This window comes from Curtobacterium sp. MCLR17_059, from assembly GCF_003234665.1.
In the GTDB taxonomy this organism is placed as follows: Bacteria; Actinomycetota; Actinomycetes; order Actinomycetales; family Microbacteriaceae; genus Curtobacterium; species Curtobacterium flaccumfaciens.
Map to the genome: position 1 here is coordinate 1 of NZ_QKSU01000008.1, position 57,671 is coordinate 57,671.

Consider the following 57,671-nt stretch of genomic DNA (forward strand, 5'->3'; position numbering starts at 1 on the left):
CGCTCGCCCCGCACCACGCTCCCCCGCACCCCTGGAGGTACCCCCGATGACCGCACCGGTCGACCCGTCCGAGAAGTTCGCCGCCTACGCGCACCCGGAGCGCCTCGTCTCCACCGAGTGGCTGCAGGAGCAACTCGACGCCGGGGCCGGCGCGCCCGACCTGGTGGTCGTCGAGTCCGATGAGGACGTCCTGCTCTACGAGACGGGGCACATCCCGGGTGCTGTGAAGGTCGACTGGCACACCGACCTCAACGACCCGGTGCAGCGCGACTACATCGACGGCGCCGCCTTCGCCGAGCTCCTCGGCGGCAAGGGCATCGGCCGCGACACCACCGTCGTGATCTACGGCGACAAGAACAACTGGTGGGCGGCCTACGCCCTCTGGGTGTTCACCCTGTTCGGCCACGAGGACGTCCGCCTGCTCGACGGTGGTCGCGGCAAGTGGATCGCCGAGGACCGCGCCCTGACCACCGACGAGACCCTGGTCACGCCCGTCGAGTACCCCGTCGTCGAGCGCCACGACGAGCCCGTCCGCGCCTTCAAGGACGACGTCCTCGCGCACCTCGGCAAGCCGCTCATCGACGTCCGCAGCGCCCCGGAGTACAGCGGGGAGCGCACGACCGCGCCCGACTACCCGGAGGAGGGCGCGCTGCGCGGCGGCCACGTCCCCACCGCCGTGAACATCCCCTGGGCGACGGCCGCCGCCCCCGACGGCACCTTCAAGTCGCGCGACGAGCTCGACGCCGTCTACCGTGACGGCGCCGGCATCGGTGACGCCGACGAGGTCATCGCCTACTGCCGCATCGGTGAGCGCTCGAGCCACACCTGGTTCGTCCTGCAGCACCTGCTCGGCTACGACAACGTCCGCAACTACGACGGCTCGTGGACCGAGTGGGGCAGCGCCGTCCGCGTCCCCATCGTGCAGGGATCCGAGCCGGGTACTGTTCCGAACCGATGAACGCCAGCACCGACGCACCACTCCCCGCCACCCTCGCCGAGATCCGCGACGACTTCCTCGCCCTGGGCCAGAAGGACCGCCTGCAGCTCCTGCTCGAGTTCTCGAACGAGCTGCCAGCGCTACCCGAACGCCTACAGGGGCACGAGGACGAGCTCGAACGCGTCGAGGAGTGCCAGTCCCCCGTCTTCATCACCGTGACGGTGGGCGAGGACGGCGACGCCCCGGACGTGGTCCGGATGCACGCCACCGCCCCGCGCGAGGCGCCGACCACCCGCGGCTTCGCCTCGATCCTGGCGCAGGGCCTGTCCGGCCTGACCGTCGAGCAGGTGCTCGCCGTCCCGACGGACTACCCGTTGACCATCGGCCTGTCCGAGGCGGTCAGCCCGCTGCGTATCCGCGGCATGGTGGGCATGCTCGGACGCGTGCAGCGGCAGGTGCAGGCGGCGGTCGCGTAGACGCGACCCACTGACGGACGGGAGGCGCGGTGCCAGCTGGCACCGCGCCTCCCGTCCGTCCTCCGGTTGCGACTACCGCGCGCTGGCCGCCCCGCGCCGCTGGACCACCTCGGTGAGCCAGGCGAGGATCCGGGCGTCGAACCAGTCGGCGTCGTGGTTCCAGAGTTTGGTGTGCCGGGCCGTGGTCTGGATCTCGAGCCGCACCAGGTCGGGCCGCGCGCGGGCCAGGTCGTGCGAGGCCGAGGACGGAACGAACCCGTCGTCGTCGCTGTGCAGCAGCAGGATCGGCACCGTGAGCTCGTCGGAGCGCGTGACCATGTCGAGCTCGCGCAGGTCCACAGGAGCCTGGAGCCCGGCGAGCCGGTGCAGCACCGGCGTGCGGAGCAGCCGCTGCGCGACCTTGCGGACTGGACGTGGCAGACGCAGGAGCTGGCTCTGCGACTTCAGCACCGCGTGCCAGTCGACGACCGGGGACTCGAGCACCACCCCGTCGACCAGGCCGGCGAAGCGCGAGCGGAGCAGGGTCTGCAGCACGACGGCGCCGCCCATCGACCAGCCCATGAGCACGACGCTCTGGGCGTCCTGCGCGGTGAGCCAGCGGAGGACGGAGTCGATGTCCTCCCACTCGGTGCTGCCGAGGCCGTAGCGGCCGTCGACGCTCGGTGGGGCGACGCCGTCGTTCCGCCACGAGGCGAGCACGACCGAGTACCCGGCGGCGCGGAAGACGGGGACGGCGCGGATCGTCTCGGCACGCGTGACGCCACGGCCGTGCACGAGGACGGCCCAGGGCGCTGCCGGGTCGTCGGCGCGGACGACCCAGGCGGGGGCAGGGCCGTTCGGGGTGGGGATGTCGACGTCCTCGACGGGCACGTCGAGCTCGCCCGGGGTCAGGTAGAACCAGCCGCCCCAGCGACCGCGACGGGCGGCGGTGGGGTCGCCGGCGTCGATCGCGATGATGCGGCGCGTGACGGTGGTGTCGGTCGTGCCGAGGACCTCGCCGACGCGCATGTGGCCGGTGCCGCCGCCGAACCAGAGCGAGTAGCGGCCCTGCAGCTCGGTGTCGGCCGTGCGCTCGATCGTGACGGTCTTCCGGACCGGGTCGACGGCGTGGATCGGGACGCGTTCGTTGCGCTTGCGGTCGGGGGTGACGACCGCACGGGCGACGGCGGCGACGAAGCCACCGATGACGGCCGTCCCCACCGCGGCAGCTGCCAGACCGGCGCCGAGTGCGATGAACCCGGCCGATCGAGCGGTCTCCTGGACGACGTCCTCGGCGGGTCGCGCGGATCGAGACATGGCCCGGAGCCTAGTCTGCATGTGTGTCCGAAACCCGAGAGCCCGACGCCTTCGCGCGGCTCCGCGCGTTCGTGTCCGGCGGCAGCGGCCGTGCCGAGACCACCGTCACCGAGATCCCCTCGCCGACCCGGATCGCACCGTTCTCGATCGCCCTGGCGGCGGACGTGTCCGGCACCGCGCACGGCGTCGAGTCGGACCTGGGAACCGGCCGGTTCATCGCCCTGTACGACCCGGAAGAACCCGAGGGCTGGGGCGGCGCGTTCCGTGTCGTCTCGTTCGCGCAGGCGCCGCTCGAGCCGGAGATCGGCGTCGACGAGTTCGTCGCCGACGTCACGTGGAGCTGGCTCGTCGACGCGCTCGAGTCGCACGGCGCGACGTACGACCACGCCTCGGGCACGGCCACCAAGATCATCTCGCGCGGGTACGGCGACCTCGCCGCACAGGGCGACGGCGCCCAGCTGGAACTCCGCGCGTCGTGGACACCACGCGGCGACGACCTCACCGCACACGTCCGGGCCTGGCAGGACATCGTCGCCATGCTCGCCGGTCTGCCTCCCGCATCGGACGGCGTGACCCTGCTGGCCCCGAGGAGGCTCGCCAAGTGACCGACCCCGCTCCCCAGGACGCCGCTGGATCGACCGGCCCGGCTGCGTCCGCAGCCACGGCTGCCGGATCGACTGCTGCCGCTGCCGCTGCCGCTGCCGGCCCGACTGCCGCCGCCGCTGCCAGCCCTGCCTTCGAGGCATCGCACGACGCCGTCAAGGTCATCGACACGCGCGAGGACTACCTCGAGGCGGTCGCCGCCATCGCCGCCGGCCACGGCCCCGTCGCGGTCGACGCCGAGCGCGCCAGCGGCTACCGCTACTCGCAGCGCGCCTACCTGATCCAGGTCTTCCGCCGCGGTTCCGGTGCGTTCCTGTTCGACCCGATCCCGATCGGCGACTTCTCGGAGCTGCAGACCGCCATCGTCGACGAGGAGTGGCTGTTCCACGCCGCCTCGCAGGACCTGCCGTGCCTGCAGGAGGTCGGCCTCGTCCCGACGCGCATCTTCGACACCGAGCTCGGCGCCCGCATCGCCGGGTTCCCCCGCGTCGGCCTCGGCGCCGTCGTCGAGCAGCTGCTCGGCATCACCCTGGCCAAGGCGCACTCGGCCGCCGACTGGTCGACCCGTCCCCTGCCGCAGTCGTGGCTCGTCTACGCGTCGCTCGACGTCGAGCTGCTGCCCGACCTCCGCGACGCCCTCGCCGAGAAGCTCGACGAGGCCGGCAAGACCCGGATCGCCCAGGAGGAGTTCGACGCGGTCCTGCACCGTGCGCCGAAGCCCGCCCGTGCCGAGCCCTGGCGTCGCCTGTCCGGCATGCACGCGCTCCGTGGTGCGCGAGCACTGGCGATCGCCCGGTCGCTCTGGCTCGCTCGCGACGAGTACGCCCGACAGGCGGACATCGCCCCCGGGCGCACGATCCCCGACTCGGCGATCGTCGCCGCCGCGGCCGCTGCACCCGAGTCCCGCGCCGAACTCGGTGCGCTGAAGACGTTCACGGGCCGCGCCAGCCGTTCCGAGCTCGACCGCTGGTGGGCCGCCGTCGAGGAAGGCCGCACCACCGAGGACCTCCCCCGTCTGCGCGGTGGCGGCGAGGCGACGCTGCCCCCGCCCCGCGCCTGGGCGGACCGCAACCCGGCCGCCGACCGCCGGTACAAGGCCGCGCGCGCCGCGGTGACGAAGCGTGCCGAGGAACTCGACATCCCGCTCGAGAACCTGCTCACGCCGGAGACGCTCCGGCTCGTGTCGTGGGCCCCGCCGTCGCCGCCGTCGACCGAACTGGTCGGCGCCGCCCTCGCCGAGCACGACGCCCGCCCGTGGCAGGTCGAGGAACTCGCGTCGATCATCGCCTCGGCCTTTGTGGCTGCTGCACAGCGGCCCGCGGCGACGGACGACGACGAGTCGTAGGAACTGCCCAACCGGCATGCGGCCGCCCAGGCTGGGGGCATAGCGTCGGGAGGGTCGCCGGGCGAGGCCCGGCCAGGCCGGAGCGACCTGCGTTCCGGCCCGATCGATGAGGATCTGGGAGGCCCGGATTGCCAAAGGCATCAGACGTCGTGTTCGTGGACGGCGTTCGCACACCGTTCGGACGAGCCGGCGAGAAGGGGGTGTTCTGGAAGACCCGGTCCGACGACCTCGCGGTGCACGCGATGCGCGGACTGCTCGACCGGAACGCCTTCGACACCGCAGCGGTGGACGACGTCGCCGTCGCGGCCACCACGCAGCAGGGTGACCAGGGGCTGACGCTCGGGCGCACCGTCGGCATGCTCGCTGGTCTGCCGAAGTCGGTGCCCGGCTACGCGATCGACCGCATGTGCGCCGGTGCCATGACGAGCGTCACGACGCTCGCCGGCGCCATCGCCTTCGGCGCCGCCGACATCGCGATCGCCGGTGGTGTCGAGCACATGGGCCGGCACCCGATGGGCTTCAACGCCGACCCGAACCCGCGCTTCGTCGCGGAGCGCATGGTCTCGAGCGACGCCCTCGTCATGGGCGCCACCGCCGAGCGCCTGCACGACCGCTTCCCCGCGATCACGAAGGACCGCACGGACGCCTACGCCGTCCAGTCCCAGCAGCGCTACGCCGCCGCCTGGGCGAACGGCAAGCTCCAGCCGGACGTCATCCCGGTCGAGGTCAACAAGGGCGACGGCTGGGACGTCGTCAGCACCGACGAGCCGCCGCGGCCGGGGACCACCCTGGAGGCGCTGGCCGCGTTGAAGACGCCGTTCCGGCCCCACGGACGGGTCACCGCCGGCAACGCCGCCGGTCTGAACGACGGTGCCACCATGAGCCTGCTCGCGTCCGAGGACGGCGCGAAGCAGCACGGGCTGTCGACGAAGATGCGCATGGTCTCGTTCGCCTTCGCCGGCGTCGAGCCCGAGGTCATGGGCGTCGGGCCGGTCCCCGCGACCGACAAGGCCCTGGCGAAGGCCGGGCTGTCGATCGACGACATCGGCCTGTTCGAGATCAACGAGGCGTTCGCCGTCCAGGTGCTCGCGTTCCTCGACAACTACGGCATCGCCCAGGACTCCCCGAACGTGAACGCCTGGGGCGGCGCGATCGCCGTCGGCCACCCGCTCGCGTCGAGTGGTGTCCGGCTGATGAACCAGCTCGCCGCACAGTTCGCCGAGCGACCGGACGTCAAGTACGGCATCACCACGATGTGCATCGGGCTCGGCCAGGGCGGCACCGTCATCTGGGAGAACCCGAACCACAGCAAGTCGGCCGAGCGTTCGGCTCGGAAGGGGGCGTGACCATGACCATCGTCGACAACGACCGACTGGCCGAACTCAGCGAGGACGAGGTCGTCACGCACTCGTTCGTCAAGCACGTCACGATGCCCTCGGGTGGCACGCTGGCGCTCATCACGCTCGACAACGGCAAGGACTACAAGCGGCCGAACACCCTCGGGCCCCGCACGCTCCGTGAGCTGTCCGGCGTGCTCGACACCCTGAAGACCGAGGCCGCCGCGGGCACGATCCATGGCGTCGCGATCACCGGCAAGGAGTACTGCTTCGCCGCCGGCGCCGACCTGTCGCAGGCAGCGGCGGTCCCGTCGCGCGAGGCCGCCCACGACCTGGCCGCCCTCGGGCACGCCACGCTCCGCAAGTTCGCCGACCTCGGGGTGCCGTCGTTCGCGTTCGTGAACACCCTGGCGCTCGGCGGTGGGCTCGAGATCGCCCTGCACTGCACCTACCGGGCGTTCTCGTCCGCGGCGCAGGGCATCGGCCTGCCCGAGGTGTTCCTCGGCATCATCCCCGGCTGGGGCGGCGCGACGCTGCTCCCCCGCCTGATCGGTCCGGAGCGCGCGCTCCGCGTCATCGTCGAGAACCCGCTCAAGAACAACCGTCTGATGGACGGCCCGGCCGCGGTCGAGATCGGCATCGGCGACGTGCTCGTCCCGTCCGTCACGTTCCTGCCCTCGGCCGTGGCCTGGGCGGACGGCGTCATCACCGGCACGACCAAGGTGGTGCGGAAGAACGAACCAGGCATGCTCGAGAAGGCTGCCTGGGGCACCGTCGTCAAGGTCGCCCGCGGACAGGTCGCCTCGAAGATCGGCACCGTGCCGAAGTCGCCGTTCCGGGCGCTCGACCTCGTGGCCGCCGCCAAGTCGGGCTCGCTCGACGAACGGTTCGCCGACGAGGACGAGGCCCTCGCCGACCTCATCTCGGGCGACCAGTTCGCCGCGTCGATGTACGCCTTCGACCTCGTGCAGAAGCGTGCGAAGAAGCCCGTCGGCGCTCCCGAGGGCGTCGAGCCGAAGAAGATCACGAAGGTCGGCGTCCTCGGCGCCGGGCTGATGGCGTCGCAGTTCGCGCTGCTGTTCGCCCGACGTCTGGGCGTCCCCGTCGTCATCACCGACGTCGACCAGTCCCGTGTGGACGCCGGCGTCGAGCGGATCCGCGGCGAGGTCGCGAAGCTGCTCGACAAGGGCCGGATCTCCCCCGACGACGCGAACCGCATCACCGCACTCGTCAGCGGCTCGGTGTCCTACGACGCCTTCGCCGACGCCGACTGGGTGATCGAGGCCGTCTTCGAGGAGATGACCGTCAAGCAGGAGGTCCTCCGGAAGATCGAGCAGGTCATCGCGCCGGACGCCATCCTCGCCACGAACACGTCGTCGCTCTCCGTCGACGAGATGGCGTCGGTGCTCACCAACCCGGAGCGGCTCGTCGGCTTCCACTTCTTCAACCCGGTCGCGGTCATGCCGCTGCTCGAGGTGGTGCGCGCGGCGAAGACCTCGGACGAGGCCCTCGTCACCGCTCTCGCCGTCGCGAAGACCCTGAAGAAGACCGCGATCATCACCGCGGACCAGCCGGGCTTCGTCGTCAACAGGGTGCTCGCGCGGGTGCTCGGCGAGGCGATGCGTGGCGTCGAGGAAGGGACCTCGTTCGACACCGTCGCCCAGGGTGCCGCGCCCCTCGGCCTGCCGATGTCGCCGTTCGAGCTGCTCGAGCTCGTCGGGCTTCCGGTCGGCGCGCACGTGCTCGACTCGCACCACGCGGCCTGGCCGGAGCGCTTCTACCCCGGTGACGGGCTGAAGAAGATCGCCGAGCACGGGACGATCCTGACCCGCGACAAGAAGGGCAACGCGACCGGGTACGACCCCGCCGCCGTGAAGCTCGTCGCGCCGTCCAAGAAGGACGCGAAGCCCGTCGACGCCGCCGAGATGCAACGCCGGTTCGAGGACGCCCTGGCCGACGAGCTGCACCGCATGCTCGAGGACCGGGTCGTCGAGCACGTCGAGGAGATCGACCTCGGGCTCATCCTCGGTGCGGGGTACCCGTTCCAGGCCGGTGGCATCAGCCCGTACCTCGACCGCTCCGGTGCGTCCGAGCGGGTCTTCAGCGGCACGTTCCACGAGCCCCGGATCGTCGGCCCCGCTTCCCGCTAGAGCCGACTCGGTCTCGAAGGCGGCACCGCCGCACAACCAGAGTCACCCCGAACCGCGGATCGCCGTGGTTCGGGGTGACTCCGGTTGTGCCGGACGATCGCGAACCGCCGCCATCGACAGCAGCCCGGACGTCAGCCGCCCACGCAGTCGTTGCTGCCGCTGAAGCACGGTGGCACCGACGACCGGGGCGCCGGCGGATCGGGCGGCTCGTTGTCGTACGACGTGAAGTAGGCACCGCTGTGCGTCACGACGAGCACGTAGTCCGCCCCGCTCGCCCGCACGGCGTCGTCTCGTCGGTCGACACCGAGTCCCGGCGCGGACTGCACGACGGACGATCCGTCTGGTTGCCACAGTCCGAGTGACTGGTCCCAACCACGGACCCGGACGACGGCGAACCGGTCCTGGCCGACATCGCTGCCGAGTGCGATCGACTGCCGCCCACCGACATCGATCAAGGACGGTGTCGATCCGTCCGGCCGGATCGCCTGCGCCACGAGGTCCTCGTCGGTCAGGCCGCCTGCACGAAGCGCTGGGCCGACGATGCGCACCGCGTCGACCGGTGTGGTCGCACCGTCGATCGTGTAGACCGCTCCGGCGTCGATCCGGCACGTGGTTCCTGCAGCGGGCTGGAAGAAGCCGGAGTTGCTCGCGTGCCCGCAGGAGTCGGTCCAGGTGGCATCGACCCGGTGGACCGCTTCCCCGCCATCCCAGTCGATCACGCGGTGCATCGTCTGTCTGGCACCGACCCGGGCATCAGCACCGAGCTCCGGCGCGACCGAACCGTCGTTCATCGCCGAACACCCCGAAGTCAGCGCCAACACGGCGAGGCAGAGCCCCACCGTCACCGTCCTGAGCCCCCGTCGCATGTGGCGATCCTGCCAGACGTCCCCGTGGCACATGCCCCTCGCGGCATGGCAGCACGGCGGCAAGGCGGCCCCCCACCGAACCAGGTTCCGGACACAGCACCGCGGAGGAACGTGGTGCCGTGTCCGGAACCTGGTTCCGAGCGGTCAGCCGTCAGGCGTCAGCGGTCGGACGCCGCCGACTCGCGGGAGCGCGCGGGCTTCGCCTGCGGCAACTTCGTCCCGACGACCTGGTCGATGACGTCGCGGGCGATGGCCTGCGCCGTCAGCCCTGCGTCGGCGAGGATCTGCGACCGGGTCGCGTGGTCGATGAACGCGTCGGGCAGCCCGAGCTCGTTGACCCCGGTGTCGACCCCGGCGGCACGGAGATCCTGCCGCAGCCGGGTCCCGACGCCCCCGACCCGCACGCCGTCCTCGATGGTGATGACGAGCCGGTGTGAGCGCGAGAGCTCGATCAGCGACGCGGGGATCGGCACCACCCAACGCGGGTCCACGACGGTGACGCCGATGCCCTGCGCCTCGAGCAGCGCCGCGGCCTCGAGCGCCACCGGCACCATCGACCCGACGGCGACGAAGAGCACGTCCTCGACGTCGTCCGCGGCGGCGTGCAGGACGTCCACACCATCCGGGAGACGACGGACCGCGGGGATGTCCGGCCCGACCTGCCCCTTCGACCACCGCAGCACGGTGGGGGCGTCGTCGACGGCGATCGCCTCGCGGAACTCCTCGCGCAGGGTCGCAGCATCGCGGGGCGCGGCGATCCGGATCCCCGGCACGACCTGCAGCAGCGCGACGTCCCACATGCCGTGGTGCGAGGGGCCGTCCGGGCCGGTGATGCCGGCACGGTCGAGCACGAACGTCACGCCGGCCTTGTGCAGGGCGACGTCCATCAGCACCTGGTCGAACGCACGGTTCAGGAACGTCGCGTAGAGCGCCACCACGGGGTGGAGTCCCCCGTAGGCCAGACCCGCGGCGGTCGTCACGGCGTGCTGCTCGGCGATGCCGACGTCGTACACGCGGTCGGGGTGCTGCTCCTGGAACAGGTGCAGCCCGGTCGGCCGGAGCATCGCCGCCGTGATCGCGACGATCCGGGGATCCGAGGCGCCGGCATCGGCCAGGGAGGACGCGAACACCGAGGTCCACGACGGACCCGATGCGGCGTCGAGCGACTCCCCCGTCTCCGGGTCGATGTGCCCGACGGCGTGGAACTGGTCGGCCTGGTCGCGCAGGGCGGGCTCGAAGCCGTGGCCCTTCTCGGTGATCGCGTGCACGATCACGGGAGCGCCGTACTCCTTCGCCTGCCGGAGCGCTGCCTCCATCGCCTGCTGGTCGTGCCCGTTCACCGGGCCGATGTACTTGATGTCGAGGTTCGAGTACAGCGCCTCGTTGTTCGTCAGCCGCGACAGGAAGCCGTGCAGGCCCCCGCGCATGCCCCGGTACACCGCACGACCCGGAGCGCCGAACCGCGCCGCCACGGCCTGCGTGCCCTCGTACAGGGCCCGGTACTCGCGCCGCGTGCGCACGGAGCTGAGGAACCGCGCCATGCCACCGATCGTCGGGGCGTAGGAGCGGCCGTTGTCGTTGACGACGATGACCAGGCGCCGGTCGTTGTCGTCGGAGATGTTGTTGAGCGCCTCCCACGTCATCCCGCCGGTGAGGGCACCGTCCCCGACCACCGCGACGACGGTGCGGTCGGTCTGCCCGGTCTGCCCGAACGCGCGGGAGATGCCGTCGGCCCACGACAGCGACGACGACGCGTGCGAGGACTCGACGATGTCGTGCTCGGACTCGCTCCGCTGCGGGTAGCCGGCGATGCCGCCGCGTTCGCGCAGCTTGGAGAAGTCCTGGCGCCCGGTGACGAGCTTGTGCACGTACGACTGGTGCCCGGTGTCGAAGACGAACGGGTCGTTCGGCGAGTCGAACACGCGGTGCATCGCGAGCGTCAGCTCCACGACGCCCAGGTTCGGCCCGAGGTGCCCGCCGGTCTTCGCGACCTCGGCGACCAGGAAGCGCCGGATCTCGGCGGCGAGGTCGGTCATCTGCGCGTCGGAGAGACGCTTCAGGTCGCGCGGCGACGTGATGCTGGCGAGCAGGCTCACGGGCGCTCCTTTCGTGGGGCTGTCGGCCCACTCTATTCTCGGGACCCGACAACGGACGGGAGGCCCGTGGCGGTGTCGCCACGGGCCTCCCGTCCGTCCTGTGGTCGCGTCAGCGACCCGTGCGTACGTCGCTCCTGTCGTTCAACGGACTCAGACGAGCGAGCGGAGCACGTACTGCAGGATGCCGCCGTTGCGGTAGTAGTCGGCCTCGCCGGGGGTGTCGATGCGGACGACCGCGTCGAACTCGATCGGCTGCTTGCCGGCCGGCGAGTGCTCGCTCGGCGTCGCGGTGACGTGCACCGTCTTCGGGGTGCGGCCCTCGTTCAGCTCGGTCAGCCCGGAGATCGAGACGACCTCGGTGCCGTCGAGCCCGAGGGACTCGACCGTCTCGCCCGCCGGGAACTGCAGCGGGACGACGCCCATGCCGATGAGGTTCGAGCGGTGGATCCGCTCGAAGCTCTCGGTGATGACCGCACGGACACCGAGCAGGTTCGTGCCCTTGGCAGCCCAGTCACGGGACGAGCCGGAGCCGTACTCCTTGCCACCGAAGATGACGAGCGGGATGCCCTGCTCCTGGTAGTGCTGCGAGGCGTCGTAGATGAACGACTGCGCACCGTCCGGCGTCGTGAAGTCACGGGTGTACCCGCCCTCCACGCCGTCGAGCAGTTGGTTGCGCAGACGGATGTTCGCGAACGTGCCGCGGATCATGACCTCGTGGTTGCCGCGACGCGAGCCGTAGGAGTTGAAGTCCTTGCGGTCGACGCCGTGCTCGGCGAGGTACTGGCCGGCGGGGCTGTCGGCCTTGATCGAACCGGCCGGCGAGATGTGGTCGGTCGTGACCGAGTCGCCGAGCTTCGCGAGCACCCGGGCGCCGGAGATGTCCGACACCGCGTCGGGCTGCATCGTCATGCCCTCGAAGTACGGGGGCTTCCGGACGTAGGTCGACTCCTGGTCCCACTCGAAGGTGTCGCCGGTCGGGGTCGGCAGGTTCTTCCAGCGGTCGTCGCCCTCGAACACGGAGCCGTACTCGTGGGTGAACATCTCGGTGTCGATCGACTCGTCGATGACCTGCTGCACCTCGGCCGCGTCGGGCCAGATGTCGGTCAGGTAGACGTCGTTGCCGTCCTGGTCGGTGCCGAGGGCGTCCTTGTCGAAGTCGAAGTGCATCGACCCGGCGAGGGCGTAGGCGATGACCAGCGGCGGGGACGCCAGGTAGTTCATCTTGACGTCGGGGTTGATCCGGCCCTCGAAGTTGCGGTTGCCCGAGAGCACCGCAGTGACGGCGAGGTCGTTGTCCTGCACGGCCTGCGAGATCTCCTCGGGCAGCGGGCCCGAGTTGCCGATGCAGGTGGTGCAGCCGTAGCCGACCGTGTAGAAGCCGAGCTGCTCGAGGTAGGTGGTGAGACCGGCCTTCTCGTAGTAGTCGGTGACGACCTTCGACCCGGGCGCGAGGGTGGTCTTCACCCAGGGCTTCGCGGTGAGGCCCTTCTTCGCGGCGTTCCGGGCGAGGATGCCGGCGGCCATCATGACCGACGGGTTCGACGTGTTCGTGCACGAGGTGATCGCGGCGATCGCGACGGCACCGTGGTCGATCGTGAACGGGTCGGCCCCGTCCATCGCGACCTTCGTCGGCGCCGAGGCGGTCGACGGGGCGCTCGACACGTGCACGTGCTCGTGCAGTGACGTGTCCTCGTTGGTCGAGCCGGCGGCGATCGGGTCGGAGGCCGGGAACGTCTCCTCGACCGCGTCGTCGAGGTCGGTCTGCTCGGACGGCGTCGTGTAGTTGTTCAGGTCGAGCTCGAACTGGCTCTTCGCGTTCGTCAGCTCGATGCGGTCCTGCGGACGCTTCGGGCCCGAGATGGAGGGCACGACGGTGGAGAGGTCGAGCTCCATGTACTCGGAGTAGTTCGGCTCGACCGACGCGTCGTGCCACAGGCCCTGGGCCTTGGAGTACGCCTCGACCAGGGCGATCTGCGCCTCGTCGCGACCGGTCAGCCGCAGGTAGTCCAGGGTGACGTCGTCGACCGGGAAGATCGCCGCCGTCGAACCGAACTCGGGCGACATGTTGCCGATGGTGGCGCGGTTGGCGAGCGGGACGGCGCCGACGCCCTCGCCGTAGAACTCGACGAACTTGCCGACGACGCCGTGCTTGCGGAGCTCCTGGGTGATGGTGAGCACCACGTCGGTCGCGGTCACGCCGGCCGGGATCTCACCGGAGAGCTTGAAGCCGACGACCTTCGGGATGAGCATCGACACGGGCTGGCCGAGCATCGCGGCCTCGGCCTCGATGCCACCGACGCCCCAGCCGAGCACGCCGAGGCCGTTCACCATCGTGGTGTGCGAGTCGGTACCGACCAGGGTGTCCGGGTACGCGTAGGTCTCGCCGTCGAAGTCACGCGTGTAGGTGACCTTCGCCAGGTACTCGATGTTCACCTGGTGGACGATGCCGGTGCCCGGCGGGACGACCTTGAAGTCCTCGAACGCGGTCTGGCCCCAGCGGAGGAACTGGTAGCGCTCACCGTTCCGCTCGTACTCCAGGTCCGTGTTGCGCTGCAAGGCGTCCGTGCTGCCGAACAGGTCGGCGATGACGGAGTGGTCGATGACCATCTCGGCCGGGGACAGCGGGTTGATCTTGTTCGGGTCGCCGCCGATGTCCGCCATGGCCTCGCGCATGGTGGCGAGGTCGACGATGCACGGCACACCCGTGAAGTCCTGCATGACGACGCGCGCCGGCGAGAACTGGATCTCGGTGTCGGGTTCCGCGTCGGGACGCCAGGAGCCGAGCGCCCGGATCTGTCCCTCGGTGACGTTCTTGCCGTCCTCGGTGCGGAGGAGGTTCTCGAGCAGCACCTTCAGGCTGTAGGGCAACTTCTCGTGCCCGGGAACCGAGTCGATCCGGTGGATCGCGTAGTCGACACCCCCAACCGACAGTGTGTCCTTCGAGCCGAAGCTATTGACTGCAGCCACCGTGCCGCCTCCCTACTGATCGGTTTGCCCTCATCCTCGCGGGCCGTGGACCGTCCCACCAGCAAGGCAAACCTAATCCCGAGGACGCGTGCGCGCCCTGCGAGAACTATCTTGATGTCGAGAGAACTCTACACCGGGGCGACGTCGTCGCGTCGGACGAACACGGTGCGGACCAGCAGCCAGGTCACCCAGAGCACCGCCGCGTACAGCGGCACGCCGAGGATGAGCTTCAGCCCGGCGAGCAGTTCGACCTGCGCCGTCAGGTACAGCGGGACCTCCACCGCGAGCCGGACCGCGAACAGCCCGACCCAGATCCAGGTGGCGACCGTCAGCACGCGGCGCTTGACGGGGTCGGCGCGCCAGTCGACGTGCGAGCCGTCCTCGTTCGCGGGCAGCAGGAACCCGACGACGAGCCCGATGAGCGGCCAGCGGATCGCCAGCGTGATCAGCAGTCCGACGAGCCAGACCGCGTTGATGACGATCCCGGGGATGAAGTTGCTCTCCGCGCGGCCGGTGATGAGCGCCAGGCCGGCCGAGACCGCGACGCCGAGGATGCCCGCGAACGACATCGTCACCGACTGCCGCTGCAGCAGCCGGAGCACCACGAACACCAGGCCGACCGCAACCGGGATCACGACGCTCGGCACGAGCTCCTTCGTGATCGCGTAGACGACCAGGAACGCGAACCCGGGCAGCACCGACTCGGCGAGCCCGCGCACCCCGCCGACCGCGCCGAGCAGCGCCCGGCCGGACGGCGCCTCACCGGGTGCCACGCGGGCGATGCCGGCGTTCTGCACGGCGTCACGGAACTGCGCGGAGAACGACGGCGCCACCGAGGGCTCAGCAGCCGGTGCAGCGGGGTCGGAGCCAGCCGTCTCGGGTCGTGGGGTGTCGTCGTGGTCCGGCACCGTGCCTCCAGGCGGGGTTGGTCGTCAGTCGGTCAGATCGCGGTCTGCGTCGACTTGGGCATGTGCAGCGGGATGAGGTCGCGCGGCGGCATCGGCGTCGTGCCGCGCACGACGACGACGCTGCGGAACAGCTCCTCGATCTCGCTCGCGTCGTCGGGCTGCTCGGCGGCCTTGCCGGCGATCACGCCGCGCAGGAACCAGCGCGGGCCGTCGACGCCGACGAACCGGGCCGGGCGGGAGCCGGCGGTGCCACCGTCGCCGTCCACGGCGACCGGGACGGACGCGCGCAGCTCGGGGCCGAACGGGCCGTCGACCTCGGTCACGACACCGCCCTGGCGCTCGATCTGCTCGGCGATCTGCGCGCGGATCTCGTGCCACAGGCCGGTGGACCGGGGTGCTGCGAACGGCTGGACCTGCAGCGTGGACTCGTCGTAGTCGAGCCCGACCGCGACGACGCGCTGCGAGCCCTCCTCGACCTCGAGGCGCAGGTGCAGGCCCTCGCGCGGGAGCACCTTCACCCCGCCCAGGTCGACGTAGGGGCGGACCAGGTTCGCCTCGGTCTCGTCGTGGGGGCCGTTCTCGGCCCGGTCCTCCGGAGCGGACTTGTCCGTCGGGGCGACCGCGTCGACCTCGTCGAGGTCCGCGTCGGCATCCGTCGCGATGTCGACCTCGGGGGACGTGTCTGCGACCTCGATGTCGTCGGCGACGGCGTCCGCCACCTCGACCTCGTCCCGCTTGCGTCGGCCGAACTTCATGCGCGCGTTCCTTCCTGAGCGTCTGCGGCGGCACCGGTCACGGCGTCGCTCCGGTCACCGTAGCCCGACGAGCCGAACCCGCCCTGTCCGCGGACGCTGTCCGGCAGGTCGTCGACCCGGGTGTAGGTCACCTGCGGCACCGGCATCACGATCAACTGGGCGATGCGGTCGCCGACGTGCACCTCGTACGGTTCCGTCTGGTCGGTGTTGAGCAGGGCGACCTTGATCTCCCCGCGGTAGCCGGAGTCGACGGTGCCGGGGCTGTTCACGATCGTGATGCCGTGCTTCGCCGCCAGACCGCTCCGCGGGACCACGAACGCGGCGTACCCCTCGGGCAGCGCGATGCGCAGGCCCGTTGCGGCCAGGTGTCGCTCCCCCGGCTGCAGCACGAAGGCCTCGGTGGAGACGAGATCGGCACCCGCGTCGCCGGGGTGGGCGTGGCCGGGAGCGTGCTCCCCGGTCCAGAGGACGTCGACTGGTTCGGTCACGTGACGAGGGTAGTGCAGCCGTGACCGTTCCGTGACCTCGCTCGCTCGTGATCGAATGGACCCGTGACCCTGTACCGCGAACGACTCTGGGCCCCGCCCGCCCTCTACCTGGCGACGGCGCTCGTCATCCCCGCCACCCTGCTCGTCTTCCTCCCCATCAGCGTCCTGGCCGGCGTCCTCGTGGCGATCGGGATGGAGCTCGGGGTCCTGGTCCTCCTGTGGGCACTCGCACCCACCATCGAGGTCACCGACACCGAGTTCCGCGCGGGCAAGGCACACCTCCCCCGCACGCTCGTCGGCACGACCGAGGCGTTCGAGGGCGCAGCGGCCACCGAGCAGCGCGGGCCGGCACTCGACGCCCGCGCCTGGACCCTCTTCCGCGGCTACGTCCGCGGGGTCGTCAAGGTCGAGGTGCGCGACGACGCGGACCCGACGCCCTACTGGCTGGTCAGCGTCCGGCACCCGGGCAAGGTCGTCGAGGCGCTGCGGTCCTGACGGACCACGGTCCACGGCCTGGAGGCGCGGCTCGGCCCCGCCTCGCAGCACACGACGAAGGCCCCGCATCCCTGGAGGATGCGGGGCCTTCGCTGATCGTTGCGTCGAGAGCGACGCGGCTGTGCTCGCTAGAGCGAAGCGCACTCCGCGCAGACCGGTCCGAGCTTCGACTCGTGGTCGAGCTGGGAGCGGTGCTTCACGAGGAAGCACTCGACGCAGGTGAACTCATCGACCTGCGGGGGCAGCACCACGACGTCGAGGTCGACGTCGCTGAGGTCCTGCCCGGCGAGTTCGAAGCTGCCGGGGTTGTCGGAATCATCGTCGACGACCCCCGACATCTTGTCGGGAACGCGCTCCTTGAGGGCCTCGATCGACTCTGAGTCAGAGTTGTCGTCGGTCTTCCGGGGGGCGTCGTAATCGGTGGCCATGCCCATCCATTTCTCGTATCGAGAGGTCGTCGCCGGGTGATCGGCGGCGACAGTTTGCACCACGCCCCGCCAGAGCGCAAACCGAGTGCTGCGGCGGGTCGTGCTGGCTGTGCAACCCATGACCGGAACCGGACATTCCCGACACCCGTTGCCGGAGCGCCGCGCGCTCGGGATCGGCCGTGCGGATGTCCGCGGCACGCCCGTGCGCCTCCCCGGAAACCGCCCGTCGTCCCTGCATACTCACGGGGTACGACAGCAGGACCGTACGCGACGCTGGGAAGGCGGAACCATGCAAGACGTGAGAGTCATCGGAGTCGAGTCCGGCGCACTCCTCCTGGCGACCGACGGCGGCACCGAGTTCCGGTTGCCCGTCACGTCGTCGCTGGCAGGCCAGGTGCGCCAGGCGAACCCCGACGCCGGTCCGCAGAAGCGGGTCTCCCCCAAGGACGTCCAGGCGCGCATCCGTGGTGGCGCCGACGCCGCCGACGTGGCCGCCGCGCTCGACGTCGACGTCGAGTACGTCCGCCGCTTCGAGGGCCCGGTCCTCGCCGAGCGGGCCTTCATCCTCGACGCCTCACACCGCGTGCCGGTCACCCCGGTCGACGACGAGGCCCCCGACACCTTCGGCCCCGCGATCACCGCGAAGCTCGAGGCCGGCGAGGCCACCGCGATCACCTGGGGCTCCTGGAAGCACCCGGAGAGCGGCTGGCAGGTCCGCGTCCGCTACACAGCGGGCGAGGTCGAGCACGACGCCCAGTGGCACTTCGACCCCAAGACCTCGACCCTCGTGCCGGACAACGGTGACGCGCACCGGCTGTCGCACACCGACGACGAGGGCATCGCCCCGCGTCTGCGTGCGGTCGAGTTCGAGCAGCAGGACGACGACGGCACCCGCTTCGACTCCGGCGCCTTCCGCGTCGACGAGCCGGAGCAGCCGGCCGACGAGCCCGAGCCGTCCCAGCACGCGCCGCTCCGTGCACCGCTGCCCCGCATCGGCCAGGCCGCCGTGGAAGAGCGCGCTCCCGGCAACGAGACCGCCGACCTGCTCGAGGCGCTCCGCCGCCGCCGCGGTGAGCGCGAAGCCGCGTCCTTCGGCGAACAGCGCGACGAGTCCGCCCGCGGCACGTCCATCAGCGTCGTCGACATCCCGCTTCAGGGCTTCGAGGACGGCGGCGCGCACGACACCGCACCGCAGTCGACCGATGCCCGTCCGGCCTCGGCGCCCGAGCCCGAGAGCCGTGGCGAACGCAAGAAGCGCAACCGCCGCTCGATGCCGAGCTGGGACGAGATCGTCTTCGGCACCCGCCCGGACGACGACCCCGCCTGATCGGCATGCTCACCGGCCGTCGGCGCTGCCCCTCGTGAGCACTGACGCCCTCAGTGAGCGAAGGCGCCGGCGAGCCGGAGCGGCACGATCGTCTCCTCGTCGGTCATCGCCCCGTGCTGGCCGATCATGCGCTTCGGCGTCTCGTGCTCGCGCAGGGCACGGTCGTCGTTGAACGCCCACGAGCCGCGCGCCACGACGAGCACGTCGCCGATGCGCGGCACCACCTGGTCGGACACCTGCCCGAACCACCCGGCCTCGATCGCCTCGGCACGGCTGGCGACGTACGCCTTCTTGCCGTAGCGCGCCCGGAACGCACCGACCAGGGCGCGGACGTCGGTGCCGGGTGCGACGGTGAGCTGTCGGCAGCGCGGGTCACCCGCGACGCCGACGACGTCGGTGAGCAGCAGCGGGTCGATGGCGATGTTCGCGTGGTCCGGCACGTCGAGCACACCGTGGTCCGCCGTCACCAGGACCCCCACGTCGTCCGCAGTCCGCGCATCGAGGCGGGCGAGTTCCCCGTCGAGCAGCTCGAGGGCGGCCGTCCACCGGTCGGACTGCCAGCCGTACTTGTGCCCGATCGAGTCGAGCTCCGGAACGTACAGGTAGACGAGCGAGCGGCCGGTGGCGGTCTCGGCCAGTGCGGCGTCGACACGCTGCGGGATGGTGTCCGCCGACACGTACCGGGCGCCGCCGAGCACGTTCGCGGTCATCCCGGACGAGCGGTACCGGTCCGGCCCGACGACGACCGGGTCGAGTCCGAGCTCCGCGGCCCGGGTGAACAGGGTCTGCGTCAGGAACCAGTCGGCGGGCACCTCGGTGTCCCAGCCGCCCAGCAGGTTCATCACGGCACCGGTGTCCGGGTTCCAGCCGCTGTACCCGACGACGCCGTGGCTGCCGGGCGAGCGGCCGGTGGTCAGGGTGCTCAGTGCGGCCGCGGTCGTCGTCGGGAACCCGCTCCGCAGCTTCTTCGCGGTGCCGGTGCCCTTCGCGCCGGTCAACCAACGGGCGTGCCCGGCGCGCGCTGCCAGCGCGGCGGAACCGAGGCCGTCGACCAGCACGACGATCGCCGAGCGGGCGGGGCGGAGGGCGATCCGGGCCTCCAGGCCGTCGTTCCGCAACCACGCGTCGTCCGCAGCGCCGAGCGCCACGAGGCAACTCGGGAAGACGTCGGCGAGGTTCGCGACGGCGTCGGGGGCCGTCGGTACGCTTGTTCCCATCCCACGAGTCTCCCAGACGACTCCGGTTCTCCAGAAAGGTGCCATGGCACGCACGGACGTAGTCGGCCTGCCCGACGGTGAGCGCATCGAGGACGTCGACGTCTCCGAGGAGATGCAGGGCTCCTTCCTCGAGTACGCGTACTCCGTCATCTACTCGCGGGCGCTGCCCGACGCCCGCGACGGCCTGAAGCCGGTACAGCGTCGCATCCTGTACCAGATGGCGGAGATGGGGCTGCGGCCCGACCGCGGACACGTCAAGAGCGCCCGCGTCACCGGCGAGGTGATGGGGAAGCTGCACCCGCACGGCGACGGCGCGATCTACGACGCGCTGGTCCGGATGGCCCAGCCGTTCACGATGCGCGTGCCGCTCGTCGACGGTCACGGCAACTTCGGCTCCCTCGACGACGGCCCTGCTGCCGCCCGGTACACCGAGGCGCGGCTCGCCGAACCGTCGATGGCGATGACCGAGGGCCTGGGCGAGGACGTCGTCGACTTCGTCCCGAACTACGACAACCAGATCATGCAGCCGGGCGTGCTGCCGGCGGCGTTCCCGAACCTGCTCGTCAACGGCGCCTCCGGCATCGCGGTCGGCATGGCGACCAACATGGCGCCGCACAACCTGGGCGAAGTGGTCGAGGCCGCGAAGCACCTGCTCATGAACCCGCAGGCCAGCCTCGAAGAGCTCATGGAGTTCGTGCCCGGCCCCGACCTGCCGTCCGGCGGCACCATCGTCGGGCTCTCCGGGGTCCGCGACGCCTACGCCACCGGCCGTGGTTCGTTCCGCACCCGCGCCAAGGTGAGCGTCGAGAACCTCACCCCGCGCAAGGTGGGACTCGTCGTCACCGAGCTGCCGTACCTGGTCGGCCCCGAACGCGTCATCGAGAAGATCAAGGACGGCGTCCAGTCCAAGAAGCTCGTCGGCATCTCGGACGTCAACGACCTGACCGACCGCAACCACGGGCTCCGGCTCGTCATCGGCATCAAGAGCGGCTTCAACCCCACCGCCGTGCTCGAGCAGCTCTACAAGCACACCCCGCTCGAGGACGGCTTCGGCATCAACAACGTCGCCCTGGTCGGCGGGTCGCCGCGCACCCTCGGGCTCCGTGAGTTGCTCGACGTCTACGTGCAGCACCGGCTCGACGTCGTCACGCGCCGGTCGCAGTACCGGCTGGCACGACGCAAGGAACGGCTGCACCTGGTCGAGGGCCTGCTCATCGCGATCCTCGACATCGACGAGGTCATCCAGGTCATCCGCACCTCCGACGACTCCGAGGCGGCGCGCAACCGCCTGCGCGACGTCTTCGACCTGTCCGAGGTGCAGGCCGAGTACATCCTCGAGCTGCGCCTGCGCCGGCTGACGAAGTTCTCGCGGATGGAGCTCGAGGCCGAGCGCGACCAGCTGCTCGCCGACATCGCCGCCCTCGAAGAACTCCTGGCGTCCGACGAACGGCTCCGCGCGCAGGTCGCCCTCGAGCTGACCGAGGTGTCCGACAAGTTCGCGACCCCGCGGCGCACGCTGCTCACCGAGGCCGACGCCCCGGTGAAGGGCGGTCGGAAGGCCGCGGTCGACCCGGAGTCGCTGCAGATCGCCGACTCCCCCTGCCGCGTGCTGCTCTCGACCACCGGACGGCTCATCCGCGTCGACATCCCGACGTCGGAGCTCGGCATCGTCCGCGTGCCGAAGCGCTCGAAGCACGACGCCGTCCGCTCCGCCGTGGTGAGCACGGTGCGGGGGCAGATCGGCGCGATCACCTCGACCGGGCGGGTCCTCCGGCTCTCCCCCGTCGACGTCCCCGCCGTACCGCCAGCCGCGGTCCGGCTCGACGCCGGCGTCCGGGTCACCGACTTCCTGGCGCTCACCAAGGGCGAGACGGTCGTGGCGATCGTCGACCTGTCCGGCGCGTCGTCGGACTCGCTGGCGATCGGCACCGCACACGGCGTGGTCAAGCGCGTCGTCCCCGGTGCCTGGCCAGACAAGCCCGAGTTCGTCGCCATCGGCCTCAAGCCCGGCGACCACGTGGTCGGTGCTGCCCAGGCCCCGGAGTCCGACGACCTCGTGTTCATCAGCTCGAACGCGCAGCTGCTGCGGTTCCCGGCGTCCGTCGTCCGGGCGCAGGGGCTGCCCGCCGGTGGAGTGGCCGGCATGGCACTCGCCGACGGCGCCTCGGTGATCTGGTTCGGCTCGGTCGCACGCTCCGACGACGCCGTGGTCGCCACGGTGTCCACCACCTCGACCGCGCTGCCCGGCACCGACGCCGGCCGCGCCAAGGTCTCCGCCCTGTCGGAGTTCCCGGCGAAGGGCCGTGCCACCCAGGGCGTCCGGGCACACGCGTTCCTGAAGGGCGAAGACGGGCTCACCGTGGGCTGGGCGGGCATCGCGCCGCCGCACGCCGTCGGCACGGACGGCGCCGCGCGGACCCTGCCCGACTGGCTGTCGAAGCGTGACGGGTCGGGTGCACCGCTCGAGGCGGTCATCGGCTCGATCGGCGGCAGCGCCGCGACGCTCGACGGCACCGCCGGCGAGGCGTAGGCGCGCGGCAGTGTCCGCCTCGTTTCGCGCCTGGCGACACCTCACGGCCTGCGAGACCCATGAGGTGTCGCCCAGCGCGTGAGAACGCAGGGCGCACCGGCCTGGAGGCGCGGGGCGAGGCCGCCACGGGCCTCCAGTCCGCCACCGCGGAAGCGACAGAACCCCGCCGACTGTCGACGGGGTTCTGTCGCTTCCGCGGGATTGACCGCGGGCGTCGGCCGAGCGGTGTCGCTTTCGCGACGCGCTACGCGTCGATGCGGTCGCGGTCCAGGCCCTCGCCGGCCAGGATGAACTCCTTGCGCGGCGCGACGTCGTTGCCCATGAGCAGCTCGAAGACCTTCGCGGCCCCTTCGGCATGGGTCACGTTCACCCGGCGCAGGGTGCGGTGCGCGCGGTCCATCGTGGTCTCCGCGAGCTGGTCGGCGTCCATCTCACCGAGGCCCTTGTACCGCTGGATCGGCTCCTGGTACTTCTTGCCCGTCTTCTCGAGCTTCTTCAGCACCGTCTGCAGCTCCTGTTCGGAGTACGTGTACAGCGTGTCGTTCGGCTTGCCGCGGTTCACCACGACGACCCGGTGCAGCGGTGGCACGGCGGCGAAGACCCGGCCCTGCTCGATCATCGGCCGCATGTACCGGAAGAACAGCGTCAGCAGCAGCGTGCGGATGTGGGCGCCGTCGACGTCGGCGTCGGACATGATGATGATCTTGCCGTAGCGGGCCTGGTCGATGTCGAACGTGCGGCCCGAACCGGCGCCGATGACCTGGATGATCGACGCGCACTCGACGTTCGAGAGCATGTCCGACACGGACGCCTTCTGCACGTTGAGGATCTTGCCGCGGATCGGCAGCAGCGCCTGGTACTCGCTGTTGCGGGCGAGCTTCGCGGTGCCGAGCGCCGAGTCGCCCTCGACGATGAAGAGCTCCGTGCCCTCGGTCTCCTGCGAGCGGCAGTCGGCGAGCTTCGTCGGCAGCGAGGAGTTCTCGAGCGCGTTCTTGCGGCGCTGCGTCTCCTTGTGTGCCCGCGCCGAGATGCGGGTCTTCATCTCGGACACGACCTTCTCGAGCAGGGCGGCCGACTGTGCCTTCTCGGTGCGCTGCGTCGAGGTGAGGATCTCGGTGATGCGCTTCGACACGACCTGGTCGACGATCTTGCGGACCGCGGGGGTGCCGAGGATCTCCTTCGTCTGCCCCTCGAACTGCGGCTCGGGCAGGCGCACGGTCAGCACGGCGGTCATGCCGGCGAGCACGTCGTCCTTGTCGAGCTTGTCCTGCCCGACCTTGAGCTTGCGGGCGTTCGCCTCGACCTGGGCACGGACGGCCTTGACGACGCCGGACTCGAACCCGGCCTGGTGCGTGCCTCCCTTCGGCGTCGCGATGATGTTGACGAAGCTGCGGAACACCGTCTCGTAGCCACTGCCCCAGCGGAGCGCCAGGTCGACCTCGCACTCGCGCTCGACCGAGGTGGAGACCATGTGGCCCTTGTCGTCGAGCATCGGCACGGTCTCGGTGAAGGTGCCGGTCCCCTGCACGCGCCAGACGTCGGTGAGGGGGCTGTCGACGGCGAGGTGCTCGACGAACTCACCGATGCCGCCCTCGTACCGGAAGCGCTCCACCACCGGCCCGGCGGCCACGGTGGTGCCCGTCGCCTCGGCCCGGGCGGCAGCGGCGTCGATGGACGCCGCGCGCTCGTCGGTGATGGTGATGCCGAGCCCGGGCACGAGGAACGCGGTCTGGCGTGCCCGCGTGACCAGGTCGTCGGTGCTGAACCGGGCGTCGGCGGTGAATATCTGGCGGTCCGCCCAGTACCGGATCCGGGAGCCGGTGACACCCTTCTTGACCTTGCCCACCACACGCAGTTCGCTGCCCGAGGTGAAGGGCGCGAACGGGGCGTCCGGGCCGATGCCCTTGCTGTCGTCGAAGATGCCGGGCTCGCCGCGGTGGAACGACATGGCGTAGGTCTTGCCGCCACGGTCGACCTCGACATCGAGGCGCTCCGACAGCGCGTTCACGACCGAGGCGCCGACCCCGTGCAGGCCACCCGAGGCCGCGTAGGACCCCGAGCCGAACTTGCCGCCGGCGTGCAGCTTGGTGAACACGACCTCGACCCCGGTCAGGCCGGTCTTCGGTTCGACGTCGACGGGGATGCCCCGGGCGGTGTCCCGGACCTCGACCGAGCCGTCGGCGTGCAGCACGACACCGATCTCGTCACCGTGTCCCGCGAGGGCTTCGTCGACCGAGTTGTCGATGATCTCCCACAGGCAGTGCATGAGGCCCCGGGAGTCCGTCGAGCCGATGTACATGCCCGGCCGCTTCCGGACCGCCTCGAGCCCTTCGAGGACGGAGAGATGGCGTGCGGAGTAGTCGGAGCTCACCGTCCGAGTTTACCGAGCGGCACCGACAGCACCGTGGGGACACTCGCACTGGGGCCAAGCGATCCGCGCTGAGCGAAACAGGCCCCGACAATGCGTCGCTCTCAGGCATCACGTGTTGAAATGGTGCAACCACCCGGCACCACCTGCGATCCGTGAGGAGCACAGCAATGACCCAGACCGTGCAGGACCCCTCCATCGACGAAGTCAGCAACCACCAGCTGACCGCCGCCGACCGTTGCGACAGCTGCGGGGCGCAGGCCTACATTCGAGCCACCATGTCGAGCGGCGAGCTCTACTTCTGCGCCCACCACGGCGCCGAGTTCAAGGACAAGCTCGCGGCGACCGCCATCGAGTGGCACGACGAGAGCAGCCGACTCTACGAGTCGAAGTAGTCGCAACCGACACAAAGACAGGAGGCGCGGTGCCAGCTGGCACCGCGCCTCCTGTCTGTCTGCAGCCCGGTTCAGAACTCGCGGTTCAGCGACCAGGCCACCCCGCGGTAGCTGTTCGGCCCCCAGATGCCGTCGATCGGCCCGCTGTACCTGCCGTGGGCGGCCGCCCATCGCTGCAGTGCCCGGATGATGTCGGGGCTCTGCCAGTTGTGGAGGTCGCCTGCACGGAAGTACCCGCCCTTCGCGAGCTGCTCGGAGACACCCGTCCAGGAGTTCGGACCCATGATCCCGTCGATCGGTCCCTTGTAGCCGTAGTACCCCGCCATGCTGCCGAGGCACTGCAGCCGCTTGTAGAAGATCGGCCCCGGGACGCCGTCCGACTCGGTCGTGGTCGTCGGCACCGAACTGCAGGCCGAACTGATGCGGGGCGTCGCGGCCTCAGCCGGAGCTGTCTGGACGACGGCAGCGGCAGTGGTGATCGCCACGACGAGTGCGCCGACCAGGGCGAGGACGGATTTGTTGGTGAGCATGAAGCCTCCTTTGTCGGCTTCCAACATTTCACATCTCGCACACGAGCGGACCGACTTGGCAATTGTTGCCACTCATCAGAGACGACGAAGGCCGGGCCCCCTCGGGACCCGGCCTTCTGCTTCGTGCGTCAGGCGATGCGCTTGAACGCCTTGTCAACGTAACGGTCGACCGTGGCGCGCGCTTCACGTGCGTAGCGGTCGATGGTCGCCGTCTGCTCCGCGTCCGGCGCGTACTCGCGGCCCAGCCGTGCGGTGGCCGCGGCGAGGACACCGTCGGTCAGCTGCGGGTTGAGCGGCAGGACCGGACCCTGGGTGTGCGTGCCGAAGGAGTTCCCGACGATCGCGCCCTCGACCGGGGAGCCGGCCTGGTTGCCGCCGCCGGAGACGACGTCGGCGAAGGGGGTGACCCCGGCTGCGAGCTCGATGCGGGTTGCGTGGTCCTCGAAGCCGGCGAGACGCTTCGGTGCTCCGGGGAGCAGCGGGTACCGGGTCTCGAGGACGAAGTAGTTCACGCGGCGCTCAGCACCGCGGACGGCACGGGCGTCGAACACGCCGAAGCCGGCGACCGGCGCACCCTCGGTCGGCACGACCTCGTTCGTCGCGAGGTCGAACCCGCCGCCGACGGCGAGCACCGGCACACCATCGGTCGCGAACGCGCGGAGAGCGCCACCGATGCGTGTGACGTCGTCGCCCAGGGAACGCATCGCGCTGAGCGGACCGTTGCCGATGACGACGACGTCCGCCGTGGTCGGCAGGTCGTCACCGGGCGCGTACTCGAGGACCTGGGTCTTGATGTCCGCGGCGGCCGCACGGCGGACCAGCGCCGCGACGTTGCCACGGTCGCCCGAGACGCCCATCTGCCGGGGGTAGACGTGCAGGATCGTCAGCCGATCGGCCGTCATGCGGTCTTCTCCATGTCCGGGTGGCCGAGGGCCTTGCGGGCGATCATCATGATCTCGTAGTTGACGATGAAGTTCTTCGTCCCGCGGGTCGTCGAGCCGAGCTGCTCCATGTGCTTGATGGCCGCTTCGACGTCGGGCTCGACCCGGCCGATGCGGACACCGGCGTGCTCGAGCGCGATCGCGATCTGCCACGCCTTGTCACCGGAGACGACGTCCACGTGGTCGAGCTTCGAGAAGTCGATGTCGTAGATCCAGGAGATGTCGGGCGTGCCCTCGTCGATCGCCATGAGGACCTGCTCGGGCTGGTCCGGAAGGGCGTCGAGGTTGAGCTGCAGGCTCGCGGCGTTCTTGAACATCGTGAACTCGGCGGACTCGCCCGCGATCGGCAGTCGCTCGCCGCGGCCGTACGCGGGCTTCATCGTGCCGAAGGCCTTGGTCACGGCGTCGGCGCGGAACTGCGCGCCGAGGGCCGCACTCGCCGTCGCGGTGGCCGCAGCGGCGTCGACCGCGTAGTGCAGGCCGCGGGCGGGCAGCCGGACCGGGATCTCGGCACCGTCGAAGCGGATCGTCGCGCCGTCGCCCGTGTGGGCCACGACCTCCGCGTCGGCGGTGTGCTGGGCACGGTCACCGGCGTCGAACGAGTCGGCGTTCTGCAGACCGTTCGGCGCTGCGGCGACGACCTCGTCGCTCGCGCCGAACCGCAGGACGCGCTGCCCGGGGGTACCGGAGTAGCCGTCGAGGAACTGGTCGTCGTGGTTCGTGATGACGTTCGCCGTCGACAGTGCGGCGGTGTCGAGCATCATCGTCGCCACGCGCTCGGTCTCGAAGAACCGGTACAGCTGGTCGACCTGCACGTTGAGCATCGTCACCGTCGAGGGCGACAGGATGCCGGCGAGCTCGACCGCGAAGGCCTCGTCGACCTCGAGGATGCCGATGTCCGCCTTCAGGCGACCGGTCAGCGAGACCTCGGACAGCAGGGCCGACGCGATGCCCTGCGGCAGGTTCGCGCCGGACGGGTTCGTGAAGACCCGCAGCCCGTGGGCCCGCACGATGTCGGAGATCATGTGCGTGGTCGTCGACTTGCCGTTCGAGCCGAGCACGAAGACGACGCCGTTCGGGAACTGCTTCGTGACGTGCTGCAGGAAGTCCGGCACGAGCTTCAGGACGATGAACCCCGGGTAGGCGGACCCGCCGCCCCGCGCACGAGCGAGGGCACGGAGGATCCGCCCGATCAGGATCGGGATGAAGAAGCGCATGCCGGCTTATTCGAGGTAGTCGCGCAGCGACTGCGACCGCGACGGGTGGCGGAGCTTCGCCATCGTCTTGGACTCGATCTGACGGATGCGCTCACGCGTCACGCCGAACGTGTCACCGATCTGGTCGAGGGTCTTCGGCTGGCCGTCACCGAGGCCGAAGCGCATGCGGATCACGCCCGCCTCGCGCTCGGACAGGGAGTCGAGCAGGCTCTCGAGCTGCTTCTGCAGCATCGTGAAGCCCACCGCGTCGGCCGGCACGACCGCCTCGGTGTCCTCGATGAGGTCACCGAACTCCGAGTCGCCGTCCTCGCCCAGGGGCGTGTGCAGCGAGATCGGCTCGCGGCCGTACTTCTGGACCTCGACGACCTTCTCCGGGGTCATGTCGAGCTCGCGGGCGAGCTCTTCCGGAGTGGGTTCGCGACCGAGGTCCTGCAGCATCTGCCGCTGGACGCGGGCGAGCTTGTTGATGACCTCGACCATGTGCACCGGGATGCGGATGGTCCGGGCCTGGTCGGCCATGGCGCGGGTGATGGCCTGACGGATCCACCACGTCGCGTAGGTCGAGAACTTGAAGCCCTTGGTGTAGTCGAACTTCTCGACCGCACGGATCAGGCCCAGGTTGCCCTCCTGGATGAGGTCCAGGAACTGCATGCCACGACCGGTGTAGCGCTTCGCGAGCGAGACGACCAGGCGGAGGTTCGCACCGAGCAGGTGCGACTTCGCACGCTGACCGTCACGGGCGACCCAGCGCAGTTCACGCTCGGCGGGCTTCGAGAGCCCCGTCGCGTGCTGCAGCTTGTCCTCGGCGAACAGGCCGGCCTCGATGCGCATCGCGAGCTCGACCTCCTGCTCGGCGTTGAGCAGGGCGACCTTGCCGATCTGCTTCAGGTAGTCCTTCACCGGGTCGGCGGTGGCACCCGTGATGGTCGTCGAGTAGACCGGCGCCTCGTCGTCGTCGGTCTGCGAGATGACGAGCGCACCGGCGGCGACCGCGGCAGCGGCGTCCGGCTTGGCCGTCTTGTCGTCGGTGTCGTCGGCCTCGTCGGTCGGCTCCTCGACGGGCTCGTCGGAGGCGATCGCCTCGTCGACGGCGTCGGTCTTCTTCGCCTTGGGCGCCGCCTTCTTGGCGGGCGCCTTCTTGGCGGGGGCCTTCGTGGCGCGCTTCTTCGGCGCTGCGGTGCCCTCGGTGTCCGTGGCGTCCTCTGCCACAGCGCCCTCGGGCTCGGTGTCCTTCGTGGGATCGATCGTCGTGCTCCGGGCAGCCATGCGATCACCTCTCTCGTCGTGCCACGTTCGTGGGGTCGTGGCCTCCCTCGCCGCCCAGGTCCCGCGCCGCAGTCCCCCGCGTCGTACGAGTCCTACCGTTCCGGGCAGCACTAGGACCCATGTCAAGTCCCCCGAGTTCACCGGCGCACCGAAGTGCTCCGACAGACAGGGGTCCCGAACGGGTCCGTGATCATTATTGCACGTGCCGCTTCCGCAGGCGTGCAACGAGTGCAACCCAGAGTGGTCCGACGCGTATTCCCTCTTCCGAGTGCAGCACCCGGCGGGTCCGACGGCGGGCGTGCAGGAGCATCCCGACGCCGAAACCGACCACGACGTACTGCACGGTGAGGGCGATCCGGAAGTTCTCCCAGGCGAACACCTCGGTGCCCGAAGCCCGCGCAGCGACGTCGAGGACGACGCCGATCAGGTACATCATCACGAAGGCCGCCAGGAAGCCGCCGACGTTCACGACGCCGTTCGCCGAACCGAGCGATCCGACGGGGTTGAAGGTCCGGGCGAAGTCGAAGCCGATCAGGGAACCGGGCCCACCGATCCCCATCGCGACGACGAGCAGCACGAGCAACCACGTCGGCGGGTGCCCGGGCCAGAGCAGGATCGCCGTCCAGAGCACCGCGAGCAGGACGACCACGCCGAGCACCAGGTTCGACCGGCGCATCGGGAACCGCGCACAGAGCACGCCGAGCACCGGACCGGCGACGAACCCGACGACCACGATGATCGTGAGGAACCCGGCAGCCTCACCCGGGGAGTACCCGAGCCCTCGGAGCATCGGCACGCCCCACAGCAGCGAGAACACCGTGCCCGACGACTGCGTGACGTAGTGCGACCAGAACCCGAGCTGTGTGCCCGGGCGCCGGAGCGCATGCCCGAAGGTGCTGAAGGCAGCACCCCACGAGTGCGGCAGCGGGATGGTGTCCGTCCGCACCGGCACGGGACCGTTCCGCACGAAGACCGCGGCGAGCACCAGGCCGACCGCGCTGGCCGCGGCCGCCACACCGAACGCCGGGGTCCAGCCCACCGTGTGCAGGAGCACGGCGAACGGGAACGCCGAAAGGATCTGGCCGATCTGCCCGAGGTTGCCCGTCCACTGCGAGATCTGCGGCAGGATCCGGCCGCTGAACCACATCGGCACCAGGCGGATCACCGAGATGAAGGTCATGGCATCACCGGCGCCGACGAGCACCCGCCCCGCGATGGCCGGCCCGATCGACGGGGACACCGCGACGATCGCCTGTCCGACGACCAGCAGCGCGGCGCCGAGGAGCACCAGCCGCCGCGGGCCCACACGGTCGAGCGCGATCCCCACCGGGATCTGCAGCCCCGCGTAGACGGCGATCTGCACCACGGCGAGGGTGGACAGGACCGCGGCGGAGACGGCGAACCGGTCCTGCGCGTCGACACCGGAGACCCCGAGCGAGGACCGCTGCACCACGGCGAGGACGTACGCGAGGACCGCGACGCCCCAGATCAGGAAGGCACGACGGGAGTTCACCGGTCCAGGCTACCGACGCGTCCCAGCGTCGATGCGGGACGAGCGTCGTCGACGCGCGTCACGTCGTGCGGGTGACCGGAGGACGGCCTGGAGGCGCGGTGCGGGGCCGCCACGGGCCTCCAGGCCGCCCTGTGGGGACGTCCGGATCCCGCGACGGTCAATCGGTCGCGTCGCCCTGGGTGCGCCGGTCGGCGAGGAAGCGCTCGAGCTCGGCCGCGATCGCGTCGGCGGTCGGCACCTCGCCGTCCACGCCGGTGAGCGGCGACGCGACGGGGTTGCCCTCCATGTACGTGTCGTGCCGCTCCTCGAGCACGGAGACCAGGCGCTGCAGCTCGGGGTTGCCGGCCACCTGCTCCTCGACGCGGGTGAGGAACTCGCGACCCGACTCGCGCAGGGCGTCCGTCGGGAAGATGAGCCCGGTCGCGGCGGCGATGCCGGACAGCGCCGCGACGGCGGCGTCGGGGAACTCGGTGTCGGACAGGTAGTGCGGCACGAGCAGCACGAGCCCGGTGACCTGCGCGCCGGTCTCGGCGAGGCGGTGCTCGACCAGGTGCAGGACGTTCGCCGGCGCCTGGGTCTCGGGCTTCCAGACGCTCATCTGCTCGACGAGGTCGGCCCGGGTGCCGGAGACGGTCAGGCTGATCGGACGGGTGTGCGGGACCGGCATCGGGATGGACTGCACCCACGTGGTGTCGGCGACCTGCAGGTCGGCGGCGAGCCCGGTGACGGCGCGGACGAAGCGGTTCCACTGGAAGTCCGGCTCGTAGCCCGACAGGAACAGGAACGGCTGGCCGATCTCGTCGCGCACCAGGTGCAGGGCCAGACGGGGCGGCTCGACGGCGCTGATGTGGTCGTGCTCGAAGGTGATGACCGGGCGACGGGCCCGCCAGTCGAGCAGCACGTCCGGGTCGAACTCGGCGACGAGTTCGGTGTCGAGGTCCTCGAGGATCGAGTTCGTCACCTGCGCGACGGCCGATCCGGCATCGGCGAAGCCGGTCAGCCCGGCGATCAGGTGCAACCCTGCTGGCACGGTCGGGGCGTCCGCGTCGAACGTGTAGAGCTCCTCGGGGTGGTTCACCGTCCCCATGCTAGGCGGGGCCTCCGACGTCCCCGGTGCGCGACGACCACGCCAACAGCGAACAGGCCGTCGGTAGGGTTGGAACATGGTCCGACCGACGCTCTCCACCACCAGTTCACCCCCCGAGACCACCACCGCCGACGTGCTCGTCGTCGGGGTCCGCCCGGGCTCGTCCGGCGAGGCCGACAGCACCGCCGTGCTCGCTCCCACCGCCCTCGGCACGCTCGATGCCCTCGCCGGCCTCGACCTCGCCGCGATCGGGGTCACCGGCGCGAAGGACCAGCTCGTCCGCCTGCCCGCCAGCGGCGTCGGTGCGAAGTCGGTCGCGCTGATCGGGCTCGGCTCCGCCACGGGTGTCGCGGCGATCCGCGCTGCGGCCGGCAGCGCCGTGCGACAGCTCCCCCGCGTCGACTCGATCACGCTCGCCCTGCCCACCGACTCGGCCGAGCTCGTCGACGCCGCCCTCGAGGGCGCGGCGCTCGGCGCGTACGCCTTCACCCGGCACAAGGGCACCGGCACCAAGGCCCCGGCCCGCGGTGACCAGCACATCGAGGTCGTCGCCCCGGCCGAGGTCGCAGCCGACGCCGCCGTGCGCCCCGCGATCGTCGCCGACGCCGCGTCGCTCGTGCGGGACCTCGTGAACACCGCCGCGGGCGACCTCGGGCCGCAGGACGTCGCCGACGTCGCGACCGGGTTCGCCTCGGACCTGCCGCTCACCGTCGAGGTCCTCGACGAGCAGGCGCTCGAGGAGCAGGGCTTCGGCGGCATCCTCGGTGTCGGCCGCGGTTCGGCGCGTCCCCCGCGCCTGGTCGTCGTCCGGTACGCGCCGGAGTCCGCCACGAAGCACCTCGCCCTCGTGGGCAAGGGCATCACCTTCGACTCGGGCGGCCTCTCGCTCAAGCCCGCGGCGTCGATGCTCGGCATGAAGACCGACATGACCGGTGCCGCCACGGTGCTCGCCGCGACCGTCGCCGCCGCCCGCCTGGGGCTGAACGTGCGCGTGACCGCGTGGCTCGCCCTCGCCGAGAACATGCCCTCCGGCACCGCGACCCGCCCGGGCGACGTCCTGACGCTGAAGAACGGCACCACGGTCGAGGTCACGAACACCGACGCCGAGGGCCGCCTGGTGCTGGGCGACGGGATGGCCGCCGCGTCGCTCGAGCAGCCCGACGCGCTCGTCGACGTCGCCACGCTGACCGGCGCCCAGGTCGTCGCGCTCGGCGACCGCACCACCGGCCTGATGGGCAGCGACGACCTCGTCGCGAAGGTCCGCGCCGTCGCCGAGGGCGTCTCGGAGCCGATCTGGCCGATGCCGCTGCCCGAGGAGCTCGAGGCCCGGCTGTCCAGCGACGTCGCCGACATCGTCAACGCCACGGTCGGCAACCCGGCCGGTGGCATGCTGCTCGCGGGCAAGTTCCTCGAGCGCTTCGCCGGCGACGGTGTCCCCTGGGCGCACCTCGACATCGCGGGTCCGTCGGAGAACAAGGGCGGCGGGTACGCCTGGTTGGGCAAGGGTGCGACGGGCGTGATGGTCCGGACGCTCATCGCTCTCGCAGAAGACCTCCAGTCCGAGTAGTAGGTTTGGTACCGGTGGGAACGGCGCACCGACGCGCCTCCCACCGGTACTGCACGGGACGGGACCGGAACCACGCGGTCCGACCGTCGGACGCCGCCCTCCGCGGTGTCCACGTAGGGCCCGATCGGCCCGACACGCACGAGGGAGTTGCACCAGGTGACGGAACAGACTTACGACGTCGTTGTCCTCGGTGGCGGGAGTGGTGGGTACGCCGCTGCGCTCCGGGCCGCCGAACTCGGCATGAGCGTCGCGCTCATCGAGGGCGACAAGCTCGGAGGGACGTGCCTGCACCGCGGCTGCATCCCGACGAAGGCACTGCTGCACGCGGCCGAGGTCGCCGACGCGACGCGCGACGCCGAGAAGTACGGCGTGGTCGCGGAGTTCGCCGGTGTCGACGTGCCCAAGGTCATCGACTACCAGCAGGGCATCATCAACTCCAAGTACAAGGGCCTGCAGGGTCTGATCAAGGCCCGCGGCATCACCGTGGTCGAGGGCTGGGGCCGTCTGACCTCGCAGAACACCGTGCAGGTCGGCGACCAGACCGTCACCGGCAAGAACATCGTGCTCGCCACCGGCTCCTACTCGAAGTCCCTGCCCGGGCTCGAGATCGGCGGCCGCGTGATCACCAGCGAGACCGCGCTCCGCATGGACTACGTCCCGAACAAGGTCGTCATCCTGGGCGGCGGCGTCATCGGCGTCGAGTTCGCCAGCGTCTGGAAGTCCTTCGGGGCCGAGGTCACCATCGTCGAGGGCCTGCCGCACCTGGTCCCCGCCGAGGACGAGTCGATGTCGAAGCAGCTCGAGCGTGCGTTCCGCAAGCGCGGCATCGAGTTCTCGCTCGGTGTCCGGTTCCAGGGCGTCGAGCAGCACGAGAACGGCGTCGTCGTCACGCTGGAGGACGGCAAGACCTTCGACGGTGACGTCCTGCTCGTCGCCGTCGGCCGTGGCCCGGTCACGCAGAACGTCGGCTACGACGAGGTCGGCGTGGCGATGGACCGCGGGTTCGTCACCACGAACGAGCGTCTCGCCACGAACATCCCGAACGTCTACGCCGTCGGCGACATCGTCCCCGGTCTGCAGCTCGCGCACCGCGGCTTCCAGCAGGGCATCTTCGTCGCCGAGGAGATCGCCGGCCTCAACCCGGTGGTCATCGAGGACAAGAACATCCCGAAGATCACCTACTCCGACCCCGAGGTCGCGTCGGTCGGGCTCTCGCAGGCCAAGGCCGAGGAGCAGTACGGCGCCGACAAGGTCGACTCGTACGAGTACAACCTGGCCGGCAACGGCAAGAGCCACATCATCGGGACCTCCGGCTCCGTCAAGGTCGTGCGCGTCGTGGACGGCCCCGTCGTCGGCGTCAGCATGATCGGTGCCCGCGTCGGCGAGCTCATCGGCGAAGCCCAGCTCGCCGTGAACTGGGAGGCCTACCCGGAGGACATCGCTCCCCTGGTGCACGGTCACCCGACCCAGAACGAAGCCCTCGGCGAGGCGTTCCTGCACCTCGCGGGCAAGCCGCTGCACGCGCTGTGACCGGCACCGGCCGCACTGTGACAATGACATCAACAACCACTGCAATCCCCCGCGAAGAGGAGTCCACCCGATGAGCGAATCCGTCAACCTCCCGGCGCTCGGCGAGAGCGTCACCGAGGGCACGGTGACCCGATGGCTGAAGAACGTCGGTGACCGGGTCGAGGTCGACGAGCCGCTGCTCGAGGTCTCGACCGACAAGGTCGACACCGAGATCCCGTCGCCGATCGCCGGCGTCGTCGAGGAGATCCTCGTTCCCGAGGACGAGACCGTCGAGGTCGGCACCGCCCTCGTGAAGATCGGTGACGGCTCCGGCTCGTCCGACGGCGGTTCGGACTCGTCCGACTCCGGCGCCGACGACGCGAACGCCGCCGCTGCCGACGCCGAGGAGCCCGAGGCCGCTCCGAGCACGGAGCAGGAGGCCGAGACCCCCGCGCCCGAGCCCACCGAGCCCGAGCCGGCCCCCGCCGGACAGACTCAGCCCGCCGCCCCGCAGGCACCGTCCGCCCCGCCCGCGGCAGCGCCGGTCCCGGCCGCCGCACCGGTCCCGCCGCCCGCAGCCGCTCCGCCGGCAGCCGTGCCGGCCCAGGCAGCTCCGGCTCCGGCGTCCGCGCCGAGCACCACGGCCGCCGCAGCGGTGCCGAACCCCACGCAGGACGGCGCAGCCTCGGGCTACGTCACCCCGCTGGTGCGCAAGCTCGCCAACGAGCAGGGTGTGGACCTGTCCACGGTCACCGGCTCCGGTGTCGGGGGGCGCATCCGCAAGGAGGACGTCCTCGCCGCCGCCGCGAAGGCCCCGGCCGCCTCGGCAGCAGCAGCACCCGCCGCCGCGTCCGGCCCGTTCGTCGCCGAGGTCTCGCCGCTGCGCGGAACCCGCGAGAAGATGACCCGCCTGCGCAAGGTCGTCGCCGAGCGTGCCGTGCAGTCGATGACCTCGACCGCACAGCTCACGAGCGTCGTCGAGGTCGACGTCACGAAGGTGGCGCAGTTCCGCGACGCGCACAAGGCGGAGTTCCTCGAGAAGACCGGCTCGAAGCTCTCCTTCATGCCCTTCTTCGCCCTCGCGGCGTCCGAGGCGCTGAAGGCCCACCCGAAGATCAACTCCACGGTCGAGGGCGACGAGATCGTCTACCCGGAGTCCGAGAACGTCTCCATCGCGGTGGACACCGAACGCGGCCTGCTGACCCCGGTCATCAAGGACGCGGCCTCGCTGGACCTGGCGCAGTTCTCGAAGTCCATCGCCGACCTCGCCGAGCGCACCCGGAACAACCAGCTCAAGCCCGACGAGTTGGCCGGCGGTACGTTCACGCTGACCAACACCGGTTCGCGTGGCGCGCTGTTCGACACCCCCGTGGTGTTCCTGCCGCAGTCGGCGATCCTCGGCACCGGCATCGTCACGAAGCGTCCGGCGGTCGTGAAGGTCGACGGCCAGGAGGCCATCGCCATCCGCTCGTTCGTCTACCTGGCGCTGTCGTACGACCACCGGATCATCGACGGTGCGGATGCCTCGCGGTACCTCGTCGCGGTGAAGAACCGTCTCGAAGAGGGCAACTTCGCTCCGAACCTCGGGTACTGATCCCAGCAGCACGGCCGACGGCCCCGGTTCCCCTCGTGGGAGCCGGGGCCGTTCCCGTTCCCGTTCACGGGCGGGTTCGGCTTCACCCGCCGCCGAGCAGGGTCAGGGCGGCGACCACCGACCCGACGGCGACGACGAGCCCTACGAGCACGCGGCGGAGCGGGAGCCGTCGGTCGGCTCCGAGCGGGACGCCGTGCTCGACCACGTCCCGCAGGCGCCCGAGCAGTCCGTCCTGCCCGTCCGATGTCGGCGGATCGGCGAACACGAGGTCGCTCGGCACAGGGGTCCAGCGGAACGGCCGGGGCGCGGCGGTGCCGTGGACGACGTCGAGTGCCGTTCGTGCGCTCGGTCCGTCACCGTCGAGGGCGTCCTGCAGCGCGTCGAGCACCGGTTTCTGAGCGGGATCGGACGGGTCGACGCGGTCCCACACCGTCCGGGCTGCGAGCACGAGGGTGCGGGTCGCGTCGGTCGAGTGCGCGGTGCGCGTCGGGGGTGCGGTGCGCGTCGGGGTCCTCGCTTTGGTTGGGTTCGTCGGGGTCATCGGGGTCGTCGGGCTCGTCGCGTTCGTCGGGCGGTCGCAGAGCACGACGGCACCGGAGTCGTCCACCAGCACGTCGTCGATGCCGGCAGCACCGAGCAGGACCGCGCCGTCGTGCACCGCCACCAGGAGTTCCAGGAGCGGGACCGTCAGCGTCACCGCGACGCCGGTGGTCGGGGTGCCGAGCCGGTCGAGCGCCGCCACGAGCGGTGTGCCGATCGGCCGGTCGAGGTCGACCACGAGATGCCCCGTCGGGGTCCGACCGACCGCGGCCACCGGGACGAGGTGCCGCTCGGCGGCCGCGGAGCGGTCGGCGACCCAGCTGAGCACGTCGTGCTCGTTGCCGGTCGCGATCCAGCGATCCAGGTGGTCTTCGGTGCTCGTCTCCATGGTGACCAGCGTGGCGGTGGCGCGGCGGGCCTCCAGGCTCTCCCGCACCACCTGTGGACAAGACGTGTTCGCGCACAGCCCGACACGCGACGGTCTCCCCCGGCGCACGGAGGCCGTATCCTGTTCGCATGGCACGCAGCTCTTCCACAGACAAGAAGGCGAAGGAGCCGGGGCGTCTCAAGCAGATGTTCCAGGTCTTCCAGATGACCCGAAAGGCCGACCCGTCGTCGGTCTGGTGGTTCGCCCTCGCCTTCGTCGGCCCGGTCGTCCTCGGTGTCCTGCTGGCGCTGCTCCTGCCGGGGCAGAACTGGCTGGCGATCGTCCTGTGGATCGTCGCCGGTGTGCTGCTCGGTGTGCTGCTCTTCCTCATCGTGCTCGGTCGTCTGGCCGAACGCGCCGCATACTCGCAGATCGAAGGCCAGCCCGGCGCCGTCGGTGCCGTGCTGTCGAACTCGCTCCGTCGCCAGTGGCGCTCGAGCGAGATGCCGGTCGCGGTGCACGGTCGCTCGCAGGCAGCGGTCTACCGCGCCGTGGGTCGCCCGGGCGTCGTCCTGATCACCGAGGGCCAGCGTGGCAACCTCAACCGCCAGGTCGACGAGGAGCGCCGCAAGGTGCAGCGCATCGTCCCGAACGTCGCCGTGCACGTGCTGCACGTGGGTGACGGCACCGGTGAGAGCCTGACGCTGCACAAGCTGCCCCGTGCCATGAACAAGCTCAAGAAGTCGCTCAACCGCAACGAGGTCCTGGCGGTCGCGAACCGTCTCGACTCGCTGACGCAGAGCCCCGCGGCCTCGATCCCGAAGGGCATGGACCCGATGCGGGCTCGCGCCGGACGGCCGCGCTGACCGAAGCCCTCCGCACACGAGAACGCCCCCGACCAGATCTGGTCGTGGGCGTTCTCGTGCGTGCGTGGAGTGCCGGCGGGGGCGGGGGTGTTCGCGAGTCCCGCACCGTGCGACCTTCGCTGAACCGTGCGAGGTTGCCAGCTCGGTGCGGGACTCCGACCGCGCACGGGGCGGGCCGACTCGCACCCGGTGAGCAACCTCGCACGGTGCGACGGCGCGGCACCGGCCCTGGACCGTGCCAGGTTGCCAGCTCGGTGCGGGACTTCGACGGCGCACGGGGCGTGCCTGCTCGCACCCGATGAGCAACCCCGCACGGTGCGAGGGCGAGCGGCGCATGCCCGGCGCCCTACCTCGCACGGTGCGAGGGCGCGGCCCCGGCCCTGAACCGTGCGAGGTTGTCGGCTCCGTGCGAGACTCCGACGGCGCACGGGGCGTGCGAGGTTGCCAGCTCGGTGCGGGACTCCGACGGCGCACGGGACGGGCACGCTCACACCCGTCGCGCAACCTCGCACGGTGCGACGGCAAGCGGCTGAGCCCTGCATGGTGCGCGGTTGCGTACTCGGTGCGAAGGGACGGAGCACGCACGGAGTACGCAACCTCGCACCCGACGAGCAACCTCGCACGGTGCCGACGGCCACCGCCCGCGCGCCGCACCAGCCGACCAGCCGAGCCCCGGCTCAGCGGCGGACGAGCACCGTCCCCGCGATGCGGTCGTGCGCACCCCGGCTGTCGCGGTCGATGATGAGCGCCGGGACCACCAGGCAGAGCAACACCGTCCGGAGGATCGGCCGCCACACCCCCACGTAGCCCCCGCGCATCGGGACGACGCGCAGTCCGACGCAGATGTGCCCGAACGACCCGGACAGCAGGCAGATGAACACGATCTGCAGCACGGCGAAGATGGCGATCTGCACCCAGGAGTGCGCGATGTCGCCCGAACCGTTCACCGGCGACCAGACCCCGGTGACGTAGGCGACCAGGTCAGCAAGTGCGCCGTCGATGAGGAGCGCGACGACCCGCCGCCCGATCCGCCCGACACTCCGGGGCCCGGACTCGGGCAGACCGAGGTCCTTGCCCGGCCATCCGTCCGGGTGCTCGGAGGGCGCGGACGGACTGGGGGTGCTGCGGGCCATGGTCCCCAGCGTAGGCGACAGCCCGGGCGTAACACGCCCGAAACAAACCAGTCATGTCCGGGAAACCCCGTGTCAATAGCCTCGTCGGAGGTGCCTTGACCGGTGCCTCCGACATCACCCAACCCATTGGAGATCGGCCCCATGTTCAGCGATTCCTCCGAGGTCCTGGCCTTCATCAAGGACACCGACGTCAAGTTCCTCGACATCCGCTTCACGGACCTGCCCGGTGTGCAGCAGCACTTCAACATCCCGGCATCCACCGTCGACGAGGACTTCTTCTCGGTCGGCCAGCTGTTCGACGGCTCCTCCATCCGCGGCTTCGCGTCGATCCACGAGTCCGACATGCAGCTGATCCCCGATGTCACCACGGCGTACGTCGACCAGTTCCGCGCCGAGCGCACGCTCATCATGATCTTCGACATCTACAACCCGCGGAACGGCGAGATCTACGGCCGCGACCCGCGCCAGGTGGCTAAGAAGGCCGAGAAGTACCTCGCGTCGACGGGCATCGCGGACACCGCGTTCTTCGCCCCCGAGGCCGAGTTCTACATCTTCGACGACGTCCGCTACTCGGTCACGCAGAACGAGTCCTTCTACGCGGTCGACTCCGAAGAGGGCGCCTGGAACACCGGTCGTGACGAAGAGGGCGGCAACCTCGCCAACAAGACCCCGTACAAGGGCGGCTACTTCCCCGTGTCGCCGGTCGACAAGACCGCCGACCTGCGCGACGACATCACCCTCAAGCTGATCGACGCGGGCTTCGAGCTCGAGCGCTCGCACCACGAGGTGGGCACCGGCGGCCAGCAGGAGATCAACTACAAGTTCGACACGATGGTCCACGCCGCGGACGACATCCTGAAGTTCAAGTACATCGTCAAGAACACGGCTGACCAGTGGGGCAAGGTCGCCACGTTCATGCCGAAGCCGCTCTTCGGCGACAACGGCTCGGGCATGCACACCCACCAGTCGCTCTGGTCGGACGGCAAGCCGCTCTTCTACGACGAGAACGGCTACGGCGGTCTGTCGGACCTCGCCCGCTGGTACATCGGCGGCATCCTGAAGCACGCCTCGGCGCTGCTCGCGTTCACCAACCCGTCGATCAACTCGTACCACCGTCTGGTCAAGGGCTTCGAGGCTCCGGTCAACCTGGTCTACTCGGCCGGCAACCGCTCGGCGGCGATCCGCATCCCGATCACGGGCACCAACCCGAAGGCCAAGCGCATCGAGTTCCGTGCGCCCGACGCCTCCGGCAACCCGTACCTCGCCTTCGCCGCGCAGCTGATGGCGGGCCTCGACGGTATCCAGAACCGCATCGAGCCGCACGAGCCGGTCGACAAGGACCTCTACGAGCTCCCGCCCGAGGAGGCCAAGGGCATCCCGCAGGTCCCCGGCTCCCTCGACGAGGCGCTCGACGCGCTCGAGGCGGACCACGAGTTCCTCACGAAGGGCAACGTCTTCACCGAGGACCTCATCCAGACCTGGATCGACTACAAGCGTGAGAACGAGATCCTCCCGCTGGCCCAGCGCCCGCACCCGTTCGAGTACGAGCTGTACTTCGGCGTCTGAGTCTCGCTGACGCACTCGCGCTCTGCGCATGCGCGTCTGAGTCTCGCTGACACCACACGAAGGGCCCCGCACCGTCAGGTGCGGGGCCCTTCGTGTGTATGCCAAAGCGACAGTGCGCTGTCGGCCAGGGCGCTGGCACCCGCGAGAGCGACAGAACGCCGCGAACGTTCCGCGGGATTCAGTCGCTTTCGCGAGAGGACGCTGCCACCGTGCGCGCGGGGTGCTGACGCGACCGCCTGGAGGCCCGGTGCCGGTCCGGCGGGCGGGCGCCGGGCCTCCAGGCGGTCGCGGCGCACGTTCCTTCCCATAGCAGCCGGACTGGAAAGCGGAATCGGGCGTACCTGGTCAGAACTTCCGACCAGGTACGCCCGATTCGACCAGGTACGCCCGATTCGACCCGGTACGCCCGATTCGACCAGGTACGCCCGATTCGACCAGGGACGCCCGGAACCGCGCGAACAGACCAGCCCCCGGGCGCACGGGAACGGGGCCCGCGCCGCCCGGCACGGACCCCGTCTCGCGAACGGTGACTAGCGGCTCGTGGCCAACGCGTCGTTCGTCCCCGCTGCGACGCTCACGGGTGCACCCGTGACCGGCGTGGGACGTCCCAGGGAACGGACGGTCCACCCCGCTTTCACCCAGTCGAGGACCGGGAGGCAGTTGCGCGCGTCGATCACGACGCGGCGCCCGACGAGGTCACCGAGGGCGACCGGGTCGGCGGTGATGATGTCGTCCCACTCGGTGAGCACGAGGACGACGTCGGCGCCCTCGATCGCGTCCGTCATCGACGCGGCGTAGCTCAGCGTCGGGAACGAGCGCTTCGCGGGCTCCATCGCCTCCGGGTCCCAGAGCGTCACCTGGGCGCCGCGGAGGTGCAGCGCAGCGGCGACGTTCAGCGCCGGGGAGTCCCGGACGTCGTCGGTCAGGGGCTTGAACGCGGCACCGATGACGGCCACGCGACGGTTGAGCACCGATCCCCCGGCCGAGTCGATCGCCATGTCGATGACCCGCTGGCGCTGCCCCATGTTGATCTCGTCGACCTGCTGCATGAGGCCGACGACCTGGCCCGCGCCGATCTCGTTCGCGCGGTACATGAGCGCCCGGATGTCCTTCGGCAGGCAGCCGCCGCCGAAGCCGAGGCCGGCGTTCAGGAACTTCCGGCCGATGCGGGCGTCGTGGCCGAGGGCGTCGGCGAGCGTGGAGACGTCGGCGCCGGTGATGGCGCACATCTCGGAGATCGCGTTGATGAACGAGATCTTCGTGGCGAGGAACGCGTTGGCGCTCACCTTGACGAGCTCCGCGGTGGCGAGGTCGGTGGTGATGACCGGGGTGCCCTCGCTGATCGGTGCGGCGTAGACCTCGCGGATCACGGCGTCGGCGGCCTCGGAGGCTCCGCCCCAGACCAGACGGTCCGGGTGCAGGGTGTCCTCGACGGCCTTGCCCTCACGCAGGAACTCGGGGTTCCAGATGAGCTCGGCGTCGATGCCGGCGGGGGTGAACTCGCGGACGATGCCGCGGAGTCGCGCTGCGGTGCCGACCGGGACCGTCGACTTGCCGACGATGAGGCCCGGGTGGGTGAGGTTCTCGGCGACGCCCCGGGTGGCGCTCTCGACGTAGGCCAGGTTCGCGGCGTGCGACCCGGCCTTCTGCGGGGTGCCGACGCAGACGAAGTGGACGTCCGCAGCCGCGACGGCCGAGGCGATGTCGGAGGTGAAGCGGAGCTTGCCGCTGGCGACGTGCTTCGTGATGAGCTCGGGCAGACCGGGCTCGAAGAACGGGACCTCACCGGCGGACAGTGCGGCGAGCTTCGACGGGTCGATGTCGACACCGATGGTCTCGAAGCCCATCTCGGCCATGGCGGCCGCGTGGGTGGCGCCGAGGTAGCCGGTGCCGATGACGCTGATGACGGGTGCGGGGCGGGTGTCGGCCGATGCGGTCGACTTCTTGGACTCGCTCATTGCGTGACCTCCTGCAGGTCGTAGTCGATGTCGTTGCGCTTGATGCCCTCGGCGAAGGCCTTGAGGGAATCTGCGCGGGAGTTGAGACGCCAGTCGTTCGTGGTGCGCTTGCCGTCGATGATGGTGGTCGCGGTCTCGCTGAAGTACGCGAAGCCGACGATGTCCTTGTTGGCGGGGTCCGCCAGCGCATCGAAGAGCGAGTTGATCCACTGCGTCTTCTGCGGGTTCGCGACACTCGTGCCGGTCTCGGTCGCCCCGATCTCGTTGAGCATGATGCCCTTGCCCGGCGCGATCTGGCGGAGCTGCGTGAGCGTCGCTCCGAAGGTCGTGCCGAACGTCGGCTGCTCGGTGGCGTCGCGGTAGTAGCCGCTCATGCCGACCCAGTCCACGTAGTCCGCACCCGGGTAGTACTGCTGCATGTAGTCGAGCGTCTGGTACTTCGGGTTGCCGAGCTTGTCGATGCGGCTCGGGGACCAGTCCCAGATGACGTACTTGTTCGCGCCGTTCGCCTGGAAGACGTCGTGCACGTGCTGCCACATCTTCTTGTAGGAGCCGGCCGGGTTCTTCTGGGCGTCACCCTCGGACCAGTTGTACCAGGAGCCGTTCATCTCGTGGTCGAGACGGATGACCATCGGCTGTCCGTTGGCCGCCAGCGCCTTGGCGTACTTCGTCAGGTAGGCGTCGAAGGATCCACCGGAGATGTCGTCGTTGGTGTACCCGGGGACGTACTTCTGGTCGTTGCCGGTCTGCGCCGGCACCGTCTCCCACGTCATGAGCGGGACACGGCCGTTGGCCCAGGAGCGCTGCACCGCGGGGGCGTTGAACTCCTGGTCGAAGCCCTGGAAGAAGCCGGTCATGTTGGACGCGGTGCCGACCTGGCGGGAGACCTCGTCGTACTCGGCCCAGTTGAACGGGGACTGCGCGGTGTACAGGCCGTACCAGCGCGACTGCTGACCGAGGATCTCTGCCTTGGTCGGCGTGACGACCGGGGTGGCACCCGGGTCGGTCGAGGGACCGGGGTTCGGCTTCGAGCCACCGCCGTTGCCGGAACCGGAGCCGGACCCGGATCCGTTGCCGGAACCGGAGCCGCTGCCGGACCCGTTGTCGGACGAGCCCGAGCCGGACCCGGACGCACCGGCCGAACCGGCACCGGACCCGCCGGAACCCGAGCCACCGCTGCCGGAACCCGCGGCGTTGACGTTGGACGAGCCTCCCGAGTCCTTCGCGGCACCGAGCTGGGACTGCAGCGACGCGATCTGCGCCTTGAGTTCCGAGATCTGGTCGCCACGCGACCCGGCCTGGGCCGTGCGGGAGTCGAGCTTGCCCTCGAGCGACCAGATGCGCTCCTGGGCGGCGTCGAGCTGCGTCTGCAGCTCGGCGGCGGACACCTTCTTGGCCTTCGGCGCCTCGACGCCGAGCGCCTGGTGCACGGCGGTCGAGACGGGGCCGGAGGGTGAGATCCACACCGACCAGGTGATGAGGCCGAGCGCCAGCACGATGGCCGTCGTGCCGATGGCCGTCCGGCGGGCGTGCTTGCTGGACTGCGCCCACCAAGCACTCGAGGAACGGATGAAGTCAGACAATGAGGAACGCCTCCAGGGCGAAGATCGCGATGCCGATCACGTACGGGATCGCTGCGTACGGGTTGTACCGGCGGGCTCGGGCGGGGGCCGGCGCGGCTGCTCGCTGGGCCTCCTGCTGCGCGACCGCGGCTGCGGCCTCACGGCGGGTGGCGAGGACGGTGGTGGTGGAGTTGGTCGCCGCGTCGGCGCCGAAGAGCTCGTCGAACGCACGGTCCACGGCCACCTGGTCGACGGTCTCGAGCGGAGCGGGCGAACCAGCGCCCGAACCCGCCTGCCCGGACCCGGCCGACCGGGCACGTTCGGCGTCGATCGGGCTGACCGGGACCTGCGCCGTGGAGGACAGCGGCTGGACGGCGTCCGCCGGGTCCTCCTGCATCGGACCACCGGCGTAGGCACCGGCCCGGGTCCCCCAGCCGGACGCGTGCGCCAGGCGGAAGAAGCCGATGAGCCGGATCGGCATCAGGAAGAACGTCGACACGATGATGAACATCGGCAGGCGGAAGAAGTCGCTCGGCTTCTCGGACAGGTGCCGCATCTGGCGGATCGCCATGCTCAGCACGCTCGAGATCACCATGAGCGCCGCGACGTAGACGAACCCGGTCGAGAAGCCGTACTGCGACAGGATGCCCTGGTACAGGTTCTCGCCCTGGCCGGTGAAGGCACGGTAGATCCAGCCTGCGATCACGCCGAAGAGCATGAACGGCAGGATGATGTCGGTGATGAAGAACGCCGCGAGGACCGGCGCGTGGCCGAGCATCCACGGCAGCATCCGCAGCGTGTTGTACTGCGAGCCGCGGGCCCAGCGGAGCTGCTGCTTGAACAGCTTCTTCACCTGCAGCGGGGCGTCCGTGTAGACCAGCGACGTGTACTGGTAGACGGTCCGGTACCCCTCCTTGAGCGTGAGGTTCGTCAGCGTCCGGTCGTCGGAGACCTCGAGGAACACGCCCATGAACTTCTCGTGCATGAACCGGTCCATCACCCGCATGAGGATGCTCCGGCGGAAGGCGATGGTGCGCCCGGGCAGGCAGCCGATCTGCCCGAGGACACTCTGTGCCGGCATCGAGTAGAGCGCCCGCGAGTTCTCGAGCCAGTCGGCCCAGCGGGTGATCCAGCTGCGCTCCGGTTCGAGGATGCGCTGCCGGGTCGTCACGCCACCGACGGACTCGTCGGCGAACGGCTTGAGGAGTTCCTCGAGCGCGCCGGGGGTCCAGACGGTGTCGGAGTCGACCAGCACGGTGATGTCGCCGTTGGACATCTCGGTGCCGACCTTGACGGCGTTGCGCTTGCCCGGGATGGGCGTGTGGGTCCAGCGGACGAGCGGGGCGAACTCGTCGCAGACCTCCTCGAGGGCCTCGTTGCGGGCACCGTTGATGACGACGATGATCTCGCCGGGCTGCTGCTCGACCATGCGGCCGATGACGTCACGGAAGAGGTCGAGCGGTTCGTCCACGACGGGGACGACGACGCTGGTGGTACCGACGAAGGTGCCGGTGAAGGGGCGGTAGCGGGCGGAGATGACGACCTTGAGCAACCAGAGCAACCAGATCACCGCGGAGTACACGGCGAACAGGTAGAACTCGGGGTGGCCTTCGACCATCTGCCTGATCTGCAGAATGAAGGTGAACACTGATCCCTGCTTCAACGTTCGAGGTGGAGATTCCGCTTCATCGGGGAATCAGGGCCGGTTCGGGTGATGCAATTGATGCAGAACCTGAACGCGCGCGCAACGCGGCCCCCGTCCGGGGGCGTTACGGGCGCGTTACGGGGTACACACCGGTCCCCCTCTCGGCCGGTCGGAGTGGTCCCCCGTGGTGCTGACAGCACTCCTGCGGACCACGCCTCGACGCAGGGTCGCCCCGATGGGCGACAGGTGCGGCCTGGAGGCACGGGTCGGGTTCGGCGGAAAGCCCAGGTCAGCAGGTGGTCACGCGGCGTGTCGGGGGACGTCGGAAAAGGTCCCCTGGCGGTCCGGTGGGAGTTCGGTCACGGCCCGGTAACGAGCCGGGCTCTGTTTCGAACAGGGGTACGAAGGGGGTGTCGTCGGGGGACGTCGTGCGACACGGAGAATTAACCTTCGATGGCTGCTCAGGTCGGGTCCGTCCGCAGACGCTCGGGCGTGTCGCGGGGTGCTCGGCGCTGCGTCGGCGGCGGGTCAGGTGCTGCGTCGCCGGCGGGTCAGGCGCCGTGTCGCGGGCGGGTCAGGCGCCGTAGAACTCGCGCTCGAACACCTGTCGGGCGCGCCGCGTGACACCGAGGTAGTCGTCCTCGAGGCGGCTCGCGGAGCCCGGCGGGTACTCCATCAGCCGTGCGACACCCTCGAGCTGGACGCGGTCGACGGGCAGCACGTCGGTGGTCTTCCCCGACCACAACACGAGGGCGCTGCGGGTGCGCGACGCGAAGCGCCAGGCGGCCCCGAGCCGCTCGCCGTCCTCGGCGCCGACCAGTCCGGCGTCGACCGCGGCGTCGAGCGCCTCGAGCGTCGACGTGGTGCGGAGCGACGGGATCTCGAGCGCGTGCTGCAGCTGCAGGAGCTGCACGAACCACTCGACGTCGCTGAGTGACCCGCGGCCGAGCTTGAGGTGCCGGGCCGGGTCCGCGCCGCGGGGCAGCCGCTCCGACTCGACGCGGGCCTTGATGCGGCGGACCTCACGCACCTGGTGGTCGTCGATCCGCTCCGGGTACCGGGTGCGGTCGGCGAGGTGCTCGAAGTCACGCAGGAGCTGTGCGTCACCGACGGCACCGCGGGCGCGGAGGAGCGCCTGCGCCTCCCACGTGAGCGACCAGCGGGCGTAGTAGGCGCCGTAGGACTCGAGCGTGCGCACGACCGGCCCGTTCTTGCCCTCGGGGCGCAGATCGATGTCGAGGTCGAGCGGGTGGATCGTGTCCTCGGTCAGGCGGTTGAGCTCGCGCACGATGGTCTGGGCGGTCCGGGACGCGACCTCGGGCGCCAGGTCGGGGGCCCGGTACACGTACAGCACGTCGGCGTCCGACCCGAAGCCGAGCTCCCGCCCGCCGTACCGGCCCATCGCGATGATGCCGAACTCGAAGCCCTCGGGCGCGTCCCGGCGGGCGAGCGCGAGGGCGCCGGCGAGGGTGGCCTCGGTGACGTCGCTCAGGGCCGGGCCGAGCCCGTCGACGTCGAGGGAGCCGAGCACGGCGGCCATGCCGAGCCGCAGGGTCTCCCGACGTCGGGCCGACCGGAGCAGCGCCGCGGAGCCGTCGACGTCGTTGCCGTGCCGGGCGGTGGTCGCGGTCATCTCGGCGAGCAGGGACTCGATCGGCCGCGGACGCAGGAGCGCCTCGGGTTCGTCGAGCCAGGCGACCGCCTCGGGGAACCGCTCGAGCAGCCCGGACAGGAACGCCGACTCGGACAGCACCGTGGTGAGCGAGTGTGCGGCACCGGACGAGTCGCGCAGCATGCGGAGGAACCAGCTCGACTCCCCCAGCCCGTCGCTCAACCGCCGGAAGGCCAGCAGCGCACGGTCCGGCGCCGGCCCCTCGGCCATCCAGCGCAGGAGCACCGGGAGCAGGTTCCGCTGGATCGCCGCGCGCCGGCTCGTGCCCTGCGTGAGGGCGCGGATGTGGCCGACGGCTCCGGCGGGGTCGACGAACCCGACGCCGGCGAGCCGGTCGACGACCTGGTCGTTGGTCAGGACGATCTCGTCCTCGGTCGAAGCCACCGCGGACAGCAGCGGCCGGTAGAACAGGCGCTCGTGCAGCCCGCGGACCTCGAGCTTCACGGCGCGCCAGCGGGCCTCGAGCGCCGGCGCCGACGCCGCGACGCCGCTCGACCGGGCGAGCACCCGCAGCTCCTCTTCGTCGGAGGGCATGAGGTGCGTCCGCTGCAGGCGCCGGAGCTGGATGCGGTGCTCGAGCACCCGGAGCAGCGCGTAGTCCGGGCCGAACCGAGCGGCCTCGGCACGGCCGACGTACCCGGCGTCGGTCAGGGCGTCCATCGCCTCGAGCGTCGACCGGACCCGCACGGACGGGTCGTCACGGCCGTGCACGAGCTGCAGGAGCTGCACGGTGAACTCGACGTCCCGCAGGCCACCGGGGCCGAGCTTGAGCTGCCGGTCGACGTCGGCGTCGGGGATGTGCTCGGTCACCCGCTCACGCATGCGCTGCACGGATTCCACGAATCCCGGCCGGGTGGAGGAGTTCCACACGAACGACGCGACGGCCTCGGCGTACCGGGCACCCAGATCGGCGGATCCGGCGATCGGGCGGGCCTTGAGCAGCGCCTGGAACTCCCACCCCCTCGCCCAGCGCTCGTAGTACGCCACGTGCGAGTCGAGGGTGCGGACGAGTGCACCGTCCTTGCCCTCGGGCCGGAGGTTCGCGTCGACCTCCCACAGGGCGGGTTCGGCGGCGAGGTCGGTGATCGCGTGCATGGCGGCGATCGCGATGCGGGTGGAGACGAGGACGGCCCGGTCGGTGGAGACGTCGTCGGTGGGCTCCGTGACGAAGATGACGTCGACGTCGCTGACGTAGTTGAGCTCGCGCGCACCGGCCTTGCCCATCGCGATCACCGCGAGCGGGGTCGCCGCGACGTCGGCCGCCGGGAACGGCACCTCGCGCCGGGCGATGTCGACGGCGGCGTCGAGGGTGGCGCCCGCCAGGTCGGCGAGTCCCGCCGCGACGGCCGGGAAGGCATCGGTCGGCACGGCGTGCAGCACGTCGAACAGGGCGATCTGGGCCAGGTGCCGGCGGTAGCGCACCCGCAGGCGCATCCGGGCGTCCTCACCCGTGGCACCGTCGACGGCCTCGGTCAGCGACGCCGTGTACCGCTCCTGCGACCACGGTTCGCCGACCGGTTCGAGCAGCAGTGCCAGCTCGGCGGGACGCCGGTGCAGGAACTCCCCGAGACCGATCGAGGCGCCGAGCAGGCGGATCAGGCGCTCGGTCGCCACGTCGTCCGTCAGGACGGGGCGGAGCTCGTCCGGCGCGCGCTCGAGCAGCCGCTCGAGCATCCGCAGGGCACCGTCCGGATCAGCGGTGCCGCCCCAGAGCGCGGCAGACCCGGCGACCGGCAGCGGCACGTCGGGGCCGAACCGGGCCTCCAGGTCGGCAGCCCGCTCGAGGCTCTCCGACAGGTCGGCGAACCCCAGACGGGCCAGCTCCGAACGTGACGTCGTCGTCCGACCGGTCATGTGGAACGTGCTCCCGAGGGATCAGGGCGCTCGGTTCTAGAGCGCGCCGAGGTTGGTGTCGAGCTCGAACGGGGTGACCTGGTCGCGGTAGCGCTTCCACTCCTGCCGCTTGTTGAGCAGCACGAAGTTGAACACCTGCTCGCCGAGGGTCTCGGCCACCAGCTCGGAGTCCTCCATGAGGCTCAGCGCGTGGTCGAGGCTCGCGGGCAGCTGGCTGTAGCCCAGCGCCCGGCGCTCCGAGTCGCTGAGGCTCCACACGTTGTCCTCGGCCTCGGCGGGGAGCTCGTACTCCTCCTCGATGCCCTTGAGCCCGGCGGCGAGCAGCAGCGAGTACGCCAGGTACGGGTTCGCCGCCGAGTCGATGCCGCGGTACTCGATCCGCGAGGACTGGCCCTTGTTCGGCTTGTAGAGCGGCACGCGCACCAGGGCCGAGCGGTTGTTGTGGCCCCAGGTGACGAAGGACGGGGCCTCGTCGCCGCCCCAGAGCCGCTTGTACGAGTTGACGAACTGGTTCGTCACCGCGGTGATCTCCGGCGCGTGCTTGAGCACCCCGGCGATGAAGTGCTTGGCGGTCTGCGACAGCTGGTACTGGCCACCGGCCTCGTAGAAGGCGTTCTGGTCGCCCTCGAACAGCGAGACGTGGGTGTGCATGCCGGAACCGGGCTGGCCGGAGATCGGCTTCGGCATGAACGTCGCGTAGACGCCCTGCTCGATCGCGACTTCCTTCACCACGGTGCGGAAGGTCATGATGTTGTCCGCCATCGTCAGTGCGTCGGCGTAGCGGAGGTCGATCTCGTTCTGCCCGGGGCCGGCCTCGTGGTGCGAGAACTCGACCGAGATGCCGAGGTCCTCGAGCATCCGGACGGACCGGCGGCGGAAGTCGTGCGCGCTGCCGCCGGGGACGTTGTCGAAGTAGCCGGCCTGGTCGACGGGCTGCGGTCCGCCGCCCTTCCACTCGCGGCTCTTCAGCAGGTAGAACTCGATCTCGGGGTGCGTGTAGAACGTGAACCCTCGGTCGCTCGCCCGGGCCAGGGTGCGCTTCAGCACGTTGCGGGGGTCGGCCACGGCGGGCTGCCCGTCCGGCGTCGTGATGTCGCAGAACATCCGCGCGGTGGGGTCGATCTCGCCGCGCCACGGCAGGATCTGGAAGGTCGAGGGGTCCGGGTGTGCCAGGACGTCGGCCTCGTACGAACGGGTGAGGCCCTCGATCGCGGAGCCGTCGAACCCGATGCCCTCGGCGAACGCGCCCTCGACCTCGGCCGGGGCGATCGCCACCGACTTCAGCGTCCCGATGACGTCCGTGAACCAGAGTCGGATGAACTTGATGCCGCGCTCCTCGATGGTGCGGAGCACGAAGTCCGTCTGCTTGTCCATGCACGACCTTTCCGTGTATCGGGTGGCCGCTGGCGGGCCTCGTCCCAGGCTAGTGGTCCGGCGGTGTGCGCGGGGCCGTGCGACGCGCCGTCACCGGGGCGCCGGCGGAGCGCCGGCCGCGGTGCTCAGCGGTCCTCGGCGTCCCACTTCTCGTTGTTCGCGGCGATGCGGTCGAGCGCGTGCTGCGCCTCCTCGCGCGTCGCGAACGGGCCGATCCGGTCGCGCTGCGGGGACTGCGGGCCCTGCTCGACCTGGCCGGTCTTGTCGTTGAACCACCACTGGGACTCGATGCGTTCTTCGCTCATGCCGCCCACCGTACCCACGTGACCGCCTGGAGGCCCGGTGCCGGTCCGGCGGACCGGCACCGGGCCTCCAGGCACTCACGTCCACCCCGTCGGGCCGCACCGTGGGGCGGTTGCGTTCGGCGCGTCGCGCCGCGGGGCGGTTGCGCTCGGCGCGTCGCGCCGCGGCTAGAGTGGTCCGCATGCCCCGGGACGAACACGGACACCTGACCGCCGGCCGCATCTCCCCGCACCGCGCCGTCCCGAAGGACATCGAGCGTCCGGAGTACGTCGGGAAGGTCGAGCCCCACGAGCACGGCCTCGGTGACACCTACACGCCGGACGAGGTCGAGCGCATCCGGGTCGCCGGGCGCATCGCGTCGCAGGCCATCGACGCCGTCGGCGAAGCCATCCGCCCCGGTGTGACCACGGACGAGCTGGACCGGATCGGGCACGAGTTCGTCGTCGCGCACGGTGCCTACCCCTCCACCCTCGGCTACCGCGGCTACCCGAAGTCGCTCTGCTCGAGCCTCAACGAGGTCATCTGCCACGGCATCCCCGACGACACCGTCCTGCAGGAGGGCGACCTCGTCAACATCGACATCACCGCCTACAAGGACGGCATGCACGGCGACACGAACCGCACGTTCGTCGTCGGGCAGGCAGCACCTGAGGTGTCGGACCTGGTGACCCGGACCGAAGAGGCACTGCGTCGCGGTATCAAGGCCGTCGCCCCGGGCCGGCAGGTCAACGTGATCGGCCGCGCGATCGAGGCGTACGCGAAGCGCTTCGGCTACGGCGTCGTCCGCGACTACACCGGACACGGCGTCGGTCGGGCGTTCCACTCCGGCCTGATCATCCCCCACTACGACGCACCGCAGTACGACACGGTGATCGAACCCGGCATGGTGTTCACCATCGAACCCATGCTCACGCTCGGCGGCATCGAGGCCGACATCTGGTCCGACGACTGGACGGTCTCGACCCGTGACAAGTCGTGGACCGCGCAGTTCGAGCACACCCTCGTCGTCACCGAACGCGGCGCGGAGCTCCTCACCGTCTCCTGACCGGACACCTCCGGCAGGCAACCGAAAGGCACGACAACCTCATGACCTCCCTCGCAGTCGGCGTCGACATCGGTGGTACGGGCATCAAGGGCGCGATCGTCGACGTCGCGTCCGGCGCCCTCACCACGGACCGCATCAAGAAGGCCACGCCCGAGGGCGGGAAGCCCCAGGACATCACGGCGGTGGTCAAGGAGATCATCGGTGAGCTCGCCCCCGGTGACGACGTGCCCGTCGGGGTCTGCTTCCCGGCGATCGTGCGGGACGGCAAGACGATGTCCGCCGCGAACGTGTCGAAGAAGTGGATCGGCTTCGAGGCCGAGGCGCTGTTCGAGAAGGAACTCGGCCGCTCCATCCACTTCGTCAACGACGCCGACGCCGCCGGGTTCGCCGAGCAGCAGTTCGGTGCGGCCAAGGGCAAGGACGGCCTGGTCATCGTGACGACGCTCGGCACCGGCATCGGCACCGCGCTCATCAACGACGGCGTGCTCATCGTCAACTCGGAGCTCGGGCACCTGGAGATCGAGGGGCACGACGCCGAGTCGCGCGCCTCGTTCGCCGCCAAGGAGCGCGACGACCTGTCGTGGAAGCACTGGGCGAAGCGCCTGCAGAAGTACTACTCGACGCTGGAGGCCCTGCTCTCCCCCGAGCTCTTCGTCGTCGGCGGCGGGGTCTCGAAGCAGTACGAGGAGTTCCTCCCGCTGCTCGACCTGCAGGCCGACATCATCCCCGCGACGCTCCGCAACAACGCCGGCATCATCGGTGCCGCGACCCTGGCGGCGCGCAGCGTCTAGTCCGGGTCGGGCGTACCTGGTCGAATCGGGCGTACCTGGTCGGAACTTCCGACCAGGTACGCCCGTTCTCATCAGGTACGCGTGTGCGTGGGGCTCCCCTCGCATCGGGCGCCGCGGAGCCGGGTAGACTCGCTCCAGCGAATGGGTCGGTGAGACGGTCGCGTCGCTCCCCCGGGAGCGCCGAGGAACGTCCGGGCTCCACAGAGCAGGGCGGTGGGTAACACCCACCCGGAGCAATCCGCGAGACAGTGCCACAGAAAGCAGACCGCCGGCGGCAACGTCGGTAAGGGTGAAACGGTGGTGTAAGAGACCACCAGGGGTCCGGGTGACCGGATCCGCTCGGTAAACCTCGCCCGGAGCAAGGTCAGACAGAGGACGTTGAGGCTGCTCGCCGAGTCCTCGGGTAGACCGCTGGAGGCCGACGGCAACGTCGGTCCGAGAGAGATGGCCGTCACCGCCGTGCAAGCGGCGGGACAGAACCCGGCGTACGGCCGGCCCATTCGCCCCTTCTCCGTGCCGCGTCGGTCCACGCGGACGTCGCGCGCGGCGCGCGCGGTCACGACTCCCCGCTCAGGTTCGCCGAGTGGTCACCAACCGTCGGCCGGCACGACCGCAGCCGACCGTTCGCGACCGCTCGGCGGCACGCACCCGACGCGTTGCGACCAGCCCACGACGGACGGGAGGCGCGGTGCGGCGCCGCCACGAGCCTCCCGTCAGGCGGCACGCACGGTCACGACTCCCCGCTCAGGGTCGCCGAGCGGTCACCAACCGTCGGCCGGCACGGCCGCAGCCGACAGTTCGTGGCCGCTCGGCGGCACGCGCCCGACGCGTTGCGACCAGCCCCGAACGGACAGGAGGCGCGGTGCCAGCTGGCACCGCGCCTCCGCCACGGACGTCGCTCGCGTCTACAGCCCGGACTCGGCCGTCCGCACCAGGATCGCGTCGCTGTCGGGGCACAGCACCACGTCGTCGGGCGCAGCCCGGCGGATGGTCTGCAGGTCGGAGTTGTTGAGGGCCACGCCCGAGGCCGTCGACACGCCGCCCTGCAGCAGCGAGGCACCGAAGCCGTAGCGCGCACGCTGCCGGTCGTACAGGGCGAGCAACTCAGCCGGCACCTTGGCGGCGACGTCGGCGCGGGCCTGCTCGGCGGACTCGCGGTCGGCCGTGAGCCGGGCGATCTCGGCGTCGCGCTCGGCGACCAGACCACCGCGGGCGGCCTCGACGTCGGCGAGCTTCGCCTCGATGTCACCGACCCGGGCGCGGAGCCCGTCGAGGTTCTCCATGATCTCGAGCTCGGCGGTCTCGAGGCCGCCGATGCGCCGCTGCAGCGAGTCGAGCTCGCTCTGCAGTCCGGCGGCGTCCTTCGCGTTCGCGACGTTCTGCAGCATCGTGGTGTCGCGTTCGACACGGGCCTGCGCGACCGCGGTGTCGGACTCCAGGCGGGCGAGGTCGCGCTCGGCGTCCTCGACCTCGCCGGTGGCGGCGACGAGTTCGCTCCGGAGCGCCGCGGCCTGCTTGCTCAGCTCGGTCAGCTGGTCGCCCTTCTGCAACGACGTGATGCGGTGCGCGATGCGGGTGACGTCGTTGTCGAGACGCTGGACGTCGAGGAGGATGACCTGGTCCTCGGGTGCTGCCTTCATGGTCAGGCTCCTTCTGTGGGGGTGGTGGGTTCGGCGGCCGGCAGGACGGCGAAGTCCCACGGGTCGGTGCGGAGGTCGCTCACGGTGACGCGGACCCCGGCCCGGGTGCGCAGCTGCTCTGCGGCGACGTCGAGCCAGAGCCATTCGGTGGCCCAGTGCGAGGTGTCGATGAGCGCCGGCCCGCCGCCGAGGAGCGCCTGTTCGCGGAACTCCGAGGCCGGGTGGTGCCGCAGGTCGCTCGTGATGTAGACGTCGGCGTCGAGCACGGCGGGGTGGCCGAGCAGCGAGTCGCCGGCACCCGCGCAGAGCGCCACGGTGCGGACGGGCTGGTTGAACTCACCGGAGACGCGGACGCCGGTGGCCGTGGGCGGCAGCAGGTCGACGAGCTTCCGGGCGAGGGCGCCGAGGGTCGTCCCCTCGGGCAGCACGCCGACGCGACCGATGCCCGTGTCGGGGTCGGCTCCGGCGTCGAGCGGTCGCTGCTCGGTGAGCCCGAGTCGGTCGGCGAGGACAGCCGAGGTGCCGGTCGTCACGACGTCGGCGTTGGTGTGCGCCGCGAGCAGGGCACTGCCGCCGCGCACGAGGGTCGCCAGGACACTGCCCTTGTAGGTCGACTCGGCGATCGTCGTCACCCCGCGGAGCAGCAACGGGTGGTGCGTGAGCAGGAGCCCGGCACCGAGTTCGACGGCTTCACGGGCGGTGGCGGGGACCGCGTCGACGGCGAGGTGCACGTGCTCGACGGTGGCGTCCGGGTCGCCCGCGACGAGGCCGACGGAGTCCCACGACTCGGCACCGGCGGCGGGCCACAGGTCCTCGATCACGGCCTGGAGTTCGCGGAGCGTCGGCATCCCGTCAGTCTACCGAGGCGACCGCCCCGGACGGGGCAGCCGGTCCGTGTGGGGTGATCCGGGCCTCCAGGCAGTGCAGCCGGAAGCCTTGTGACCGGAAGCGGTGCAGCCGACCGCGCCGCGGCCGCGGGTCGTCAGCGACGACCGAGCAGGCCGAGCAGGCGGTCGACGAGTCGCGACCACCAGCCGGCCGGGGCCGGCGCTGCCGCGGTGTCGGTGTCGGTGTCGGCTTCCGTCGCGTCCACGACGTGGGCCGGGACGACGGGCGCGGCGACGGCGTCCGGCAGGACGACCGGCGTGCTCGCGGTGACGCCCTGGTGCGCGGTGAGCGCTGCGGCGAAGGCCGCGCGGTCGATGACCGTCGGCCCGGTGGCGGGCAGGACGAGCGGGGTGGGTCGCGTGGCCGCGGACACCGGGGACACGGCCGGGAGGCCCAGCACCGGTCGGACGGGTTCGTCGCGTTCCGGGGTGACGAGTGCCACCACCGGCGCGGCTTCCGCGGTGGGTGCGGCCTGCGCTGCTGCGGGGACGCTCGGTGCTGCGCGGGTCGGCACGGGTGCCGGCCGGGTGACGAGCGCCACCGGCGCGGTCGCTGCGCGGCGGGCTGCGGCACGGTCGCGGCGGTCCGCCTCGGCGGCGGCGTCGGTGAGCAGGTCGGCGAAGACGGTGTGGGCGAAGGCGCGAGCGGCCGTCACCTCGGGGTCGTCGGAGTCGGCGACGATGGCCTCCCACGCGGCGAGGCGAGCCAGGTCCTCGTCACGGCGGCGGACCTCGTCCTCGAGCAGGACGATGCGCTCGATGCTGCTGCGGCCCGTGGACGACGACACCTCCACCGCGAGGTCCTCGATGCGCAGGGCCAGACGCTCCGGCGGCTCCGGGAACGACGGGGCGCAGACGGCGGCGTGGCGGGCGCGGTCGCGGCGGAACGCGGGGGCGGCGACGGGTGCCGACGGGGTCGTCTCGTCGGCCGGTGCCGGGGTGGCGACGTGCGCCGGGAGGGTCAGCTGGTCGGCGGTCGTCGCATCGGCGGTCGCTGCGGCGGCGGTGCTGCTGCTCGCGGCGTGACCGGGGCGCTGCACGGGGCCGGTGACGGGCGGGACGACGAGGTCCGGCACGTACGGGGCACGGGTCGCCGGTGCGTCGCGGAGCCACTCCTCGAGCTCGCGGCCGAACGGGTCCACGAGCGGGGTGCGTGCGCCGGACTGGGTCTCCATGTCCGAAGGATAAATATCGCGCGGGCCGAAACGCGGGACATCCGCGGTGTGTCGCTGCACCGCCTGCCATATCGCGGCGGAGTTGAGCGGCGTGTCGCGCCCGTCGTCACCGAGGTGGGCGCAGGCCGTCCTCGAACGCCCGCAGCAGTTCCCGGCCCGCGGGCCAGTCCCCCACGCCGCTCGCGACGTTCACGTGCCCGAGAGCGCCGACACGGACGACGTCCGCACCCATCGCATCGGCGAACACGAGTGCCCGGTCCGCGCTGCAGTACGGGTCGTCGTCGCTCACGACGAGGCGCGTCGGGACCCGCTGGGCCGGGGGCACCGGGCGCGGTGTCACGAAGCCCGCGGCCTCGTCCGGGAACGTGTCGCCGAGTGGGTCGGGCGGGGCGACGAGGAAGGCACCGGCGACGAGCGCGGGAGCGTGCGCCGTGGTGGCGAGCCAGTCGGCGACGGCCAGGACACCGAGGCTGTGGGCGATGAGGACCGGGGGCTCCGGGCACGAGGCCACGGCCGTGGAGATCGCGGCGTGCCAGTCATCCGGGTCCGGGTCGCTCCACGAGGCGGGGGCGATGCGGACGGCGGCGCGCTGCTGGTGCTGGTCGTGCTGGCCGCGCTGGTCGTGCTCGTCCTGCTGCTCCCGCTCCCAGACGGACTGCCAGTGGTCCGGGTCCGAGTTCCAGATGCCGGGGACGATCACCCACGGTCGCGGTCTGCTCACCGGGGCAGCGTAGCGAAGAAGCGAGGCACCGTTCCGGAGTGTGACGCGCGGTGCCCTGCCCTGTTCAGAGCTGCGGGATCGCGCCCCGGGGCTGCTGCAGCGTGTCGCGCGGGTACTGCCCGAAGCGGGACGCGTACGCCGCCGAGAACCGGCCGAGGTGCGCGAAGCCCCAGCGCAAGGCAACGCTCGCCACCGTCAGGTCGCCCGCCGACGCGCGGCGGAGTTCCTCGTGCACGCGGTCCAGCCGGATCCCCCGCAGCAACGCGTTGGGCGCCGTTCCGACCTGCCGCTGGAACGCCTGCTGCAGCCCCCGGACGCTCAGGCCGACGTGCTCGGCGACGTCCGTCGTCGTGACGGGCGTGTG

General features: G+C 70.9%; 46 protein-coding genes and 1 other RNA gene (1 of these 47 running past the window's edge). 18 read left to right on the top strand and 29 right to left on the bottom strand.

What is annotated here, in order from left to right:
• Positions 1-46 precede the first annotated feature (46 nt).
• Positions 47-958 carry a sulfurtransferase gene (locus tag DEJ12_RS11825; protein WP_111030146.1) on the top strand — a complete coding sequence of 304 codons (912 nt, stop codon included), beginning with the start codon at positions 47-49 and terminating at the stop codon, positions 956-958.
• Complete coding sequence (locus DEJ12_RS11830; RefSeq protein WP_027465483.1) at positions 955-1,413, top strand: SufE family protein; 459 nt, start codon at positions 955-957, stop codon at positions 1,411-1,413. Before DEJ12_RS11825 ends, DEJ12_RS11830 begins: the two co-directional genes overlap by 4 nt.
• A gap of 72 nt (positions 1,414-1,485) precedes the next feature.
• Here the strand turns inward: DEJ12_RS11830 and DEJ12_RS11835 are convergent, their stop codons facing one another.
• Positions 1,486-2,709 (bottom strand): alpha/beta fold hydrolase, encoded by a 1,224-nt coding sequence (locus DEJ12_RS11835; RefSeq protein ID WP_181433183.1) that lies wholly within the window; start codon positions 2,707-2,709, stop codon positions 1,486-1,488.
• 23 nt (positions 2,710-2,732) lie between these two features.
• Here DEJ12_RS11835 and DEJ12_RS11840 point away from each other — a divergent pair, with 23 nt between their 5' ends.
• The 4 genes from DEJ12_RS11840 to DEJ12_RS11855 all read left to right on the top strand — a co-directional run bounded on the left by DEJ12_RS11840 (position 2,733) and on the right by DEJ12_RS11855 (position 8,144).
• Positions 2,733-3,314, top strand: coding sequence for a DUF3000 domain-containing protein (locus DEJ12_RS11840; RefSeq protein WP_017886108.1), 582 nt, complete (start codon positions 2,733-2,735; stop codon positions 3,312-3,314).
• Complete coding sequence (locus tag DEJ12_RS11845) at positions 3,311-4,657, top strand: ribonuclease D (RefSeq protein ID WP_375334590.1); 1,347 nt, start codon at positions 3,311-3,313, stop codon at positions 4,655-4,657. The genes DEJ12_RS11840 and DEJ12_RS11845 overlap by 4 nt, the downstream gene beginning before the upstream one ends.
• Positions 4,658-4,785: 128 nt before the next feature.
• The gene (locus tag DEJ12_RS11850; RefSeq protein WP_111030148.1) at positions 4,786-6,003 is read left to right on the top strand and encodes a thiolase family protein; all 1,218 of its coding nucleotides are present in this window, start codon (positions 4,786-4,788) and stop codon (positions 6,001-6,003) included.
• Positions 6,004-6,005: 2 nt separating this feature from the next.
• Complete coding sequence (locus DEJ12_RS11855) at positions 6,006-8,144, top strand: 3-hydroxyacyl-CoA dehydrogenase NAD-binding domain-containing protein (protein WP_111030149.1); 2,139 nt, start codon at positions 6,006-6,008, stop codon at positions 8,142-8,144.
• A gap of 131 nt (positions 8,145-8,275) precedes the next feature.
• On the opposite strand, the gene DEJ12_RS11860 is transcribed toward DEJ12_RS11855, so the two are convergent.
• The 6 genes from DEJ12_RS11860 to dut all read right to left on the bottom strand — a co-directional run bounded on the left by DEJ12_RS11860 (position 8,276) and on the right by dut (position 16,224).
• On the bottom strand, positions 8,276-8,863 hold the full coding sequence (locus tag DEJ12_RS11860) for a hypothetical protein (RefSeq protein WP_146245616.1): 588 nt from the start codon (positions 8,861-8,863) through the stop codon (positions 8,276-8,278).
• A 305-nt stretch (positions 8,864-9,168) separates the two neighbouring features.
• Positions 9,169-11,106 carry a 1-deoxy-D-xylulose-5-phosphate synthase gene (dxs, locus tag DEJ12_RS11865; RefSeq protein WP_111030151.1) on the bottom strand — a complete coding sequence of 646 codons (1,938 nt, stop codon included), beginning with the start codon at positions 11,104-11,106 and terminating at the stop codon, positions 9,169-9,171.
• Positions 11,107-11,256: 150 nt separating this feature from the next.
• Positions 11,257-14,073 carry an aconitate hydratase AcnA gene (gene acnA / locus DEJ12_RS11870; protein WP_111030152.1) on the bottom strand — a complete coding sequence of 939 codons (2,817 nt, stop codon included), beginning with the start codon at positions 14,071-14,073 and terminating at the stop codon, positions 11,257-11,259.
• Between the two features lie 128 nt (positions 14,074-14,201).
• Positions 14,202-14,981 carry a DUF3159 domain-containing protein gene (locus DEJ12_RS11875; protein ID WP_111030153.1) on the bottom strand — a complete coding sequence of 260 codons (780 nt, stop codon included), beginning with the start codon at positions 14,979-14,981 and terminating at the stop codon, positions 14,202-14,204.
• Positions 14,982-15,013: 32 nt separating this feature from the next.
• The gene (locus DEJ12_RS11880) at positions 15,014-15,736 is read right to left on the bottom strand and encodes a DUF3710 domain-containing protein (protein WP_027465470.1); all 723 of its coding nucleotides are present in this window, start codon (positions 15,734-15,736) and stop codon (positions 15,014-15,016) included.
• Entirely contained in the window at positions 15,733-16,224 is a 492-nt protein-coding gene (gene dut, locus DEJ12_RS11885) for a dUTP diphosphatase (protein ID WP_071403948.1), read from the bottom strand. The genes DEJ12_RS11880 and dut overlap by 4 nt, the downstream gene beginning before the upstream one ends.
• Positions 16,225-16,287: 63 nt before the next feature.
• Between dut and DEJ12_RS11890 the strand changes: the two genes are divergently transcribed.
• Entirely contained in the window at positions 16,288-16,719 is a 432-nt protein-coding gene (locus DEJ12_RS11890) for a DUF3093 domain-containing protein (RefSeq protein WP_110859581.1), read from the top strand.
• Between the two features lie 128 nt (positions 16,720-16,847).
• Here DEJ12_RS11890 and DEJ12_RS11895 read toward each other — a convergent pair whose 3' ends face one another.
• Positions 16,848-17,147, bottom strand: coding sequence for a DUF4193 domain-containing protein (locus DEJ12_RS11895; RefSeq protein WP_017886098.1), 300 nt, complete (start codon positions 17,145-17,147; stop codon positions 16,848-16,850).
• A 298-nt stretch (positions 17,148-17,445) separates the two neighbouring features.
• Here DEJ12_RS11895 and sepH point away from each other — a divergent pair, with 298 nt between their 5' ends.
• Complete coding sequence (sepH, locus tag DEJ12_RS11900) at positions 17,446-18,474, top strand: septation protein SepH (RefSeq protein ID WP_181433182.1); 1,029 nt, start codon at positions 17,446-17,448, stop codon at positions 18,472-18,474.
• 50 nt (positions 18,475-18,524) lie between these two features.
• On the opposite strand, the gene DEJ12_RS11905 is transcribed toward sepH, so the two are convergent.
• On the bottom strand, positions 18,525-19,691 hold the full coding sequence (locus DEJ12_RS11905; protein WP_111030155.1) for an alkaline phosphatase family protein: 1,167 nt from the start codon (positions 19,689-19,691) through the stop codon (positions 18,525-18,527).
• A 43-nt stretch (positions 19,692-19,734) separates the two neighbouring features.
• On the opposite strand from DEJ12_RS11905, the gene DEJ12_RS11910 reads away from it, so the two are divergent.
• Positions 19,735-22,221 carry a DNA topoisomerase (ATP-hydrolyzing) subunit A gene (locus DEJ12_RS11910; protein WP_111030156.1) on the top strand — a complete coding sequence of 829 codons (2,487 nt, stop codon included), beginning with the start codon at positions 19,735-19,737 and terminating at the stop codon, positions 22,219-22,221.
• A gap of 244 nt (positions 22,222-22,465) precedes the next feature.
• On the opposite strand, the gene DEJ12_RS11915 is transcribed toward DEJ12_RS11910, so the two are convergent.
• Entirely contained in the window at positions 22,466-24,592 is a 2,127-nt protein-coding gene (locus tag DEJ12_RS11915) for a type IIA DNA topoisomerase subunit B (RefSeq protein WP_071244557.1), read from the bottom strand.
• Between the two features lie 167 nt (positions 24,593-24,759).
• On the opposite strand from DEJ12_RS11915, the gene DEJ12_RS11920 reads away from it, so the two are divergent.
• Entirely contained in the window at positions 24,760-24,984 is a 225-nt protein-coding gene (locus DEJ12_RS11920; protein ID WP_017886093.1) for a hypothetical protein, read from the top strand.
• A 71-nt stretch (positions 24,985-25,055) separates the two neighbouring features.
• Here the strand turns inward: DEJ12_RS11920 and DEJ12_RS11925 are convergent, their stop codons facing one another.
• The 6 genes from DEJ12_RS11925 to DEJ12_RS11950 form a co-directional block, all read right to left on the bottom strand.
• Positions 25,056-25,514: a peptidoglycan-binding protein gene (locus tag DEJ12_RS11925; RefSeq protein ID WP_111030157.1), complete on the bottom strand. Its 459-nt coding sequence runs from the start codon at positions 25,512-25,514 to the stop codon at positions 25,056-25,058.
• Between the two features lie 128 nt (positions 25,515-25,642).
• The gene (locus tag DEJ12_RS11930; protein ID WP_111030158.1) at positions 25,643-26,416 is read right to left on the bottom strand and encodes a type 1 glutamine amidotransferase; all 774 of its coding nucleotides are present in this window, start codon (positions 26,414-26,416) and stop codon (positions 25,643-25,645) included.
• Complete coding sequence (locus DEJ12_RS11935) at positions 26,413-27,672, bottom strand: MurT ligase domain-containing protein (protein ID WP_111030159.1); 1,260 nt, start codon at positions 27,670-27,672, stop codon at positions 26,413-26,415. Before DEJ12_RS11935 ends, DEJ12_RS11930 begins: the two co-directional genes overlap by 4 nt.
• Positions 27,673-27,678: 6 nt before the next feature.
• On the bottom strand, positions 27,679-28,938 hold the full coding sequence (locus tag DEJ12_RS11940; protein ID WP_027465462.1) for an RNA polymerase sigma factor: 1,260 nt from the start codon (positions 28,936-28,938) through the stop codon (positions 27,679-27,681).
• 193 nt (positions 28,939-29,131) lie between these two features.
• A complete protein-coding gene (locus DEJ12_RS11945; protein ID WP_071403956.1) occupies positions 29,132-30,451 on the bottom strand; it encodes a nitrate/nitrite transporter in 1,320 nt (439 codons plus the stop codon).
• Between the two features lie 157 nt (positions 30,452-30,608).
• Complete coding sequence (locus tag DEJ12_RS11950) at positions 30,609-31,538, bottom strand: proteasome assembly chaperone family protein (RefSeq protein ID WP_027465460.1); 930 nt, start codon at positions 31,536-31,538, stop codon at positions 30,609-30,611.
• 76 nt (positions 31,539-31,614) lie between these two features.
• On the opposite strand from DEJ12_RS11950, the gene DEJ12_RS11955 reads away from it, so the two are divergent.
• The 3 genes from DEJ12_RS11955 to sucB all read left to right on the top strand — a co-directional run bounded on the left by DEJ12_RS11955 (position 31,615) and on the right by sucB (position 36,208).
• Positions 31,615-33,105, top strand: a complete 1,491-nt coding sequence (locus DEJ12_RS11955) for a leucyl aminopeptidase (protein WP_111030160.1) — start codon at positions 31,615-31,617, stop codon at positions 33,103-33,105.
• A gap of 156 nt (positions 33,106-33,261) precedes the next feature.
• Positions 33,262-34,635 (top strand): dihydrolipoyl dehydrogenase, encoded by a 1,374-nt coding sequence (gene lpdA, locus DEJ12_RS11960; protein WP_111022800.1) that lies wholly within the window; start codon positions 33,262-33,264, stop codon positions 34,633-34,635.
• 70 nt (positions 34,636-34,705) lie between these two features.
• Positions 34,706-36,208, top strand: coding sequence for a 2-oxoglutarate dehydrogenase, E2 component, dihydrolipoamide succinyltransferase (sucB, locus tag DEJ12_RS11965; protein WP_071403959.1), 1,503 nt, complete (start codon positions 34,706-34,708; stop codon positions 36,206-36,208).
• Positions 36,209-36,290: 82 nt separating this feature from the next.
• Here the strand turns inward: sucB and DEJ12_RS11970 are convergent, their stop codons facing one another.
• Entirely contained in the window at positions 36,291-37,136 is an 846-nt protein-coding gene (locus DEJ12_RS11970; protein WP_146245615.1) for a hypothetical protein, read from the bottom strand.
• 128 nt (positions 37,137-37,264) lie between these two features.
• On the opposite strand from DEJ12_RS11970, the gene DEJ12_RS11975 reads away from it, so the two are divergent.
• Positions 37,265-37,981, top strand: coding sequence for a DUF4191 domain-containing protein (locus tag DEJ12_RS11975; RefSeq protein WP_027465455.1), 717 nt, complete (start codon positions 37,265-37,267; stop codon positions 37,979-37,981).
• Between the two features lie 677 nt (positions 37,982-38,658).
• Here DEJ12_RS11975 and DEJ12_RS11980 read toward each other — a convergent pair.
• A complete protein-coding gene (locus DEJ12_RS11980) occupies positions 38,659-39,114 on the bottom strand; it encodes an RDD family protein (RefSeq protein ID WP_071244549.1) in 456 nt (151 codons plus the stop codon).
• A gap of 141 nt (positions 39,115-39,255) precedes the next feature.
• Here DEJ12_RS11980 and glnA (DEJ12_RS11985) point away from each other — a divergent pair, with 141 nt between their 5' ends.
• Positions 39,256-40,680: a type I glutamate--ammonia ligase gene (gene glnA, locus DEJ12_RS11985; protein WP_027465453.1), complete on the top strand. Its 1,425-nt coding sequence runs from the start codon at positions 39,256-39,258 to the stop codon at positions 40,678-40,680.
• A gap of 530 nt (positions 40,681-41,210) precedes the next feature.
• On the opposite strand, the gene DEJ12_RS11990 is transcribed toward glnA (DEJ12_RS11985), so the two are convergent.
• The 6 genes from DEJ12_RS11990 to DEJ12_RS12015 all read right to left on the bottom strand — a co-directional run bounded on the left by DEJ12_RS11990 (position 41,211) and on the right by DEJ12_RS12015 (position 51,050).
• The gene (locus DEJ12_RS11990; protein WP_071403961.1) at positions 41,211-42,638 is read right to left on the bottom strand and encodes a UDP-glucose/GDP-mannose dehydrogenase family protein; all 1,428 of its coding nucleotides are present in this window, start codon (positions 42,636-42,638) and stop codon (positions 41,211-41,213) included.
• Complete coding sequence (locus tag DEJ12_RS11995) at positions 42,635-44,221, bottom strand: glycosyl hydrolase (RefSeq protein ID WP_111030162.1); 1,587 nt, start codon at positions 44,219-44,221, stop codon at positions 42,635-42,637. The genes DEJ12_RS11990 and DEJ12_RS11995 overlap by 4 nt, the downstream gene beginning before the upstream one ends.
• Positions 44,214-45,848, bottom strand: a complete 1,635-nt coding sequence (locus DEJ12_RS12000; protein WP_111030163.1) for a glycosyltransferase family 2 protein — start codon at positions 45,846-45,848, stop codon at positions 44,214-44,216. Before DEJ12_RS12000 ends, DEJ12_RS11995 begins: the two co-directional genes overlap by 8 nt.
• Before the next feature lie 571 nt (positions 45,849-46,419).
• Positions 46,420-49,371, bottom strand: coding sequence for a bifunctional [glutamine synthetase] adenylyltransferase/[glutamine synthetase]-adenylyl-L-tyrosine phosphorylase (locus tag DEJ12_RS12005; RefSeq protein ID WP_111030164.1), 2,952 nt, complete (start codon positions 49,369-49,371; stop codon positions 46,420-46,422).
• Positions 49,372-49,407: 36 nt separating this feature from the next.
• The gene (gene glnA / locus DEJ12_RS12010) at positions 49,408-50,745 is read right to left on the bottom strand and encodes a type I glutamate--ammonia ligase (RefSeq protein WP_111030165.1); all 1,338 of its coding nucleotides are present in this window, start codon (positions 50,743-50,745) and stop codon (positions 49,408-49,410) included.
• Positions 50,746-50,870: 125 nt separating this feature from the next.
• Positions 50,871-51,050 carry an SPOR domain-containing protein gene (locus DEJ12_RS12015; RefSeq protein WP_111023013.1) on the bottom strand — a complete coding sequence of 60 codons (180 nt, stop codon included), beginning with the start codon at positions 51,048-51,050 and terminating at the stop codon, positions 50,871-50,873.
• A 179-nt stretch (positions 51,051-51,229) separates the two neighbouring features.
• On the opposite strand from DEJ12_RS12015, the gene map reads away from it, so the two are divergent.
• The 3 genes from map to rnpB all read left to right on the top strand — a co-directional run bounded on the left by map (position 51,230) and on the right by rnpB (position 53,387).
• On the top strand, positions 51,230-52,093 hold the full coding sequence (gene map, locus DEJ12_RS12020) for a type I methionyl aminopeptidase (RefSeq protein WP_071403965.1): 864 nt from the start codon (positions 51,230-51,232) through the stop codon (positions 52,091-52,093).
• A gap of 41 nt (positions 52,094-52,134) precedes the next feature.
• Positions 52,135-52,884 carry a polyphosphate--glucose phosphotransferase gene (ppgK, locus tag DEJ12_RS12025; protein WP_027465446.1) on the top strand — a complete coding sequence of 250 codons (750 nt, stop codon included), beginning with the start codon at positions 52,135-52,137 and terminating at the stop codon, positions 52,882-52,884.
• A gap of 142 nt (positions 52,885-53,026) precedes the next feature.
• Positions 53,027-53,387: RNase P RNA component class A (rnpB, locus tag DEJ12_RS12030), an RNA gene on the top strand.
• A gap of 402 nt (positions 53,388-53,789) precedes the next feature.
• Here rnpB and DEJ12_RS12035 read toward each other — a convergent pair.
• The 5 genes from DEJ12_RS12035 to DEJ12_RS12055 all read right to left on the bottom strand — a co-directional run.
• Positions 53,790-54,524 (bottom strand): zinc ribbon domain-containing protein, encoded by a 735-nt coding sequence (locus tag DEJ12_RS12035; RefSeq protein ID WP_027465445.1) that lies wholly within the window; start codon positions 54,522-54,524, stop codon positions 53,790-53,792.
• 2 nt (positions 54,525-54,526) lie between these two features.
• Entirely contained in the window at positions 54,527-55,372 is an 846-nt protein-coding gene (locus tag DEJ12_RS12040) for a Nif3-like dinuclear metal center hexameric protein (protein ID WP_111030166.1), read from the bottom strand.
• Positions 55,373-55,506: 134 nt separating this feature from the next.
• On the bottom strand, positions 55,507-56,586 hold the full coding sequence (locus DEJ12_RS12045) for a hypothetical protein (protein ID WP_111030167.1): 1,080 nt from the start codon (positions 56,584-56,586) through the stop codon (positions 55,507-55,509).
• A 106-nt stretch (positions 56,587-56,692) separates the two neighbouring features.
• The gene (locus DEJ12_RS12050) at positions 56,693-57,307 is read right to left on the bottom strand and encodes an alpha/beta hydrolase (RefSeq protein ID WP_111030168.1); all 615 of its coding nucleotides are present in this window, start codon (positions 57,305-57,307) and stop codon (positions 56,693-56,695) included.
• Between the two features lie 64 nt (positions 57,308-57,371).
• A protein-coding gene (locus DEJ12_RS12055) for an AraC family transcriptional regulator (RefSeq protein WP_111030169.1) crosses the window boundary here: on the bottom strand, positions 57,372-57,671 show its end. 684 nt of this gene lie beyond the right edge of the window; 300 of the gene's 984 nt are visible here — the last part of the coding sequence; the start codon falls outside the window, past its right edge — the gene reads right to left on this strand; the stop codon is at positions 57,372-57,374.

Excerpts from the sequence above, each read along its gene's own strand:
- DEJ12_RS11825 (WP_111030146.1), top strand. The coding sequence starts at position 47 with ATGACCGCACCGGTCGACCCGTCCGAGAAGTTCGCCGCCTACGCGCAC.
- DEJ12_RS11830 (WP_027465483.1), top strand. The coding sequence starts at position 955 with ATGAACGCCAGCACCGACGCACCACTCCCCGCCACCCTCGCCGAGATC.
- DEJ12_RS11835 (WP_181433183.1), bottom strand. The coding sequence starts at position 2,709 with ATGTCTCGATCCGCGCGACCCGCCGAGGACGTCGTCCAGGAGACCGCT.
- DEJ12_RS11855 (WP_111030149.1), top strand. The coding sequence starts at position 6,006 with ATGACCATCGTCGACAACGACCGACTGGCCGAACTCAGCGAGGACGAG.
- DEJ12_RS11880 (WP_027465470.1), bottom strand. The coding sequence starts at position 15,736 with ATGAAGTTCGGCCGACGCAAGCGGGACGAGGTCGAGGTGGCGGACGCC.
- DEJ12_RS11895 (WP_017886098.1), bottom strand. The coding sequence starts at position 17,147 with ATGGCCACCGATTACGACGCCCCCCGGAAGACCGACGACAACTCTGAC.
- DEJ12_RS11905 (WP_111030155.1), bottom strand. The coding sequence starts at position 19,691 with ATGGGAACAAGCGTACCGACGGCCCCCGACGCCGTCGCGAACCTCGCC.
- DEJ12_RS11910 (WP_111030156.1), top strand. The coding sequence starts at position 19,735 with ATGGCACGCACGGACGTAGTCGGCCTGCCCGACGGTGAGCGCATCGAG.
- DEJ12_RS11920 (WP_017886093.1), top strand. The coding sequence starts at position 24,760 with ATGACCCAGACCGTGCAGGACCCCTCCATCGACGAAGTCAGCAACCAC.
- DEJ12_RS11925 (WP_111030157.1), bottom strand. The coding sequence starts at position 25,514 with ATGCTCACCAACAAATCCGTCCTCGCCCTGGTCGGCGCACTCGTCGTG.
- DEJ12_RS11930 (WP_111030158.1), bottom strand. The coding sequence starts at position 26,416 with ATGACGGCCGATCGGCTGACGATCCTGCACGTCTACCCCCGGCAGATG.
- DEJ12_RS11935 (WP_111030159.1), bottom strand. The coding sequence starts at position 27,672 with ATGCGCTTCTTCATCCCGATCCTGATCGGGCGGATCCTCCGTGCCCTC.
- DEJ12_RS11940 (WP_027465462.1), bottom strand. The coding sequence starts at position 28,938 with ATGGCTGCCCGGAGCACGACGATCGATCCCACGAAGGACACCGAGCCC.
- DEJ12_RS11950 (WP_027465460.1), bottom strand. The coding sequence starts at position 31,538 with ATGGGGACGGTGAACCACCCCGAGGAGCTCTACACGTTCGACGCGGAC.
- DEJ12_RS11955 (WP_111030160.1), top strand. The coding sequence starts at position 31,615 with ATGGTCCGACCGACGCTCTCCACCACCAGTTCACCCCCCGAGACCACC.
- sucB (WP_071403959.1), top strand. The coding sequence starts at position 34,706 with ATGAGCGAATCCGTCAACCTCCCGGCGCTCGGCGAGAGCGTCACCGAG.
- DEJ12_RS11970 (WP_146245615.1), bottom strand. The coding sequence starts at position 37,136 with ATGGAGACGAGCACCGAAGACCACCTGGATCGCTGGATCGCGACCGGC.
- DEJ12_RS11975 (WP_027465455.1), top strand. The coding sequence starts at position 37,265 with ATGGCACGCAGCTCTTCCACAGACAAGAAGGCGAAGGAGCCGGGGCGT.
- DEJ12_RS11980 (WP_071244549.1), bottom strand. The coding sequence starts at position 39,114 with ATGGCCCGCAGCACCCCCAGTCCGTCCGCGCCCTCCGAGCACCCGGAC.
- glnA (WP_027465453.1), top strand. The coding sequence starts at position 39,256 with ATGTTCAGCGATTCCTCCGAGGTCCTGGCCTTCATCAAGGACACCGAC.
- DEJ12_RS11990 (WP_071403961.1), bottom strand. The coding sequence starts at position 42,638 with ATGAGCGAGTCCAAGAAGTCGACCGCATCGGCCGACACCCGCCCCGCA.
- DEJ12_RS12005 (WP_111030164.1), bottom strand. The coding sequence starts at position 49,371 with ATGACCGGTCGGACGACGACGTCACGTTCGGAGCTGGCCCGTCTGGGG.
- glnA (WP_111030165.1), bottom strand. The coding sequence starts at position 50,745 with ATGGACAAGCAGACGGACTTCGTGCTCCGCACCATCGAGGAGCGCGGC.
- DEJ12_RS12015 (WP_111023013.1), bottom strand. The coding sequence starts at position 51,050 with ATGAGCGAAGAACGCATCGAGTCCCAGTGGTGGTTCAACGACAAGACC.
- map (WP_071403965.1), top strand. The coding sequence starts at position 51,230 with ATGCCCCGGGACGAACACGGACACCTGACCGCCGGCCGCATCTCCCCG.
- ppgK (WP_027465446.1), top strand. The coding sequence starts at position 52,135 with ATGACCTCCCTCGCAGTCGGCGTCGACATCGGTGGTACGGGCATCAAG.
- DEJ12_RS12035 (WP_027465445.1), bottom strand. The coding sequence starts at position 54,524 with ATGAAGGCAGCACCCGAGGACCAGGTCATCCTCCTCGACGTCCAGCGT.
- DEJ12_RS12040 (WP_111030166.1), bottom strand. The coding sequence starts at position 55,372 with ATGCCGACGCTCCGCGAACTCCAGGCCGTGATCGAGGACCTGTGGCCC.
- DEJ12_RS12045 (WP_111030167.1), bottom strand. The coding sequence starts at position 56,586 with ATGGAGACCCAGTCCGGCGCACGCACCCCGCTCGTGGACCCGTTCGGC.